Annotated in this window: 58 protein-coding genes (1 of these 58 running past the window's edge); 22 read left to right on the top strand and 36 right to left on the bottom strand. The window is 65.3% G+C overall.

Going from position 1 to position 55192, the window contains the following annotated elements; translation table 11 throughout:
- The first annotated feature begins 196 nt into the window (after positions 1-196).
- Both DBZ32_RS16730 and aguB read left to right on the top strand, forming a co-directional pair.
- On the top strand, positions 197-1603 hold the full coding sequence (locus tag DBZ32_RS16730) for an aspartate aminotransferase family protein (protein ID WP_119168357.1): 1407 nt from the start codon (positions 197-199) through the stop codon (positions 1601-1603).
- A gap of 11 nt (positions 1604-1614) precedes the next feature.
- Positions 1615-2493, top strand: a complete 879-nt coding sequence (gene aguB, locus DBZ32_RS16725; protein ID WP_119168356.1) for an N-carbamoylputrescine amidase — start codon at positions 1615-1617, stop codon at positions 2491-2493.
- Between the two features lie 12 nt (positions 2494-2505).
- On the opposite strand, the gene DBZ32_RS16720 is transcribed toward aguB, so the two are convergent.
- Both DBZ32_RS16720 and DBZ32_RS16715 read right to left on the bottom strand, forming a co-directional pair.
- A complete protein-coding gene (locus DBZ32_RS16720; RefSeq protein ID WP_119168355.1) occupies positions 2506-4008 on the bottom strand; it encodes an aldehyde dehydrogenase in 1503 nt (500 codons plus the stop codon).
- 73 nt (positions 4009-4081) lie between these two features.
- Positions 4082-5599, bottom strand: coding sequence for a xylulokinase (locus DBZ32_RS16715; protein ID WP_119168354.1), 1518 nt, complete (start codon positions 5597-5599; stop codon positions 4082-4084).
- Positions 5600-5808: 209 nt separating this feature from the next.
- Between DBZ32_RS16715 and DBZ32_RS16710 the strand changes: the two genes are divergently transcribed.
- From DBZ32_RS16710 to DBZ32_RS16700, 3 genes are read left to right on the top strand one after another with little or no spacing between them, the layout of a single operon-like run.
- The gene (locus tag DBZ32_RS16710) at positions 5809-6924 is read left to right on the top strand and encodes an isopenicillin N synthase family dioxygenase (protein WP_119168353.1); all 1116 of its coding nucleotides are present in this window, start codon (positions 5809-5811) and stop codon (positions 6922-6924) included.
- 9 nt (positions 6925-6933) lie between these two features.
- Positions 6934-7689: a type 1 glutamine amidotransferase gene (locus DBZ32_RS16705; protein WP_119168352.1), complete on the top strand. Its 756-nt coding sequence runs from the start codon at positions 6934-6936 to the stop codon at positions 7687-7689.
- Between the two features lie 24 nt (positions 7690-7713).
- Positions 7714-8205: a GNAT family N-acetyltransferase gene (locus DBZ32_RS16700; RefSeq protein ID WP_119168351.1), complete on the top strand. Its 492-nt coding sequence runs from the start codon at positions 7714-7716 to the stop codon at positions 8203-8205.
- On the opposite strand, the gene DBZ32_RS16695 is transcribed toward DBZ32_RS16700, so the two are convergent.
- Positions 8180-9022 (bottom strand): DeoR/GlpR family DNA-binding transcription regulator, encoded by an 843-nt coding sequence (locus tag DBZ32_RS16695; protein ID WP_162906807.1) that lies wholly within the window; start codon positions 9020-9022, stop codon positions 8180-8182. The genes DBZ32_RS16700 and DBZ32_RS16695 overlap by 26 nt on opposite strands.
- A gap of 190 nt (positions 9023-9212) precedes the next feature.
- Complete coding sequence (locus tag DBZ32_RS16690) at positions 9213-9920, bottom strand: beta/alpha barrel domain-containing protein (protein WP_119168349.1); 708 nt, start codon at positions 9918-9920, stop codon at positions 9213-9215.
- A gap of 117 nt (positions 9921-10037) precedes the next feature.
- Here DBZ32_RS16690 and DBZ32_RS16685 point away from each other — a divergent pair, with 117 nt between their 5' ends.
- The 5 genes from DBZ32_RS16685 (at position 10038) to DBZ32_RS16665 (ending at position 15263) form a co-directional block, all read left to right on the top strand.
- Entirely contained in the window at positions 10038-10691 is a 654-nt protein-coding gene (locus tag DBZ32_RS16685) for a cysteine hydrolase family protein (RefSeq protein WP_119168348.1), read from the top strand.
- Positions 10692-11094: 403 nt separating this feature from the next.
- Positions 11095-12252: an ABC transporter substrate-binding protein gene (locus DBZ32_RS16680; protein ID WP_119168405.1), complete on the top strand. Its 1158-nt coding sequence runs from the start codon at positions 11095-11097 to the stop codon at positions 12250-12252.
- A 139-nt stretch (positions 12253-12391) separates the two neighbouring features.
- Positions 12392-13483, top strand: a complete 1092-nt coding sequence (locus tag DBZ32_RS16675) for an ABC transporter ATP-binding protein (protein WP_119168347.1) — start codon at positions 12392-12394, stop codon at positions 13481-13483.
- 4 nt (positions 13484-13487) lie between these two features.
- Positions 13488-14432 carry an ABC transporter permease gene (locus DBZ32_RS16670; RefSeq protein WP_235830233.1) on the top strand — a complete coding sequence of 315 codons (945 nt, stop codon included), beginning with the start codon at positions 13488-13490 and terminating at the stop codon, positions 14430-14432.
- Positions 14433-14444: 12 nt separating this feature from the next.
- Positions 14445-15263, top strand: coding sequence for an ABC transporter permease (locus tag DBZ32_RS16665; protein WP_208539264.1), 819 nt, complete (start codon positions 14445-14447; stop codon positions 15261-15263).
- Between the two features lie 13 nt (positions 15264-15276).
- On the opposite strand, the gene DBZ32_RS16660 is transcribed toward DBZ32_RS16665, so the two are convergent.
- From DBZ32_RS16660 to paaN, 9 genes are all read right to left on the bottom strand, one after another.
- A complete protein-coding gene (locus DBZ32_RS16660) occupies positions 15277-16215 on the bottom strand; it encodes a DMT family transporter (RefSeq protein ID WP_162906806.1) in 939 nt (312 codons plus the stop codon).
- A 1-nt stretch (position 16216) separates the two neighbouring features.
- A complete protein-coding gene (locus DBZ32_RS16655) occupies positions 16217-16753 on the bottom strand; it encodes a MarR family winged helix-turn-helix transcriptional regulator (protein ID WP_119168344.1) in 537 nt (178 codons plus the stop codon).
- A gap of 299 nt (positions 16754-17052) precedes the next feature.
- Entirely contained in the window at positions 17053-17766 is a 714-nt protein-coding gene (locus DBZ32_RS16650; protein ID WP_235830232.1) for an ABC transporter ATP-binding protein, read from the bottom strand.
- Positions 17759-18541 carry an ABC transporter ATP-binding protein gene (locus DBZ32_RS16645; RefSeq protein ID WP_119168343.1) on the bottom strand — a complete coding sequence of 261 codons (783 nt, stop codon included), beginning with the start codon at positions 18539-18541 and terminating at the stop codon, positions 17759-17761. Before DBZ32_RS16645 ends, DBZ32_RS16650 begins: the two co-directional genes overlap by 8 nt.
- A complete protein-coding gene (locus DBZ32_RS16640) occupies positions 18538-19488 on the bottom strand; it encodes a branched-chain amino acid ABC transporter permease (RefSeq protein ID WP_119168342.1) in 951 nt (316 codons plus the stop codon). The genes DBZ32_RS16645 and DBZ32_RS16640 overlap by 4 nt, the downstream gene beginning before the upstream one ends.
- A 4-nt stretch (positions 19489-19492) precedes the next feature.
- Positions 19493-20365, bottom strand: a complete 873-nt coding sequence (locus DBZ32_RS16635; protein ID WP_119168341.1) for a branched-chain amino acid ABC transporter permease — start codon at positions 20363-20365, stop codon at positions 19493-19495.
- Between the two features lie 77 nt (positions 20366-20442).
- Complete coding sequence (locus DBZ32_RS16630; protein WP_119168340.1) at positions 20443-21603, bottom strand: ABC transporter substrate-binding protein; 1161 nt, start codon at positions 21601-21603, stop codon at positions 20443-20445.
- Between the two features lie 96 nt (positions 21604-21699).
- Positions 21700-22314, bottom strand: coding sequence for a phenylacetic acid degradation protein PaaY (locus DBZ32_RS16625; RefSeq protein ID WP_119168339.1), 615 nt, complete (start codon positions 22312-22314; stop codon positions 21700-21702).
- 16 nt (positions 22315-22330) lie between these two features.
- Positions 22331-23998, bottom strand: coding sequence for a phenylacetic acid degradation protein PaaN (gene paaN / locus DBZ32_RS16620; RefSeq protein ID WP_119168338.1), 1668 nt, complete (start codon positions 23996-23998; stop codon positions 22331-22333).
- Between the two features lie 294 nt (positions 23999-24292).
- Here paaN and paaG point away from each other — a divergent pair, with 294 nt between their 5' ends.
- From paaG to DBZ32_RS22690, 7 genes are all read left to right on the top strand, one after another.
- Positions 24293-25072 carry a 2-(1,2-epoxy-1,2-dihydrophenyl)acetyl-CoA isomerase PaaG gene (gene paaG / locus DBZ32_RS16615; protein ID WP_119168337.1) on the top strand — a complete coding sequence of 260 codons (780 nt, stop codon included), beginning with the start codon at positions 24293-24295 and terminating at the stop codon, positions 25070-25072.
- Between the two features lie 91 nt (positions 25073-25163).
- Positions 25164-25607: a hydroxyphenylacetyl-CoA thioesterase PaaI gene (gene paaI, locus DBZ32_RS16610; RefSeq protein ID WP_119168336.1), complete on the top strand. Its 444-nt coding sequence runs from the start codon at positions 25164-25166 to the stop codon at positions 25605-25607.
- Positions 25604-26806 (top strand): 3-oxoadipyl-CoA thiolase, encoded by a 1203-nt coding sequence (pcaF, locus tag DBZ32_RS16605; protein ID WP_119168335.1) that lies wholly within the window; start codon positions 25604-25606, stop codon positions 26804-26806. Before paaI ends, pcaF begins: the two co-directional genes overlap by 4 nt.
- Positions 26807-26878: 72 nt before the next feature.
- Positions 26879-28186 (top strand): phenylacetate--CoA ligase PaaK, encoded by a 1308-nt coding sequence (gene paaK, locus DBZ32_RS16600; RefSeq protein ID WP_119168334.1) that lies wholly within the window; start codon positions 26879-26881, stop codon positions 28184-28186.
- A gap of 5 nt (positions 28187-28191) precedes the next feature.
- On the top strand, positions 28192-28785 hold the full coding sequence (locus tag DBZ32_RS16595) for a TetR/AcrR family transcriptional regulator (protein ID WP_119168332.1): 594 nt from the start codon (positions 28192-28194) through the stop codon (positions 28783-28785).
- Positions 28786-28926: 141 nt separating this feature from the next.
- A complete protein-coding gene (locus DBZ32_RS16590) occupies positions 28927-30420 on the top strand; it encodes a BCCT family transporter (RefSeq protein WP_119168330.1) in 1494 nt (497 codons plus the stop codon).
- Positions 30417-30539, top strand: a complete 123-nt coding sequence (locus tag DBZ32_RS22690; protein ID WP_268877950.1) for a hypothetical protein — start codon at positions 30417-30419, stop codon at positions 30537-30539. The genes DBZ32_RS16590 and DBZ32_RS22690 overlap by 4 nt, the downstream gene beginning before the upstream one ends.
- Positions 30540-30557: 18 nt before the next feature.
- On the opposite strand, the gene DBZ32_RS16585 is transcribed toward DBZ32_RS22690, so the two are convergent.
- From DBZ32_RS16585 to folK, 16 genes are all read right to left on the bottom strand, one after another.
- On the bottom strand, positions 30558-30980 hold the full coding sequence (locus DBZ32_RS16585) for an NUDIX domain-containing protein (protein WP_119168328.1): 423 nt from the start codon (positions 30978-30980) through the stop codon (positions 30558-30560).
- A 16-nt stretch (positions 30981-30996) separates the two neighbouring features.
- A complete protein-coding gene (locus DBZ32_RS16580) occupies positions 30997-31287 on the bottom strand; it encodes an acylphosphatase (RefSeq protein ID WP_119168402.1) in 291 nt (96 codons plus the stop codon).
- Between the two features lie 7 nt (positions 31288-31294).
- Positions 31295-32062 (bottom strand): SDR family NAD(P)-dependent oxidoreductase, encoded by a 768-nt coding sequence (locus DBZ32_RS16575; RefSeq protein ID WP_119168326.1) that lies wholly within the window; start codon positions 32060-32062, stop codon positions 31295-31297.
- A gap of 57 nt (positions 32063-32119) precedes the next feature.
- Positions 32120-32569 (bottom strand): hypothetical protein, encoded by a 450-nt coding sequence (locus DBZ32_RS16570; protein ID WP_119168324.1) that lies wholly within the window; start codon positions 32567-32569, stop codon positions 32120-32122.
- An 18-nt stretch (positions 32570-32587) separates the two neighbouring features.
- On the bottom strand, positions 32588-34564 hold the full coding sequence (locus tag DBZ32_RS16565; protein WP_119168322.1) for an acetyl-CoA carboxylase biotin carboxylase subunit: 1977 nt from the start codon (positions 34562-34564) through the stop codon (positions 32588-32590).
- A 182-nt stretch (positions 34565-34746) separates the two neighbouring features.
- Entirely contained in the window at positions 34747-36018 is a 1272-nt protein-coding gene (locus DBZ32_RS16560) for an NAD(P)/FAD-dependent oxidoreductase (RefSeq protein ID WP_119168320.1), read from the bottom strand.
- A gap of 57 nt (positions 36019-36075) precedes the next feature.
- Positions 36076-36801 (bottom strand): DNA repair protein RecO, encoded by a 726-nt coding sequence (recO, locus tag DBZ32_RS16555; protein ID WP_119168318.1) that lies wholly within the window; start codon positions 36799-36801, stop codon positions 36076-36078.
- Positions 36802-36840: 39 nt separating this feature from the next.
- Positions 36841-37746 (bottom strand): GTPase Era, encoded by a 906-nt coding sequence (gene era / locus DBZ32_RS16550; RefSeq protein WP_119168315.1) that lies wholly within the window; start codon positions 37744-37746, stop codon positions 36841-36843.
- Entirely contained in the window at positions 37743-38462 is a 720-nt protein-coding gene (rnc, locus tag DBZ32_RS16545; protein ID WP_119168313.1) for a ribonuclease III, read from the bottom strand. Before rnc ends, era begins: the two co-directional genes overlap by 4 nt.
- Positions 38449-39189, bottom strand: a complete 741-nt coding sequence (lepB, locus tag DBZ32_RS16540) for a signal peptidase I (protein ID WP_119168311.1) — start codon at positions 39187-39189, stop codon at positions 38449-38451. Before lepB ends, rnc begins: the two co-directional genes overlap by 14 nt.
- An 83-nt stretch (positions 39190-39272) precedes the next feature.
- Complete coding sequence (gene acpS / locus DBZ32_RS16535; RefSeq protein WP_119168309.1) at positions 39273-39683, bottom strand: holo-ACP synthase; 411 nt, start codon at positions 39681-39683, stop codon at positions 39273-39275.
- Between the two features lie 12 nt (positions 39684-39695).
- Positions 39696-40466 carry a pyridoxine 5'-phosphate synthase gene (locus tag DBZ32_RS16530; protein ID WP_119168307.1) on the bottom strand — a complete coding sequence of 257 codons (771 nt, stop codon included), beginning with the start codon at positions 40464-40466 and terminating at the stop codon, positions 39696-39698.
- Between the two features lie 109 nt (positions 40467-40575).
- Positions 40576-42732 carry a RelA/SpoT family protein gene (locus DBZ32_RS16525; protein ID WP_119168305.1) on the bottom strand — a complete coding sequence of 719 codons (2157 nt, stop codon included), beginning with the start codon at positions 42730-42732 and terminating at the stop codon, positions 40576-40578.
- Positions 42733-42929: 197 nt separating this feature from the next.
- The gene (gene rpoZ, locus DBZ32_RS16520) at positions 42930-43301 is read right to left on the bottom strand and encodes a DNA-directed RNA polymerase subunit omega (RefSeq protein WP_119168303.1); all 372 of its coding nucleotides are present in this window, start codon (positions 43299-43301) and stop codon (positions 42930-42932) included.
- Between the two features lie 141 nt (positions 43302-43442).
- Positions 43443-44498, bottom strand: coding sequence for a radical SAM protein (locus DBZ32_RS16515; protein ID WP_162906805.1), 1056 nt, complete (start codon positions 44496-44498; stop codon positions 43443-43445).
- A gap of 106 nt (positions 44499-44604) precedes the next feature.
- Complete coding sequence (gene folK / locus DBZ32_RS16510) at positions 44605-45120, bottom strand: 2-amino-4-hydroxy-6-hydroxymethyldihydropteridine diphosphokinase (RefSeq protein WP_119168299.1); 516 nt, start codon at positions 45118-45120, stop codon at positions 44605-44607.
- Positions 45121-45289: 169 nt separating this feature from the next.
- Here folK and DBZ32_RS16505 point away from each other — a divergent pair, with 169 nt between their 5' ends.
- Together DBZ32_RS16505 and DBZ32_RS16500 are read left to right on the top strand one after the other, a co-directional pair.
- The gene (locus tag DBZ32_RS16505; RefSeq protein ID WP_119168297.1) at positions 45290-45934 is read left to right on the top strand and encodes a LabA-like NYN domain-containing protein; all 645 of its coding nucleotides are present in this window, start codon (positions 45290-45292) and stop codon (positions 45932-45934) included.
- A gap of 21 nt (positions 45935-45955) precedes the next feature.
- A complete protein-coding gene (locus tag DBZ32_RS16500) occupies positions 45956-46597 on the top strand; it encodes a uracil-DNA glycosylase (protein ID WP_119168295.1) in 642 nt (213 codons plus the stop codon).
- A 13-nt stretch (positions 46598-46610) separates the two neighbouring features.
- Here the strand turns inward: DBZ32_RS16500 and DBZ32_RS16495 are convergent, their stop codons facing one another.
- From DBZ32_RS16495 to DBZ32_RS16480, 4 genes are all read right to left on the bottom strand, one after another.
- A complete protein-coding gene (locus tag DBZ32_RS16495; protein WP_119168293.1) occupies positions 46611-46970 on the bottom strand; it encodes a DUF427 domain-containing protein in 360 nt (119 codons plus the stop codon).
- Positions 46971-47048: 78 nt separating this feature from the next.
- Positions 47049-48461 (bottom strand): ribosome biogenesis GTPase Der, encoded by a 1413-nt coding sequence (gene der / locus DBZ32_RS16490; RefSeq protein WP_119168291.1) that lies wholly within the window; start codon positions 48459-48461, stop codon positions 47049-47051.
- A gap of 133 nt (positions 48462-48594) precedes the next feature.
- Positions 48595-49932, bottom strand: coding sequence for an outer membrane protein assembly factor BamB family protein (locus DBZ32_RS16485; protein ID WP_119168289.1), 1338 nt, complete (start codon positions 49930-49932; stop codon positions 48595-48597).
- A gap of 13 nt (positions 49933-49945) precedes the next feature.
- Positions 49946-50593 (bottom strand): tetratricopeptide repeat protein, encoded by a 648-nt coding sequence (locus tag DBZ32_RS16480; RefSeq protein ID WP_162906804.1) that lies wholly within the window; start codon positions 50591-50593, stop codon positions 49946-49948.
- A 218-nt stretch (positions 50594-50811) separates the two neighbouring features.
- Here DBZ32_RS16480 and DBZ32_RS16475 point away from each other — a divergent pair, with 218 nt between their 5' ends.
- Entirely contained in the window at positions 50812-51225 is a 414-nt protein-coding gene (locus DBZ32_RS16475) for a hypothetical protein (protein WP_162906803.1), read from the top strand.
- Between the two features lie 60 nt (positions 51226-51285).
- The gene (locus DBZ32_RS16470) at positions 51286-51627 is read left to right on the top strand and encodes a DUF2794 domain-containing protein (RefSeq protein WP_235830231.1); all 342 of its coding nucleotides are present in this window, start codon (positions 51286-51288) and stop codon (positions 51625-51627) included.
- Between the two features lie 180 nt (positions 51628-51807).
- Here DBZ32_RS16470 and DBZ32_RS16465 read toward each other — a convergent pair whose 3' ends face one another.
- Positions 51808-53274: a methyl-accepting chemotaxis protein gene (locus DBZ32_RS16465; protein WP_162906802.1), complete on the bottom strand. Its 1467-nt coding sequence runs from the start codon at positions 53272-53274 to the stop codon at positions 51808-51810.
- A gap of 418 nt (positions 53275-53692) precedes the next feature.
- On the opposite strand from DBZ32_RS16465, the gene DBZ32_RS16460 reads away from it, so the two are divergent.
- Positions 53693-53872: a hypothetical protein gene (locus DBZ32_RS16460; RefSeq protein WP_119168281.1), complete on the top strand. Its 180-nt coding sequence runs from the start codon at positions 53693-53695 to the stop codon at positions 53870-53872.
- A gap of 73 nt (positions 53873-53945) precedes the next feature.
- Here the strand turns inward: DBZ32_RS16460 and DBZ32_RS16455 are convergent, their stop codons facing one another.
- Both DBZ32_RS16455 and DBZ32_RS16450 read right to left on the bottom strand, forming a co-directional pair.
- The gene (locus tag DBZ32_RS16455; protein WP_119168279.1) at positions 53946-54563 is read right to left on the bottom strand and encodes a hypothetical protein; all 618 of its coding nucleotides are present in this window, start codon (positions 54561-54563) and stop codon (positions 53946-53948) included.
- Between the two features lie 58 nt (positions 54564-54621).
- On the bottom strand, positions 54622-55192 hold the end of the coding sequence (locus DBZ32_RS16450; protein ID WP_119168277.1) for a formimidoylglutamate deiminase. Its footprint extends 818 nt past the window's final position; 571 of the gene's 1389 nt are visible here — the last part of the coding sequence; its start codon lies off the right edge, out of view — the gene reads right to left on this strand; it ends in the stop codon at positions 54622-54624.

The following is a 55192-nucleotide window of genomic DNA, read 5'->3' as shown; positions in this document are numbered from 1 at the left end:
CCGGCCCCGGGCTATGTTGAGACGCATGCAGAGGCCGCCGAGAGTTCATGCAAGCAAAAGCCGGCCCCGGCAGTGCCGCGCCGCGCCCTGCAGACGGCGGGAACTGCTGCGTCTCTGCGCCAGGATCGGCTATAATCCCTAGGCTATCCATCGCGTTTTTCCGATGTAATCCAGATAGCTAGAGGATGATTCACAGATGCCAAGCGAACCGATCCGCAACACGACAGCCCGTTGGCGCGCGCTCGATGTGCGCCATCACCTCAGTCCCTTCGCAGACTACAAGACACTGAAGCAGGGCGACGGGGGCAGCCGCATCATCACCGAGGCCAAGGGCGTCTACCTGACCGACTCGGAAGGACAGACGCTGCTCGACGGCATGGCGGGGCTCTGGTGCGTCAATGTCGGCTACGGCCGTCAGGAACTGGCCGAGGCCGCCTACCGGCAGATGCTGGAGCTGCCCTACTACAACACCTTCTTCAAGACGGCGACGCCGCCGGCTGTCGAGTTGTCGGAGAAGCTGGCGGAGATCGCGCCGGAGGGCATGAACCGGGTCTTCTATGGCTCCAGCGGTTCGGAATCGAACGACACGGTGGTGCGCCTCGTGCGGCGTTACTGGAACCTGCGGGGCCAGCCCGAGAAGAACCACTTCATCAGCCGCACCCATGCCTATCACGGCTCGACCATGGCCTCCGCCAGCCTGGGCGGCATGCCCTTCATGCAGGAAGGCTTCGGGCTGCCGCTGCCCGGCTTCCACCACGTGATGCCGCCCTACTGGCTCGACTTCGCGGAGCGCGACGACGACGGGACCGACGAGAGCCCGGCCGACTTCGGCCTGCGCGCCGCCAGGGCGGTCGAGGAGAAGATTCTGGAAATCGGCGCGGACAAGGTCGCTGCCTTCATCGGCGAACCGATCCAGGGCGCCGGCGGCGTCATCGTTCCGCCGGAGACCTACTGGCCCGAAATCCAGCGCATCTGCGCCCGGCACGACGTCCTGCTGATCGCCGACGAGGTGATCTGCGGGTTCGGGCGTACCGGCTACTGGTTCGCCAGCGAGCCCTTCGGCATCAAGCCGGATCTCATGACCCTGGCCAAGGGCATCACCTCCGGCTACATCCCGCTTTCCGCCGTCATGGTGTCCGACCGCATCGGCGAGGTCCTGGAGTCCGGCGAGGGCGAGTTCGCCCACGGTTACACCTACTCCGGCCATCCGGTCGCCTGCGCCGTCGCACTGGCCAACATCGCGCTGATCGAGAGCGACGGTCTGGTGGAGAAGGTGCGCGAGGAAACCGCGCCCTACCTGGCGGAGCGCTTGCAGAGCCTGGCCGGGCATCCGCTGGTCGGACAGGTGCGCAGCTTCGGCCTGCTGGGCGCCGTCGAACTGGTCGAGGACAAGGCGCGCCGCAAGCACTTCGAGCCGATCGGGCGGGTGGGTACGCTCTGCCGCGATCACTGTTTCGCCAACGGCCTGGTAATGCGAGCGGTGCGCGACGGCATGGTGCTCTCGCCGCCGCTGATCATCGAAAAGCCGCAGATCGACGAGCTGATCGACAAGGCCCGCATCTGCCTCGATCTGACGGCCCAAGACCTCGGGATCGCCATCTGAAGGAGACTAGCGTGGCCCGCGAGATCACCGTCGCCGCAACCCAGATGGCCTGCTCCTGGGACAGCGCCGCCAACCTGGATAGGGCCGAGGCTCTGGTTCGGACGGCGGCGGCGCGGGGCGCTCAGGCGATTCTGCTGCAGGAGCTGTTCGAGACCCCCTACTTCTGTCCCGACCAGAAGCAGGAGTTCTTCGGCTTGGCCCGGCCCTTCGCGGACAATCCCGTGATCGCGCGCTTCGCCTCCCTGGCCAAAGAACTGGGCGTGGTGCTGCCGGTCAGCTTCTTCGAGCGGGCCAACAACGCGCATTACAACGCCCTGGCCATGATCGACGCCGACGGCTCTCCCCTGGGGCTCTACCGCAAGTCCCATATCCCCAACGGTCCGGGCTATCAGGAGAAGTTCTACTTCAACCCCGGCGATACCGGGTTCCGGGTCTGGGATACGGCCCACGGTCGGCTCGGGGTCGGGATCTGCTGGGACCAATGGTTCCCGGAATGCGCCCGCGCCCTGGCGCTGCAAGGCGCGGAGGTTCTGTTCTACCCCACCGCCATCGGCAGCGAACCGCAGGACCCGAGCCTGAATTCGAGGGACCACTGGCAGCGCACCATGCAGGGCCATGCCGCCGCCAACATGGTGCCTCTGGTCGCCAGCAACCGCATCGGCGAAGAACAAGCCGAGGCGGCGAAGATGCGTTTCTACGGCGCGTCCTTCATCGCCGACGCGACGGGCGCCAAGGTCGCCGAGGCGGAAACCCAAGAGGCCGTGCTGACCGCCACCTTCGACTTGGAGGCTATCCAGGCCGCCCGCGCCTCCTGGGGCTTCTTCCGCGACCGCCGGCCGGAGCTTTACGGCCCGCTGCTGACGCTGGATGGCAAGACCGTGCGACCGTGAGGTCGCCCACCCTCACCCGCCCAGCTCGATCCAGACCGTCTTCAGTTCGGTGTATTTGTCGAAGGCGTGGAGCGACTTGTCGCGGCCGAAGCCGGACTGCTTGTAGCCGCCGAAGGGCGTGGTGATGTCGCCGCCGTCGAAGCAGTTGATCCAGACCGAGCCGGCGCGCAGGCCGCGGGCCATCTTGTGGGCGGTGTCGATGTTCTTGGTCCAGACGGCGGCCGCCAGGCCGTAGACGGTGTCGTTGGCGATCCTCAACCCCTCTTCGGCGTCCTTGAAGGTGAGGGTCGAGAGCACCGGGCCGAAGATTTCCTCCCGTGCGATGGTCATCTGGTTGTCGACGCGGTCGAAGACCGTCGGCTCCACATAGTAGCCGCCCTCGGCCGTCTGGACCTGCTGGCCGCCGAGCACGAGCTGGGCGCCCTCCTGCTGCCCGATCCCGATGTAGCGCAGCACCTTGTCCATCTGATCCCGGTCGACGATCGCGCCCATCTTGGTCTGCGGGTCCAGGGGATTGCCGACCTTGATGGAGCGCGAGATCTTCAGGAGCTTCTCCATCAGGGCTTCCTTGATCGACTCCTGCACCAGCAGGCGGGAGCCGGCGTTGCAGACTTCGCCCTGGTTGAAGAAGATTCCCCAGGCCGCCGCCTCGGCCGCCTGATCGAGATCGCTGGTGTCCGCCAGCACGATGTGCGGAGTCTTGCCGCCGCACTCCAGCGCCACCCGCTTCATGTTCGACTGACCGGAGTACTGCAACAGCAGCTTGCCGACCTCGCCGGAGCCGGTGAAGGCGATGGCGTCGATGTCCTCGTGCAGGCCGAGCGCCTTTCCCGCCTGCTCGCCCAGGCCCGGCACGACCTGGAAGACGCCCTCAGGGATCCCGGCCTCCGCCGCCAGCTCGGCGATCCGGATGGCACTGAGCGAGGACTGTTCGGCGGGTTTCAGGATCAGCGAGTTACCGCTCGCCAGGGCCGGCCCGATCTTCCAGGCGGCCATGATCATCGGGAAGTTCCAGGGCACGATGGCGGCCACGACGCCCACCGGCTCGCGCCGGATCATCGCCAGCACCTTGGGATCGGTTGGCGCCACCTCGTCGTAGATCTTGTCGGCGGCCTCGGCGTACCAGCGGATGCAGTTGACCGTCGCCGGCACGTCGACGGCATGGGAGTCGCCGATGGGCTTGCCCATGTCGAGGGTTTCCAACAGCGCCAGCTCATCATGGTGCGCCTTGATCAGCTCGGCGAACTTCAGCAGCTTCGCCTTGCGTCTGGCCGGCGCCATGTCGCGCCAGACACCGGTCTCGAAGGCCGCGCGCGCGGCCTTGACGGCGCGGTCGACGTCCTCGGCGCCGCAGGCGGCCACCTGGGTCAGCACCCGGCCGTCGACCGGGCTGATGCAATCGAAGGTCTCGCCGGAGACGGCATCGACGTAGCGGCCGCCGATGAAGGCCTGACTGCGGAACTGCAGCCCGGCGGCGCGGGACTTGAGATCGTCGAAGGACAGCGCGGCGGCCATGGGAAACCTCGTTCGTTCAGAGTTGGGCTGTTGCGCGGAGCCTACGCCCGGCAAGGGCTCTTCGGCAATCGACTCAAGCGTCCGGGGCGACCAGCGCGTGGAGTTTGTGATTGATCGGCGCCAGGGCCTGCTGGGTCTCGCGGTAGAGGTCGAAGAGATCGTTGTAGAAGGCTTGGCGCGCGGGGTCTGGCTCCGCCCGGGCGACCGTGGTGACGCAGGCCTCGACAGCCGCGCGCGGATCCGAAAAGAGACCGACGCCCACCCCGGCGATCAGAGCCGCCCCGAAGGAGGCATCCCCGTTGCCGGGGAGCGAGAGCGACAGACCCGTAACGTCGGCGATGATCTGGCGCCAGACGGCCGACTTGGCGCCGCCGCCGATCAGGCGCACCTCCCGCATCTCCTGTCCGACCTCTCGCGCCTGCTCCACCAGATCGCGGATCGAAAAGGCGATGCCTTCATAGACAGCGCGGGCAATCTCGGCACGACCTTGCTGCATGGTCAGGCCGACGAAGTCGGCGCGCAGCAGCGGGTCCCAGTAGGGCGCGCGCTCACCCTGCAGATAGGGATGGAACAGCAGGCCCCCGCTGCCGGGAGGCGCGCCGCCGGCCAGGCGGTCCATCTCGGCGAAGACGGCACCGCCGTCGCTCTCCCCGCTGGTCGGCAGGAAGAGCTTGTCCCGCACCCAGCGATGGGAGGAGGCGCAAGAGTTGGTGCCGGTCGCCGTGTAGTAGAGGCCGGGCAGAATGTGCGGGTAGCAGGAGATCGGCGGGTTCACCTGGGGGTGATCCGCGGCGGAGAAGAGCACGCCGGCCGTCGCCAGCTTGATCGCTCCCATGCCCGGCTCGACGGCCCCGATGCCGAAGAACTCCACTGTCGTGTCGTTCGCGCCGCAGACCACCGGCGTCCCCGCCGTCAGGCCGGCGGCCTGCGCCGCAGCGGCCGTCACGCCACCGACCACCTGTGTCGGCGCGACCACCGGCGGCAGGGTTTCCATCGGCCAGTCGATCAGGGCGCAGAGCTCTTCCGACCAACCGCCGTTGCGCGTGTCGGCCATTAGAGCGCCAACCACATCCGAAAAGTCGGTTTCCCAGGTCCCGGTCAGGCAGAGACGCAGGTAGTCCTTAGCCAGACAGAGCTTGCGGGTCTTCGCCGCAACCTCCGGCTCGTGACGCTTGATCCAGGCCAGCATCGGCAGCGACCAGGTGGCGTTGGCCTTGTTGAGCGAGCGGGCCAGGATGAGCTCGCCGGCGCGCGCGTGAAGGTCCGAGGCTTCGGCCGTCGCGCGCGTGTCGGACCAGAGAATGGCCGGACGCAAGGGCCGGTCGTCCGCGTCCAGCAAAACCGGAATGTGCGCCCCCGCCGACAGGCCGATCGCGGCGATGTCGCGGGCCCCGATCCCGGCGGCGGCAAGGGCGCGCGGCACAGCGGCATTGAAGGCGGCAAGCCAGGACAGCGGGTCCTGCTCGGCCCAACCGAAGCGCGGGTGATCCGTCTCGATGATCTCCGCCGCCTCGCCGAGCAGACGACCGTCCGGGGCGATCACACTGGCCTTCAAGCTGCCCGCACCAAGATCGACGCCGAGCAGCGCCATGTCTTGTTTCCCGATGCTCCGACTGGCCATACCCCTCCCCGTCCGCCGCGCCTGCGCATGCCGGCCATGCAATGGCTTGCCGGTCAAGTACGCCGCAAAGCAGGTTATGACAGATGCGCAGCCTCGTCCTCAACGCCCCGAATGTTGGAATCGCCAAAGATCGCGTGGTACTTTCCAGATAGGTTGATTTTTTCGTGAGACAGGACGCCATGACGGAGAGCAAGAGCGGGCCAAGGCCTGGGGCACCCCTGGCCGAACCGGCAACAGAGGCCCTTCTCGATCCGGCCTTGCTCGCCGAACGTCTGCCGCTGGATGCTGTTCCGATCATCGACCTGGAGAGCTTTCTGACCGGCACGCCGGCCGAGCGGACCCGCGTGGCGCGCCAAATCGGCGAAGCCTGCCGTAACATCGGCTTCTTCTACATCGTCAATCATGGCATCCCGGCCGCCCTGCGCGCCGCCGTCTTCGCCGAGGCCAAACGTTTCTTCGACAGTCCGCTGGAGCGCAAGCTGGAGATCGATATCGAACGCTCCGCCTGCCATCGCGGCTACTTCAAGCTCGGCGGCGAGAACCTGGACCCGGCCAAGCAGAAACAGGGCGGGGACCTGAAGGAAGGCATCAAGATCGGCTGCGACCTGCCGCCCGATCACCCGCTCGTCGTCGCCGGCACGCCGCTGCATGGCCCGAACCAGTGGCCGAGCGGCCTGCCCGGCTTCCAGGAGACCTTGCAGAGCTACTTCGACCGGCTCAGCGATCTCGGCCGCCAGCTCATGCAAGCCTTCGCCCTGGCCTTGGAGCTGCCGGAACATCACTTCGAACGGAACCTCGACCTGACCATGGCGACGCTCGGCCCCCTGCGCTACCCGCCGCAGCAGGGCCGGATCAGCGAAGCGCAGATCGGCGCCGGCGCTCATACCGACTTCGGTTGCCTGACCATTCTGGCGCAGGACGAGGCCGGCGGCCTCCAGGTGCGGAACGCGGCGGGTCAATGGATCGACGCGCCTTTCATCGCCGACTCCTTCGTCGTCAACATCGGCGACATGATGGCGCGCTGGACCAACGACATCTTCGCCTCGACCCAGCACCGGGTGATCAACCGCTCGGGCCGCGAGCGCTACTCGATTCCCTTTTTCTTCGACCCGGACCACGATGCGGATGTCTCCTGCCTGCCGACCTGCTGCGGTCCAGACCGGCCGGCCAGGTACCCATCGACCACAGGACTTCAACACCTGAAGGACATGATCGACGCCACCTTCGACTATCGTCGCGACACCGGGCAGTACGACCGGCAAGCGACGAACCGGGCCGGTCGCCAAAAAGGTTAGGAGCCCAACGTGCGCGTTCTGACAATTCTGAACAACCGGCACGCTCCGGCCGGCTACTTCGGTACGGCGATCCTCAAGCGCGGCGGCTACTACGATTCTCTGCTGGCGCCCGAGGCGAGCCATTCCCTCGACCCGACGGCGACGACCGAGGTCCCGGAGGCGCCGGGCGACTACGACGGCCTGATCGTGCTCGGCGGATTGATGCGCGCCACGGATGACGCGGAACACCCCTACCTGCCGCGTCTGGCCGCGCTGATCCGCAGCTTCGAAGCCGAGGGCCGGCCCGTGCTCGGCATTTGCCTGGGGGCGCAGCTCATGGCGCGTGCCTGGGGCGCCGACGGCTGGCGCATGCCGTCCCTCGAGATTGGCTTCACCCCGCTGCGGACCACGCCGGCCGGCCTCGCCGACCCGCTGCTGCGCGGCCTCGACCCCCAGCCGGCGCTGATGCAATGGCATGTCGACAGCTTCGACCTGCCCGAGGGCGCCGAGCTGCTGATGACCGGTACGGCTTGCGCCAATCAGGCCTTTCGCATCGGGCACTTGGCCTACGGCCTGCAGTTCCACTGCGAAGCACCGGTCGACAGCCTGCGTCAGTGGGTCATGACCTATGCTCACCACGCGGAAGACGCGCCGGCGGGCTTCTTCGAACACTTCGACGCCCAAGTGCGGCAGCACCACCTCGGCGCCCGCCGCTGGGCCGAAAGCTTCGCCGACCGTTGGGTCGACCTGGTCGCCACGACCCGCCGGCAGCGGCAAGCCGCCTGAACCACCCCACATGAGCCAAGCCACATGAGCCAAGCCATCGGAATCGTACCGCTCACCGAAACTCTGCTGGCTGGCTGTCTAACGCTGAACAACGCCGCCGAACCGCATGTCCCCAGCGTGGAAGACGTACGCTTTCGGCACCTGCTCGAGCTGTCGCATCTGGCTGTGGCGGCACAGCGCGGATCGGATCCGCTGGGCTTTCTGATCGCCCTGAAAGCGGGCGCAGCGCATGACAGCCCTTACTACGGCTGGTTCCAAGATCGCTATCGGGAGTTCGTCTACGTCGACCGGATCGTCGTCTCTCCGGCCGCACGCGGCCTGGGTGTGGGACGTAAGCTCTACGCCGCCGTCGAGGCCCTGACACCACGGCCGCCGCGAATCTTTTGCGAAGTCAACGAGATCCCGCCGAATCCGGTCTCTCTCGCCTTCCACAAGGCCATCGGTTTCGTCGAGCTGGCCAAAGTCGACTCGGGGCCGGACAAGCGCGTGGTCATGCTCGAAAAGTCGCTGCGTTAGAGGCCTGCACAGCCTCGGTCGTTCTCTCGGCCGGCGCGAGGACCGCCTCGATCCCTTTATGCCGAAACGCCTGAGCCAGCTCCGCGGGCAAGGGCGCGTCGCTGATGACCCGCCGCAAAGCCTCGGGTGCACAGATCCGAAGCAAGCCGAAACGGTCGAACTTGCTGCGGTCGATCAGCAGCGTGGTTTCGCTGGCCCGCTCGATCATGGCGCGCTTCACCCAGCAGAGCTCGGCCGACACGTCGTTCGGCCCCTCCAGCGTCATGCCTCCGGCGCCGATGAAGGCTTGATCGGCGCGGTAGCGTTCCAGGAAGGCGCCGACCTCCGGCCCATAGGTGCCGCTTTCGCTCGCGTTGTAGTCTCCAGGGCAAAGCACGATCCGGAAGCTGCCGTTGGTCGCCAAGGCAGCGGCCAAGCCGGTGCCGTTGGTGATCACCGTCAGCCGCTGGCGCTCGACTGCGAGCCGCCGCACGAAGTGCGCCGTGGTCGCGCCGGAATCGATCATCAGGACCTGGCCGTCCTCGACGAAGTCGACGGCCGCCCGGGCGATCCGCTGCCGTTCGGCAACCAGCAGACCGTGGCGTTCGTCGAGGCTCGGTTCCCGACTGAGGGTCGTGGCCGCGGCGCCGCCGTAAGTCCGGCTGACCAGCCCCTCCTCGGACAGACTGTCGACATCCCGGCGCACGGTCTCCGTGGTCACACCGAAGAGACGTGCCAGCTCCGAGATGCGGACCGTCGGGTTCGCCTGCAATTCCGCCACGATGCGGCGGCGGCGTTCGTCCTTGGAGGTGCGGCGTTTGAGCGAGGTCGCGGACATGGCCATCGGTCTGCGCTGAGTCGGTCCGCAGCGAGTCTGCGGTCGGAAGCGACCCCGAAGCTACCAACCGCCACCGCGTCCCGACAAGGCACTGTCCCGGCTAACCGGTGTCCCAGCCAAACAGTGTTCCGGCTGGCCAGGGTTCCGGCTGGCCGGCGTCGGCTCGCCAGCACGGCTCATCCGGCTCGGCTCACCCAGCGCTGGCGGTCTGCAGTTCCGGACCTGTCTCGGCGGCTGCCGTCAGAATGTCCTGAAGCTGGCTGCGCAGGGAGCCCTTGCGCGGCGAGAAGGCGCCATCGAAGGCAGCCGACCCGATGGTGAAGGCATCGGCACCGGCCTCGGCCAAGGAGCGAATGCGCGCCGGACAGTCCACGCTTCCCGCCACCACCAGTTGGCCCTGACCGCCGAGGCCGCGCCGGGCGGCACGCACCAGCTCAAGCGGCTCCGCCTCGGTCGCGCGGAAAGCGAGAAGATCCGCGCCGGCACAGCCGCGCTTCATGAAATCGCGGCAATGCGCTTCGATCAGCTCCGGCGTGCCGCCGAGTTTGGTCGGATGGCCTTCGGGTCGCCCGGGAAAGGGGTAGAAGCCGATGCCGGACCCCTCCAGAATCTCCTGCACCGCCTCCAACTCGGTCCCGCCCATCAGCCGGTCGACCCCGATTTCCCGAGCAGCCCCGGCGGAGCGCAGGACGTCCTCGCGCGAGGTTGCGACCACCTCCATATAGCTGACCGCGCCGCTGTCCTTGATCCGGCGATTCAGCTCCTCCAGCGTGCCGCGATCGGCCCCCAGATCCTTGAAGCCGATGTGGCACACCCCAACGCTGCGGATCTCCTCGAAGACCGCCAGACAGTCCTCGACGGTCTGATCCTCACGGGTCAGCATGAAGATGAAATCCATGGGCCGCTTCCTTCGTGTGAAGGCCGCAGTCTGCCGAACCTCTGTGGTCTTGCCAACAGAGAATCTGTGAAGTTCCAATATCGTTCGCCATAACTCTTTATAAAACGAGGCATCCCGATGGCTCTTACCTCCAGTCCGCTCGAACCGCGCGACCGCCCCTTGAAAGCGGGCCGCAGCGCCCTCCTCATGGTCGACCTTCAGCATCATTGCTGCGTCCGCGACGGCGGTACCTTCACGGAAGACCCCGAGCGGTGGCCCGAGGAGCGCAGGGCCGCCTACTTTGACCAGCTCGAGGGCGAAACCTTGCCCAACGCCGCCGCCCTGGCCGAGGCCTGCCGGCAGAGCGGCATCGAAGTGATCTACTGCGTGATCGAGGCACTGACCCGCGACGGGCGCGATCGCGGACTGGATCACAAGCTCTCCAACATTTTGATTCCTAAAGGATCCCTCGAGGCTCAGATCGTCGAGGCAGTCGCGCCGGGCGAGGACGAAATCGTCTTGCCGAAGACCGCTTCCGGCGTCTTCCCCTCCACCAATCTGCACTACCTGCTGCGCAATCTCGGTATTGAGGATCTGGCGGTGGCCGGGGTCTTCACCGACCAATGCGTCGAGTCCGCCGTGCGCGACGCGGCCGATCTGGGGTATCGGGTCACACTGGTCGGCGACGCCTGCTGCGGCAGCAGCCCCGGAGCCCACGCCCACACCCTGAAAGCCATGCGCGGCTACGCAAGGATCGCCACAACCGGCGAGATCCTGGCCGAACTCCGCTGACTTGGCAGATCGCAAGCCGTCTTCCCGAGCCTATTCGCCTCTCGCAACTGCCGCGTTGCCAAAGCCGCGCATGCGATTTCCCTTATTGTGCGCTGCGGGATAGGCGGCTAGGCTCATTATGGCAAATCGCTTGCTAAGGCTCCGAAAGCCATAAGAACTCGGTAAGTCACGATTTTCTATTGTGACCTGCCAAGTTCGTAGGTCAGGATAGTATACGAAGACAGCCAAACGGCCCGCCCCGGCGCAAAGGTCCCATACAAGGAGCCGGCGCCCAGACATCAGAGAGGCCGAAGGTCAGGCGAAGCCGTACCGCCGTCGATCGGACACCCGCGAAGCGGGGCTGCCGAGGGCGAAGACGGCGCGATGAACAGGGACCACACACAGTCAAGGGAGCGCGATGACCATGGCCTCTTTCCCCCTCACACGCAGAAACTTCCTGCAGATGACAGGCGTCACCGCGGCCGCGGCGGCCGGCCTCGGGCCAACCTTCAGGAGCGCCCGCGCCGAGCGCAGCGACGAACTGAACGTCTACGCCTGGGAGGGCTACACCTCGGACGACGTGCTCGACCCCTTCCGCCGCGAGTTCGACGCGAGGGTCAGGGCGGAAGGCTTGATCTCCGACCCCGACGCGATCAACAAGCTGCGGGCCGGCGAGACGGACATCTGGGACATCATCAACCTCAACAATCCCTGGGCGCGCGAATGGATGTATCCCGAGGGCCTGATCAAGCCCGTGGATAAAGAAGTTTTCGCCCCTTACCACGAGAAGATGTTGCCGAAGTTCGCCTGGCCCTTCGAGTGGGCGCTGGACAAGTCGGGCGAGGAGATGCTGGGCGTCTGCCAGCGCTTCGGCCCCTTCAGCTTCGTGGTCAACACCGACAAGATCAGCCGCGAGATGGCAGAGGACGAAGGCTGGAACATCTTCCTCGATCCCGCCATGAAGGACCGCTTCGGCGTCCTGACCTACGACAACTGGAACATCTTCCACATGTGCATCGCGGCGGGTTTCTCGCCCTTCAAGGAGCACACGCCGGAGGAGTTCGAGGCCTTCGAGACGGTGGCACGCCAGGTCTTCAATGGAGCCAAGCTGCTGTCCGACGATCTGGTGCAGATGAACCTGGCTCTGATCAACGGAGAGATCGACGCCTACTTCACCGGCGGCACCTACACCGCCTCGCCGGCCCGCTACGACGGCGCCACCAACATCCGTGCCATCACCCCGAAATCGGGTCCCGTGGACGGCAAGGGCGGCATCGTCTGGATCGAACTGACCAGCCTGGTCAACAATCCCAATCCCTCGACCTTGGGTCCGACCTTCCTGGAGTTCATCCAGCGTCCGGAGATGTCGAAGCTGGTCGCCTTCGCGGAGGGTACCTACAACCCGGTCGCGCAGATGGGCGATCCGCAGGTGATGGAGACCTTCGATTCCGAGGAGTTGGACGCGATCCAGTGGGACAGCTTGGAGGAGGAGATGGCGCGCTCGGTCGACTACGACATCAACCCCGACTACGCCGAGATGTACCCGATCTACGCCGCCGCGCGGCGCGAGCGGCAAGGGTGAAACCTCGAAGGCTGCGGGCGTCGCCCTCTCCGTTGTGACGCGGCGGCTGCGATCCCCCGCAGCCGCTGCGCCGCCGCATGCCGTCAAAGCCGCCTGCTCTCGAAAGTCTCTTCAGTCTTCTAGGGAAGTCTAGCGCGCAATGGATCTGGCCACGCCAGCAACGACGGGCAGCGTCCTGCCCATTCTTCGCCTGCAAGAGGTGGACAAGCTGTTCGGCGACTTCGTGGCGGTCGAGCGGGTCAACCTCGATATCCGCGAGGGCGAGTTCTTCACCATCGTCGGCCCTTCGGGATCGGGCAAGACCACCTTGATCCGCATGCTGGTCGGCATGGACAAGCCGAGCGAGGGCGACATTTTGCTGCGCGGGGCGCGGATCAACGACGTTCCCGCCAACAAGCGGCCGACCTGCATGGTGTTCCAGTCGCTGGCGCTCTTTCCGCACAAGACGGTCGGCCAGAACATCGAGTTTCCGCTCAAGATCCGTGGCATGGCACCAGCCGAGCGGCGCGCCCGCTGCGAGCAGTTGCTGAGCCAGCTTCATCTGCCGCTGGACTACTACGACAAGGCTGTCGGCAAGTGCTCGGGCGGCGAGCAGCAGCGCGTGGCGCTGGCGCGCGCGCTGGCCTTCGACCCGGAGATCCTGTTCTTCGACGAACCACTGAGCGCCATCGACTACCGACTGCGCAAGGCCCTGGAGAAGGAGCTGAAGGACATTCACCGGGAGACCGGCAAGACCTTCGTCTACATCACCCACTCCCTGGAGGAGGCGATGGTGATGAGCGATCGCATCGCCATCATGCGCGGAGGCCGCGTCGTTCAGGTCGGTACGCCGGACGAGATCTATAACCGCCCGCGCAATCGCTTCGTCAGCGAGTTCATGGGCGAGGTCAATGTGCTGGAAGTGTCACGCGACGGCGACAAACTGCGCGACAGCGCAAGCGGCACTCTACTGCAGGGGCCGGCCATGCCGGAAGACTTCACCAAGGGTTTTCTTGTGATCCGGCCGGAGGCCTTTCGCTTCCTCGAGGGCGCGTCGGATGCAACACCCAACCGGCTGGAAGGGCGGCTTTACAACGAGTACTCGCTGGGCTCGCGCATGCAGTATCAGGTGCATGTCGGCAGCGGTGTCTTCCTGATCGAGAAGTTGCGCGAGCAGCGCTACCGGGGCCAACTCGACGACAGCGTGACCATCGGCTGGGACCCCGCCGAAGCCATGCTGTTCGAGGACTGAGGCCGTGAGCTTGAAGACCGGCGTCCGCGCCCTGGGAACCGAATTGGAAGACGGCAGTCACGCCCGGCGCCGGCGAAGCGTAGGCGTCACGACGCGCCTTGGGGGTTGGCTGCGGCAGCCGGGGGCGCTGCTGGCGGGACCGCCGATGCTGCTGCTGGCGCTCGGCTTCCTGGGGCCGCTGCTGCTGGTCGCCGCTTTCTCCCTGATCCCGCCGAAGACCTTCGACCTGAGCGGCGCCTGGACGACACAGAACTACGTGGACATCGTCACCGAGTCCTACTGGATCTCCTTCGCCTGGTCCTTCGCGCTGGCCACCCTCACCGTCGTCCTGTTGTTGGGCATCTGCTATCCGCTGGCCTACGCCATGACCAAGGTGTTCGGCCGGGCCGCCAACCTGCTGACCCTGCTGCTGGTGATCCCCCTGTTCGTCAGCGAGAACATCCGCCTGTTCGGTTGGGTGCTCACCTTGGTCAAGGGCGGCGTCCTACCCGGCACCGCCGAGCTCTGGTTCGGACTCGATCTCTCGGGACTGCTCTACACGGTCCCTGCGATCGTGCTTGGCCTGGTCTACGTCTATCTGCCCTTCATGCTCTTCCCGATGGTGCTGGGGTTGTCGATGGTGCCGGATCGCCTGCGCGAAGCGGCGGTCGACCTGGGGGCCAACCGCTGGCAACTCTTCCGCGAAATCGAGCTGCCGCTCGCCATGCCGGGTATCCTGATCGGCTGTCTGCTGACCTTCATCCTGGCGTTGGGATCGCTCGCCGAGTCCAAGATCATGGGCGGCCAAGCCATCGTAATGATCGCCGATGACATCGAGTCCGCCTTCACCTTCGCGCAGAACTGGCCGAAAGGGGCGGCCCTCTCGGTGCTGCTGATCCTGCTGGCCGGCGGGCTGGTCTTCGCGGTGCTCGGCAAACTCGACCTCGACAAGATCCTGGGTCGCGGCTAGGCGGCGAAAGAGATGGGCGCGCTCACCACCTCACCCCTCATGAAGCGGCTCCTGGCCGTCTGGATCGGCGCGATCCTGATCTTCCTCTATTTGCCGATGGCGGCCATCGCCCTGGCCTCCTTCTCGCGGCAGCGCTACTTCCGCTTCCCGGTGCCGAGATTCGATACCCGCTGGTACGAGGACGCCTTCACCTCCCTTTCGGTCCGCGATCTGCTCTGGACCAGTCTGACCGTGGCCGCCATCGTCACGGTGATCTCGGTGGTCCTGGCCTTTCTCGGCGCGCTGGCCTTCGCGCGCTACGACTGGAGGGGCCGGACGCTCTACCAGAAGCTCCTGCTGCTCCCGATCTTCTTCCCCCAAGCCGTGCTCGGGCTGGCGCTGCTGCTCTGGTACTCGGCGCTCGGCATCCCGACGAGCTGGATGACGGCCGTCTTCGCGCATCTGGTCTGGATCCTGCCCATCGCGACCCTGGTGATTTCGATCCAGGTCTACGGCTTCAACCCCGCCTGGGAGGAAGCGGCCTACGACCTCGGCGCCACGCGCTGGCAGGTCTTTCGGGAGGTGACCCTGCCGATTCTCTGGCCCGGTATCTTCTCCGGCGCACTCTTCAGTTTCCTGCTGTCCTGGGGCAATTTCCCGCTGTCGCTCTTCACCACCGGCGCGGACTCCACCATTCCCGAATGGCTCTACGCCAAGATGGTCTCCGGCTACACGCCGCTGGTTCCGACGCTTGGCACGCTCACGACTGTCGGCGCCGCCCTGCTGCTGCTCGGCGCCTACGCCACCATCATGCTGGTCCGCCGGGCCCGGCGGGCCGAGGCGGACAGCTAACGGAGATCCTGCTCTAGAGACGGGTCTGCATACGTGACATCAAGGCAACCGGGACAACGATCAACGCGGCCCCAAGCCACTGCATCGGGCCCAAGGCTTCGCCGAGGAAGACAGCCGCCGCCCCGACGCCGAACACTGGGATCAGAGCCAGATAGAAGGCCGCGACGTTGGCCGGAAGACGCCGGAGCGCGAAGAGATACAGCCAGAAGGCTAGAGCGTACTGGACGATCCCCGAAAGGGCGGCAAGCAGCAGGACGCGCGGTGGAATGTCATCGAGGCCGAGATTGACTGCACCCAACGCCAAGGCCAGCGCTAGCAGGCCGAGGATCCAGAGTAGACCGACGCTTTGCTGCAACGCTGAGAGCGGCAAGGGGTCGAGTGTCATCACCAGCTTCCGGGTCGCGATCACGTAGAGGGCGGCAAAAAGCGTACCGAGCACGACCAAGGCGTCGCCGAGCACCGCTCCCTCGCCGCCGCCGCTCCAGATATCGGGCAACACCACCAAACCGATGCCGAGACTGGCGAGCACCGCGAGGCCGACGACCCCGCCGCCGATCCGTTCGCGCAGCAGCAGCCAGGCGAGCAAGAGAATGAACAGAGGTTCCGTCGTGCCGATCAGCGAGGCATTGCTTGCCGTCGTGAGGGCCAGGCCGGCGATTCCGAAGGCGTAGGACAGGCCCGGCTCCAGAAGACCACTCAGACTTGCCCGGCGTGCTGGCCGATCCAGACGAACACGGAGCCGCAGAAACAACACGGCAGCCCAGAGGAAGACGATCGAGGCGAGAAGCTGCACCACCAGCAGCGTCAGCGGAGGCAGAAGGTCGAGCAACCCCTTGCTCATAACAGTGGCCGAGCCCCAACAGGCGGCCGACAGGACAGCGGCCGCTATAGCCGCTCTCACACCGTGGGGAGGCGCGCGCTTCGGATCGGCCGGGATCAGGACCACGGACATCTCAGTCCGGCCTGCCCTCGGCAGCCGAACGTTCGACGGCAGCGCATTCGACGGGACAGCCATCGGCCGGACAGACGCGCTCGTCGCAAAGGCGGCAGATGTGGTCGGCGTGCTGTCGATCGCGGGTCAGACCGCCCAGGATTTTCTCGAGCGACCGCGTGAAGTGAGCACGCTCCTTGACGGACAGGGGATCAAGGGCAGCGGACAGAGCGCGGCAACGTTCACCCAGGATCGCGTTGGCCCGTGCCTGTCCCTTGCGTGTGAGATGCAGAGCGGTCGTTCGGCCATCCGCGCCGCTACGCCGATCCAAGAGACCGTCGCCCGCTAAGCGGTCGGCCAGTCGGACCGTCGCGGAATGGCTCAATCCCAGGGTCTGGGCCAGGGAGTCGATTGACTGGCCGGGGTAGAAACTCACGAGCACCAGAGCCGCCGGCGCGCCAGCCCCACGTTCGGCCTGGGCGCTGGTGACATCGGCCAAGGTATCGGTCAGTGCAAGCGCCAAAGCGCCGAGAAGGTTAGCCGTACGTTCATCGCTCATGCATCAAACATATGCATGATGCACACATATAATCAAGCTAGATAAAGAGAGTTTTTGAACAAGACACCCTGATCCATTCAACATGAGACAGTTAGGGCAGAAATATCCAGTCGATGGATCGCCTCTGGCGAGATCATGGGACCGGACTCTGTTACAGCAGGCTGCTGGAACAGCTTAGTGTTCTTGAGCATGGCTATCCTTCGACAAGCTCAGGATAAAGCCAAGGCATTGAAAAGTTCTATCTTCACCTGAGCTTGTCGAAGGGCGTCGATGCCGGACAGGCCTTTTCCAACAGCTTACTAGACGCCGAGGTAGGCTTCCTTCACCCGCTCGTTGGCCAGCAGAGCTTTACCGCTGTCGCTCAGGACCACCTTGCCGGTCTCCAGCACGTAGCCGCGGTCGGCGATCTTCAGGGCGGCGAAGGCGTTCTGTTCGACCAGAAAGACGGTGACGCCCTGCTCCTTGAGATCGAGAACGGAGGTCAGGATCTGCTCCACCAGAAGCGGGGCAAGACCCATAGAGGGCTCGTCGAGCAGCAGCAGGCGCGGCTTGGTCAGCAGCGCCCGGCCCATGGCCAACATCTGCTGCTGGCCACCGGAGAGAGTCCCGGCCGCCTGGCGCCGCCGCTCCTTCAGGATCGGGAACATGGCGTAGACGCGCTCCAGGTCCCGCGCGATTTCGCGGTCCCGCCGCAGCACGGCGCCGAGCCGAAGGTTGTCCTCGACGCTCAAGGGTCCCCAGACCTGGCGGCCTTCCGGCACCTGAGCGATGCCGAGCTTGACCCGTATATGCGGTTTGGCCGCGGTAATGTCCTGGCCTTCGAAGACCACTCGGCCGCCGCTCGACGGCTGAACGCCGGAGAGCGTGCGCAGCAAGGTGGTCTTGCCGGCGCCGTTGCCGCCGACCAAGGCCACCAGTTCACCGGGCGCCACCTCGATGTCGACGCCCCTCAGCGCCTGAATGCGGCCGTAATGGCTGGTCAGTCCCTCGACCTTCAGCATCGCATCAGGCATGCGCGGCCTCCGGTTCGGCCTGCTGGCCGAGGTAGGCGGCGATCACATCGGGATTGCGCCGCACCTCCTCGGCCGTGCCCTCGGCCAGCTTCTTGCCGTAGTCGAGGACCAGGATGTGGTTCGAGATGTTCATCACCAGGTGCATGTCGTGCTCGACCAGCACGACGGTGACACCGTCCTCGGCCACCTTCTGAATCAGCGCATCGATCTCCTGGGTTTCGACCGCGTTGCAGCCCGCCGCCGGCTCGTCGAGCAGCAGCATCTTGGGCTCGCCGGCCAGAGCGCGTGCAATCTCCAGCCGCTTCAGCGCGCCGTAAGGCAGCGCACCGGCCGGCGTGTCCACCTGCGCGGCGAGACCGACGTGGTCCAACAGCTCCAAGGCGCGCGCGCGCGTCCGGCGGTTCTCGGCGATGACCGCCGGGAGACGCAACAGATGACTGAAGAAGCCCGTGGATTCCTGAAGGTGGCGCCCGAGCATGACGTTCTCGGCCGCCGTCATGCGGTCGAAGATCTGCAGATTCTGAAAGGTGCGACACATGCCGCGCCGGGCCAGCCGGTGAGGCGGCAGGCCTGTCACCTCCTCGCCCTCCAGCAGGATCCGCCCTTCGGTCGGCGTGTAGATCCCGGTGATCAGGTTGAACAACGTCGTCTTACCGGCGCCGTTCGGCCCGATGATCGAGTGGATCGTGCCGGGCGCGATCTCGAAGCTCAGCTTGTCGATGGCGCGCAAGCCGCCGAAGTCGATCGACAGGCCCTCCACCTTCAACTGGCTCATGAGGCGCGCCTCCGCCGCAGGGAGTCCAGCAGTCCGGGCAGCAGACCGCGGCGCAGGAAGATCATGACGGTCATCAGGATCGCGCCCAGCAACATGTGCTCGTATTCCGCGAAGACCGTCAGGAACTGGGGCAACGAGGTCAGCACCGCGGCGCCGATGATGCCGCCGAAGGTCGAGCCCATGCCGCCCAGCACGACCATGATCACCAGTTCGATGGAATGCAGGAAACCGGCCTTGTCCGGCGTCACGAAGCCGGAGTAGAGCGCCGACATGGAGCCGGCGAGGCTGGCCAGCATGGCCGAGTAGACGAAGGCGATCACCTTGAAGCGCGCCACATCCACTCCAGCGACCTGCGCCGCGATCTGGCTGTCGTGCAGCGCACGCAGCGCACGGCCGGTCGGACTGTCGATCAGGTTCAGCGTCAGCCAGACCGACAGCAGCAGCATCACCGAGGTGATCAGGTACCACCAGTCCTTGCCGCTGATGCGCTCGCCGAAAATCCGCAGCCGCTCCACCGTCATGCCGTCGGGCCCGCCGGTGAGCTGCGACTCGTTGGTCAGGAGCATGAAGACCAGTAGCCCCAGACCCAGCGTCGCCATGGCCAGGTAGTGGCCCTTGAGCCGGAGCACCGGACGCGCCACCAGGAAAGCCAGAAGCCCGACGCAGAGCATGCCGACGAAGGGCGCGGCCAAGGGCGGAATCCCGAGATGAACGGGCAGAACGGCCGAAGCATAGGCCCCCAGTCCGAAGAAACCTGCATGTCCCAGACTGATCTGTCCGGCGTAGCCGATCAGCAAGTTCAGACCGACGACCACCATGGCGTTGAGCCCGATCTGGATCGCGACATCGAGATAGAAGTTGTTGGGGGCGGCCAGATAGACGGCGACCATGACCACCGCGAGCAGCAACAGCCCCCCGGTTCGCGGTTGCATCAGCCAAGCGGGCATGGGGTCAGACCCTCTCCGTGCCGCGCCGGCCGAACAGCCCGCTCGGCAGAACGAAAAGAACGGCCAGGATGATCACGAAGGCCACGGCATCCTTGTATTCGGAGGAGAGATAGCCGGCCCCCATCGCTTCCGCGATTCCTACCAGCAGACCGCCGACCACCGCACCGAGGGGGTTGCCCATACCGCCGAGAATGGCGGCAGCGAAGCCCTTGAGCGCCAGCATCGTGCCGGCGTCGAAAGAGGTCAGCGTGATCGGCGTGACCAGAATTCCGGCCAGCGCGCCCGTGGCGGCCGAGAGCGCGAAGGAGGCCAGCAGCACCAGCTCGACGTTGATGCCGACCAATCGCGCGGCAAGACGGTTGTGGCTGGTCGCCAGGATCGATTTGCCGAAGGTGGTGCGGGTGAAGAAGTACCAGAGCAGAACGACGATGACCGCCGCGCCCCCCATCACCCATAGCGACTGAGGCGTCAGCGTCGCACCCAGAACATCGATCGGCGCGTCGCCCGAGAAGCTCGGCAAGCGGTGGAACTGCTTGTCGAAGACGACCTGTGCCAGACCGCGCAGGAAGATCGAGGCGCCGATGGTGATGATGATCAGCGTCACCACGTTGGCGCCGCGCGCCGGCTCGATGGCGAGCTTGTTGAGTGCCACGCCGATCAGGCTGGTGACGATCACCGCCGCCACGGCCGCGACCGGCAGCGGCAGGCCCCAAAGCGAGAAGAAGACCGTGCACATGCCGCCCAGCATGACGAACTCGCCCTGGGCGAAATTGATCACGTCCGACGCGTTGTAGATGATGGTGAAGCCCAGCGCGACGATGGCGTAGACCGCACCGACGGTCAGCCCGCTGAACAGGAATTGCAAGAAGGTTTCCATCGCCTGGAGCGTCCGCCTGTTTCGAGACCGAACCGCCCCTCGCCGGCCGTGGTGCCGGCGAGGGGCGGGACGAGAGTCTATTGAACGATGGTCCAATCGCCGTCACGGATCTCCAGCATGCGGAAGGCGGTCAGATCGAGGCCCATGTGATCGTCCGGGCTCATGTTGACTTCACCAGCCGTTCCCATGAAACCGCTGGTCTGCTCGATCGTGTCGCGCAGCTCCTCGGGATCGGAGTTTCCGGCTGCCCGCAGGGCCTCGACCAGGATCATGAGACCGTCGTAGGCGTGTCCGCCGAAGGTCGAGACCGGGCGATTCCACTCGGCCTCAAAAGCAGTCTTGTAGTCGACCACCACCTGTTTCTGCGGATCGTCCTCCTCCAGTTGCTCGGCCACCAACAGAGCGGAGGCCGGCAATCGAACGCCCTCGGCCGCGGCGCCGGCCAGCTCGATGAAGGATTTCGAGGCGACGCCGTGGCTCTGGTAGAGCGGCACATCGATGCCGAGCTGGGCGAAGTTCTTGGTGACGATGGCCGGCCCTTGACCGAAGCCGGGATTGAGCACGGCCTGCAGGTCCGCCGCGTTACGAATGTTGGTGAGCTGAGGCGTCATATCGGTGTCGCGCGGCCCGTAGGTCTCGTCCGCGACGACTTCGATACCGTAGTCGTCCGCCACGTCCAGGCACTGACCGCGCATGGACTTGCCGAAGCCGCCGGTTCCGCTGATCAGCCCGACCTTGCTCAGGCCGCGCGCCTGCATATCCTCGTAGATCTTCTCGCAGGCCATACGGTCGGTATGAGGCGTCTTGAAGACGTAAGGATTGACCGGGTCGATGATCACAATGCCGCCGGCCAGCGAGATGAAGGGGATCTCGGCATCCTCGAACAGTGGGCTCATGGCCATGGTCGTACCGGTCGTGGAGCCGCCGACCATCGCGACGATTTCGTCGTCTTCGATCAAGCGCGTGGCCAGGGTCCGCGCCTTGTTCGCGTCGCCCTCGCTGTCGTAGATGACCAGTTCGAGCGGTTCGCCGTTGACGCCGCCGGCCTCGTTCAATCGCTCGACGTACATGCGCAGGGTCTTCTCCGCGGGGTCGCCGAGGAAGGACGCCGGCCCGGTGATCGAGAGAACCGAGCCGATCTTGATCTGAGCAGCCGCCTCGCCGGCCGCCCAACCGGCGGAGAGGGCGATGACGGCCGCCATGGCGGCCGTGCCTTTCAGGAACGTGATTAGAGACATCGTGATTTCACTCCCCATAGCGGCAGGTCGTTGCCCGACTCTGCCTGTTTTCTTTTCCCGCCGCTCTTCTTGGCAGAGCGGTCGGATCGGCCGAATTCAGGATGCGCCGGCCTCACGCGTCTGTTTGAGCGGCGCGAGACCGCTCGACTTCACCCGGGGCCGATCCGGCTCCGGTTCCGACAGCGGCACCGCCGGCGTCAGCGACTGCCGGCAGCGCGCCGCCAGGTCCTGATACTCGCGCGTGCCTTCCGACTTCCAGGCGATCTCCTCCTCGCTCAGGGCACGCAGCACTTTGGCCGGGATCCCTCCGGCCAGCATGCGCGGCGGGACCTTGAAGCCCGCCTTCACGAAGGCCATGGCTGCCACGAAGGCGGACTCGCCGATCACGGCACCATCCATCACCACGGAATTCATACCGACCAGCGCATTGCGCCCGATCCGGCAACCGTGCAGCACCGCACCATGGCCGATATGGCCGTCCTCCTCGATCACCGTGTCGAGTTGCGGGAAGCAGTGAAGCGTGCAGTTGTCCTGGACGTTCGAGCCGCGCTCCATCACCAGCCGGCCCATGTCGCCGCGCAGACTGGCGCCCGGCCCGACGTAGCAGTCCGCCCCGACAATCACATCGCCGATCACCACCGCGGTCGGGTGCAGAAAGGCCGTCGGATGCACCGCCGGTACCAGCCCCTCAAAAGCGTAGACCTGGGCCATGGCTTGGAGGCTCCCGTCAGGCCGCGTGCGGGCGCCGCACGGCGACCACCCGGAAGCGGTTGGCGACAAAGGCCGCATCGGTCAGACAAGCATTCCCGGCGGGATTGGCGCCGCTGACATGATAGTCGCTGAAAGCGGCAGACTGATTGACCAGGATCTGGCCGGTCAGATTCTCCGACAGCGACACCCCAGCCTCGGCGAAAGCCTGTTCGGCCTTGGCCAGGAAGGTTTCGTCCGTCGAGTGCACGCCGGCCGTGATCGCTCCCTTGGTCTTGGCCAGCGCGGCGGCGCGGGTCAGACCGGCCTCGGCGTCCGGCGTCGCCACGACGAAGGCGATCGGACCGAAGCACTCCTCCGCGTAGGCCTCGCTCGCTGCGGCCTCGACTTTGAGCAGCAGCGGGGTCGCCATGCGCGCCTTCTCGAACTGCGGATGCGCCACCTGGGCCGAGGCCCGGACGACCGTGCCGAAGCCCTTGCTGTCTTCGATCCGCTGCAGCGTCGCCTCGTTCTGGATCGCGCCGAGAACGGCGGCGGCGCGGTCGGGATCGCCCAGCAGCTTCTCGAGCGCCAGCGAGAGACCATCGCAAACCTCGTCGAAGGACTTGTGGCCCTGGTCGGTCTCGATGCCCTCAGCCGGCACGAAGATATCTTGCGGCGCCGTGCACATCTGGCCGCTGTAAAGAGACAGGGAGAAGGCCAGGTTGCCGCAGAGGCCCTTGAAGTTGTCGGTCGACTCGACCACCACCGAATTCACGCCGGCCTGCTCCGTGAAAAGCTGCTTGCCGCGCGCCTGTTCCTCGAGCCAGCCACCGAAGGCCGGTCCGCCGGTATAGTCGATGATGCCCACCTCCGGACGCAGGGCCAGAGTCTGGGCGATAGGGGCATCGGCGGTATCGACGGCCAGCAGCACGACGTTGGGGTCGAAGCCCGCCTCGCTCAGAACCTTTCGGGCGATCCGCACCGTGAGCGCGAGCGGTAGCACCGCGCCCGGATGCGGCTTCACGATCACCGAATTGCCGGTGACCAGGCTGGCGAAGAAACCGGGGTAGCTGTTCCAGGTCGGAAAGGTCGAACAGCCGATGACCAGTGCCACGCCGCGCGGAACGATGCGGAAGGTCTTGTCGAGCTGCAGCGGCGGGTTCTTGCCCTGGGGTTTCTCCCAGAGCACGGCACCGGGGATCTTGCGCAGCTCTTCGTAGGCGTAGGCGACCGCCTCCAGACCGCGATCCTGAGCGTGGGCGCCACCTGCCTGGAAGGCCATGAGAAAAGCCTGACCACTGGTGTGCATGACCGCATTCGCGATCTCGAAACTGCGCTTGTTGAGACGTTGCAGCACCTCCAGCGCGACGCCGATCCGCGTTTCGACCGGCGCGGCCGCCCAGGCCGGGCGTGCAGCCTCCGAAGCCTCGATCAGTTGCTCGACGTCGGCCGCGGGATAGGTGGTCCCGAGCGCGAAGCCGTAAGGGCTGATCTCGGAGCCGATCCAGCGGCCGTCGGTCGGCTGATGGAGGTCGAATTTGGAGTCGAGGGCAGCCTTGAAGGCCGCCTCGCCGTCCGCCTTGGCCGTCTCACCATAGACCTTACCGCTCGGGACTTCGGGATAAGGCGACCAGTAGTCGCGCACAGAGACAGCCTGCAAAGCGCGATCCAAAGTCTCGCGATGAGCGGCGAAGAAATCGGCCATGCGGCCACCTCCCCTATGGTTCAGCATCATTGGTCCGCGCCCGGCACGGGGCAGGTTGTTTCCCGCGCCTCGCACCGTCGCCGCGGCTCCGTCGAGCAGATTGACAGCACCCCAGGCGACGCTGCTATTAATTGACCGACCGGTCGGTCATTTCAAGAGCGAAGTCGCGGACGAACGATTTCGGTGGTGTTTGACGATCGTCAGCGGCCCGTGGAATGCGGGCCGCCAGGCCCAACAAAGGCATCCTGCAAAACGGCATCGAACCGGCAGGGCATTTCGGGAGGAGACCTCGCCATGGACAGCGTGCTCTATAAGGCGAAAGACGGCTACGCGCTGATCACGCTCAATCGCCCCGACAAGCTGAACTCCTTCACCGGAGAAATGCACGGCAGGCTGGCGGAAGCCCTCGACCGGGCACAGGAAGACGGCCAGCGCGCCCTGATTCTCACCGGTGCCGGCCGCGGCTTTTGCGCCGGCCAGGACCTGAGCGACCGCAGCTTTCCGACTGGCGAAACTCCGGATCTCGGCGCAACGCTCGACAAGCTCTACAACCCCTTGGTTCGTAAGATCCGCGCACTGGAGCTGCCGGTGATCTGTGCGGTCAACGGCGTGGCCGCCGGCGCCGGCGCCAACGTCGCCCTGGCCTGCGATATCGTCCTCGCGGCGCGCTCGGCGAAGTTCATTCAAGCCTTCGCAAAGATCGGTCTGGTCCCGGATAGCGGCGGCACCTGGTCCCTCGCCCGGCTCGTCGGCGAAGCCCGCGCCAAGGCGCTGGCCATGACCGCGCAACCGCTTTCGGCCGAGCAAGCCGCCGACTGGGGGCTGATCTGGCAGGCGGTCGAAGACGATGAGCTGATGCCGCAGGCCGAGGCCCTGGCCGCGAACTTCGCCGTCGCTCCGACCAAGGGACTGGCCCTGACCAAGCAGGCCATCCAGGCGGCGGCCACCAACAGCCTGGAGGCCCAACTCGACCTGGAGCGGGACCTGCAGCGGCAAGCCGGCCGCACGGAAGACTATCGCGAGGGGGTCACGGCGTTCCTGGAGAAACGCCCGCCCAGCTTCAAGGGCCGGTGAGCGAAACCATGAAGCCCGTCACGGACAGGCCCCCCATTCCAGGCCTCGTCAGATCGCGACCGTACCGCCCGACGTTCGGAGGCACCTCTTCATGACCGACCCGCAACGCCTTGCCGAAATCTGCGCCACGGCCATGTTCGCGAAGGACCAGGCCGCCCGGCATCTCGGTATAACGGTCGAAGCAGTCGGACCGGGAACGGCGAAGCTCGTCATGACGGTCGACGAACGCATGATCAACGGCCACGCCATCTGCCACGGCGGCCTCATCTTCACCTTGGCCGACACGGCCTTCGCCTACGCCTGCAACGCCTACAACAGGACGACCGTCGCGCAGCACTGCTCGGTGACCTTCCTGGCACCGGCTAAACTTGGGAACCGTCTCAGCGCCGAGGCCGTCGAACGCACGCGCGCCGGGCGCAACGGTATCTACGACATCCGAGTGACGGACCAGGACGGCACCCTGATCGCGGAGTTCCGCGGACACTCCCGCAGCATTCAAGGCACGCTGGTGCCGGAGAAGGAACAGACCCGATGACCGAAGCTTTCATCTGCGACGGAATCCGAACCCCGGTCGGCCGCTACGGCGGTGCGCTCTCGTCCATTCGCCCGGACGATCTCGCGGCACTCGTGATCCGCAGCTTGGTGGACCGTCACCCGAGTGTGGATTGGGAGAGCTTGGACGACATCCTTCTCGGCTGCGCCAACCAGGCAGGGGAAGACAACCGCAATGTCGCACGCATGGCCGCACTGCTGGCTGAGCTGCCGGTGGAGGTTCCCGGCGGCACGGTCAACCGCCTCTGCGGGTCCGGCCTCGACGCGGTCGGGACGGCGGCACGTGCGATCAAGGCCGGCGAGGCGGATCTGATGATCGCCGGTGGCGTCGAGTCCATGAGCCGCGCGCCCTTCGTCATGCCCAAGGCGGAGACGGCCTTCGCCCGCAAAGCGGAGGTCTTCGACACCACCATCGGCTGGCGCTTCGTCAATCCGGCGATGAAGGCGGCCCACGGTATCGACTCCATGCCGGAGACGGCCGAGAACGTGGCCGAGGACTTCCAGATCACCCGGGCGGATCAGGACGCCTTCGCGCTGCGCAGCCAGCAGCGCGCCCGCGCTGCTCAGGAAAACGGCCGCCTGGCTAAGGAAATCGTCAGTGTGCCGGTGCCCCAGCGCAAAGGCGAACCGCTGTCGGTCGAGCGCGACGAGCACCCCCGCGACACCAGCCTGGAGAAGCTGGCCAGCCTGCCGACCCCCTTCCGCAAGGGCGGCACGGTAACGGCCGGCAACGCCTCCGGCGTCAACGACGGGGCCGCCGCGCTGCTCATCGCCTCCGAGGCCGCCGTCGCGCGCTACGGCCTCACGCCCTTGGCGCGGGTCCGCGGCCTGGCCACGGCCGGCGTACCGCCACGAATCATGGGGATCGGCCCGGCCCCGGCGAGCCGCAAACTGCTGGAGCGGCACGGCCTGAAGATCGGAGATATCGATGTCGTCGAACTGAACGAGGCCTTCGCCGCACAAGCCCTGGCGGTTCAGAGGCAACTCGGCCTGCCGGACGATGCCGAACAGGTGAACCCCAACGGCGGCGCCATCGCTCTCGGCCATCCCCTGGGGATGTCGGGTGCCCGCCTGGCCTTGACCGCGGCGCTGGAGCTACAGGAGCGTGGTGCCAAGCGCGCCTTGGTGACGATGTGCATCGGTGTCGGCCAGGGCATTGCTGCCCTGCTGGAAGCGGCCTGAAGCAATCGGAGACGCACCTAAAGCGTCCTTCAAGAAGACGATCACGAGAGGAAACCCGGGAGGCTCGATGTCATGGAGGACCTGACGCCCGCCAAGGATCTGCTCGATCCGATCGAAGTCGCGTCGCGCGACGAGATTTCAGCGCTGCAGCTGGAGCGTCTGCAGTGGAGCCTGCGGCATGCCTACGAAAAGGTTCCGCACTATCGGAAGGCCTTCGACGCGGCCGGCGCGCACCCCGACGAGGTCGCCTCGCTGGAGGATCTGGCCAGGTTCCCCTTCACCAACAAGGCGGATCTGCGGGACAACTACCCCTTCGGTCTTTTCGCCGTTCCCCGGGAGCAGGTCGTCCGCATCCATGCCTCCTCCGGCACGACCGGCAAACCGACGGTGGTCGGCTATACACGCAACGACATTGACGTCTGGTCCGACGTCATGGCGCGGTCCATCCGCGCGGCCGGCGGCCGTTCCGGCGATATCGCCCACATCGCCTACGGCTACGGTCTCTTCACCGGCGGGCTGGGCGCACACTACGGCGCCGAACGGCTCGGCTGTACCGTGGTGCCGATCTCGGGCGGCATGACGGAACGGCAAGTCCAGCTGATCGAGGACTTCCAGCCCCGCATCATCATGGTCACCCCCTCCTACATGCTCTCGATCCTCGACGAGTTCGACCGTCGCGGCCTCGACCCGCGCCTCTGCTCACTCAAGGTCGGAATCTTCGGGGCGGAGCCCTGGACCGAAAAGATGCGCAGCGAGATCGAGCGGCGCTTCGACATGCACGCGGTCGATATCTACGGCCTTTCGGAGGTGATGGGCCCGGGCGTCGCGAACGAATGCGTCGAGACCAAGGATGGTCTGCACCTCTGGGAGGACCATTTCTATCCGGAGGTCATCGATCCGGTGAGCGGCGAGGTTTTGCCCGACGGCGAAATGGGCGAGCTGGTCTTCACCTCCCTGACGAAGGAAGCCCTGCCAATCGTCCGCTACCGCACGCGCGATCTGACCCGCTTGCTGCCCGGCACCGCGCGCTCCATGCGGCGGATGGAAAAGATCACCGGCCGCTCCGACGACATGATCATCCTGCGCGGCGTCAACGTCTTCCCGACTCAGGTCGAGGAGATGATCTTACAGACCGGAGGCCTCGCGCCTCACTACCAGATCGAGCTGAGTCGCAAGGGCCGCATGGACAGCATGACGGTCCTGGTCGAGGCGCGCGAGACCTGCACCGGCACTGCGCGCGATGCGGCCTGCAGCGAACTGGTCCATCACATCAAGTCGAACGTCGGCGTCAGCTGCAAGGTCCGCGTGATGGATCCCGGCCAGGTCGAACGTTCGGTCGGAAAAGCGAAGCGGGTCGTCGATCTGCGCCCAAGGGACTAGCGCGCGTGGCACGCGTCCGGGCGGCGGAATACGACGATAAGCGCGACGCGATCCTGGACCGCGCGGCGGAGCTCTTTGCCGCCAACGGTTTCGCACGCACCTCGATGAACGCGATCTCGGAGGCCTGCGGCGCCTCCAAGGCCGCGCTCTATCACTACTACGTCGGCAAGGACGCGCTGCTGTTCGATATCCTCGACAGCCATATCCGGTTTCTGCTGGACACCGTCGAAGCCGTTGCGGCGGCGGAACCGGATCCGGAGACCCGGCTCTATCGTCTGACCGAAACCCTCATGCAGGGCTACGCCGACGCCGATGCCAAACACAAGGTGCTGCTCAACGAGATGGGCAGCCTCGATCCGGACAAACGCGAGACCATTCGCTTCATGGAACGCCGTATCGTCGCGGTCTTCGCGGAGACTCTGCAGGAACTGAATCCGGCTCTGGCACGACCGGAGCTAAGCAAACCGGTGACCATGTCCCTGCTGGGCATGCTGAACTGGCACTACACCTGGCTGAAGCCGGGTGGCCCCCTCACCCGCGAAACCTACGCCCGGCTCGCGACCGATCTCTTCCTCAAGGGCGCCGCCGGCCTGGAGTGAGGGCTGCTCACGCGTCGTCGGGTGCAGACCACCGGCCGTGTCCCGCCAGAAAACACGCTCGGATAACGTTGTATTTCGGCTGCGCGCGATCATCTCTGGTGTGCGGCACAGGCGCGCAACCGACGGCGGGGGACAGAATCAGTGTTGAAGACAGCTTTGCTGCCAACCGCCTTGCTGATCACCGGGGCCGTCGCAGTCTGGGGTATCCTCGACACGACCGGCCTCGCTGCCTTCGCGTCTCAGCTCGTGGCCGTGCAGTTCACCAGCCGCGCCTGGTTCATCATGTTGGCCGTCAGCTTCATGCTGATCACCTCGGTGGCGCTCGCGCTGTCCCGCTATGGCCGTATCAAGCTGGGCCACGACGACGACGAGCCGGAGTTCTCGACCATCTCCTGGCTGACAATGCTGTTCGCGGCCGGAATGGGCGTCGGCCTGCTCTACTGGGGCACCGCCGAACCTCTGACTCACTACCTTATCGTCGCCGACTACCAGGATCCCCGAGAGGCGGCGGGATTCGCGCTCTTCCTCACCAACTTCCACTGGGGTCTGCACGCCTGGGCGATCTATGCGCTGACCGGATTGGTCATCGCTTACTTCGGCTTTCGGCGCGATTGCCCGACACTCGTCAGCGCCCCGATCCTCCACGTATTCGGCGTCAACCCGGTCACCCGCTGCGTCGGCTGGCTGAGCGACCTGCTGGCGATCGTCGCCATTGCCATCGGCCTTGGCGGTTCGGTGGCGATGGGGGTCTTCCAGGTGCAGGAGGGCGTGGAGGCCCTGTTCGGTCTTCCGGACATGGGGCTGTGGCTGGCACTTGCCATCTTCGCGGTGCTCTGTGCCGCCTACGTACCGCCTCTGCTCGTCGACCTGGGGCGTGGCATGGCGCTCCTGTCCAACATCGCCATGGCCGTGGCCGGCGGGCTTCTCATTTTCATTCTTCTCACCGGCCCGACACATTTTCTGATGGGCGGCATCGTCGAGGCGGCCGGCGAGTATTTCTCCGGCGCCTTCACACAAGGCTTTCGCACCTTCACCTTCCTGGACGAAAGGGTCGGCGATTGGTTCCAGTCCTGGACCTTGACCTACATGGTCTGGTGGCTCGCCTGGGCCCCCTTCGTCGGCGTCTTCATCGCGCGGATCTCGCGCGGCCGGACCATCCGCCAGTTCGTCGGCGGCGTGGTTCTGGTACCGACGGCCTTTTCGATCGTCTGGTTCGGGGTGTTCGGCGGTGTCGGCTTCTACGGTGTGCTCAATACGGATCTGCCGGTGCTCGAGGTCGCGCGCAACAACGTCAGCGGTGTGACCTTCTTCGTCCTCGAAAACTTTCCCCTGCCAACGCTGACCATTGCGGCCGTCGTGGTTGCGGCTTTCCTCTTCATCATCACCAGCGTGGTCAGCGCCGCTTTCGTCCTGGGCATGTTTTCGACCGGCGGCGGCTTGAACCCGAGCGTCCGCATCAAACTGAGCTGGGGCGTCGTCCTGGGGGCGCTCGGCCTGGTGATGATCCTCTCGGGCAGCATCGACGCGGTAAAGTCGATCATCGCCCTGGGCGCTCTGCCTTTCGTGTTCATCGTTCTGCTGCTGGTCGTTTGCCTGCTGAAGGAACTCAAATCCGAGAGAGTGCAGGAACCATGAGCAATCTGCTCGACACCATCATGAATATCGAGGTCTTCGCCTTCATCGGACTACTCGTCTGGCTGTATTTCAAGAAAGTCGACAAGGGCGGCAACAAGAATCCATCCGAGTCCGAATAGCGCCGCCGCACGCTCGGACTATGCCGCTTGCGAGGCCGCCCAGCGCTGCGAGCCTTTCGAGAGGCGCTCGGACGCCTGCGCACGCGGCATCCAGAGCATCTCGTGATCGTCCTCGATCGGCTCGGCGAGCCTGCGGCCGAGTACGGCGCGAAAAAACACGCAGATCTTGTCGAAGTGACTCTCGTAGCTGGTCTCGTAGGTGAACTCGCGCGCCTCGCCGATCTTCGCGCCGACGTCGATGGCGTGCCCCGTCTCCTCGACCATCTCGCGCTTCAGCGCCTGTTCCTCCGTCTCACCCGGATCGAGACCGCCACCGGGCAGGATAATCTCGCCACGCTGGTTAATCACCAGCAGGTCGTCGGTGTCGGTCAGGATCAGGGCATAGGCGCCGCGACGCCGAGTGTAGAAGCGACCGGGCTCGATAACACCGAAAGTGATCATGACACTCGGCCTTCTGCTAGATCGTAGGGCGTGTATGAAAGCCGGGCTCCAAAGGCCCGTGATGGTCGTCGACTTCGACGCTCTCGACTCTGGCCAGCGGCGGGCCCTGGCGACAGCGCTCCAGCATTTCCTCGGTTTTAGGCTTCGGCCCGGCGAATACCGCCTCGACCCGGCCGTCCGAAAGGTTGCGCACCCAGCCGGACAGCCCGAGCGTCTCCGCCGCCCGCTGGGTCCAGCCGCGAAACCAGACTCCCTGCACCTTACCGGAGATCAAGACCCGCACCCGCGTGTCGCCGACGGTCGCCATCGCCGCCTCACGCCGCTTCCAGGCCAACCCGCTGCAAGAGCTCCGGATCGCGGATCGAAAGCTCCTGTCCAGCCAGGTCCGCCGCCGCTTCCGAACAGAGCCAGGCGATCACCTCCGCCGGACGGTCCGCCGCCGCGAGATCGGTGCGCTGCAGCTTGGCCACCGGACCGACTCCCGACGCCCGTATCTTGACCTGCATCTCGGTATCCACCACGCCGGGTCCGAAACCGTAGATCCGGAGCCCCTTGTCCCCATAGTCGCGCGCCAAGCAGCGCGTCAGCATAAGGAGACCGGCCTTGCTGGTGCAGTAGGCGGTCCAACCCTCCAGCGGAGAGTGCGCCGCACCGGAGGAGATGTTGACGATCGTTCCCTGCCCCCGCGCCAGCATGCCCGGCAAGACCGCGCGGGCAGCGGCGGCGGCACCGCCGATGTTGACCCGCTGAGTAGTCATGAAGGCCTCCGGATCCACCTCATGAAGGGCGCCGATCGGGTCGAGAATGCCGGCGTTGTTGATCAGGATATCGACGGAGCCGAGTTCGCTCTCGACCGCCGCCGCAGTCGCCGCGACCTGGGCGAAGTCGGCGACATCGCAGGTAAAGGCGGCAGCCTTGCCGCCGGCTTCGTTGATCTCACCCGCAACGGCCTGTACCGCAGCGCCGCTGCGTGCCGTCAAGGCGACAGCAGCGCCGGCCTGCGCCAGACGCCGGGCGACGGCCTCGCCGATCCCACGGCTCGCGCCGGTGACAAGGGCAACGCGCCCGCTCAGATTCGCCATCTCTTACACTCCCACCAAAAAAAAGCGTCTTGAAGACCCGGCCGCGCAACACCGCCGTCACTCTGGTCTCCGCTGAGACCGAACCGACGCGCTATCGACAGCGCGACCACGCGGGTAGAACACCGCGAAAACCAGATCGACCGCGCGCTTCGCGGACCGCTCCCACTCCCGGCGCTCGCTCCACTGGGCCTCGATGGTCAGCACCGGGGCGGTGCGGTCTTCATGGACCAGGCGGTTGCGCAAGGCGCGCAGCCAGCGCAGCTCCTCCGCCGGCGCCGCGCGCCGCTGCTTGGAGGCCTCCACCTGATTATCGACAACCGTCGCCGCCAGAATCACCACGGCAATCCAGGCACCGGCGCAAAAGCAGGCCTGCACGTCGATCAGGAGTGCCGTTGCCTGTTCCGAGAGCTTGCCGGCGCCGTCCACCGAGGCCTCCGCCTGACGTCGCTCGAACCAGAGGCGCCGTTCATCCCAGACCAGCGGATCGGGCGGGTCGAGTTGCTCCATTCCGCGAGGGACCCGGTCCTAATCGAACTCGATGATCACCTGGTCGACCGCCAGGTTATCGCCCGGCGCCGCCTGCAGCTTTGCGATCTTGCCGTCGCGCTCGGCACGCAGGACGTTCTCCATCTTCATCGCTTCGACCACGGCAAGCTCTTCGCCCGCCTTGATCTCCTGCCCCTCCGTCACGGCGAGAGACACCAGCAGGCCAGGCATGGGGGAGAGCAGAAAGCGGCTCATGTCCGGCGGCACCTTGACCGGCATCAGCTCGGCCAATTCGGCCAGACGCGGGCGCAGCACCAGCACATCCACCGTGCCGCCGTCGTGAGTCAGTTTCCAGCGCGGACCGGCGGCATCGACCTGCACCGTAATCGGGTGCTCGTCGAGGTGGCCTTTGAAGAGAGGCTGACCGGGCTTCCAGTCGCTTTCGATCAGATGCCGGCCACCGTCGAACTCGACTGAGAAGGTCGCGCCGATCGGAAGGATCCGCGCGACGTGCGGTTCCCGTCCGACCATGACCACGCGCTCGACAGGCTCGACGCCGCCACCGCCGTTCTTGCGCCGCTCCCCGCCCCGTTCGCTGCGCCACTGCAACACGGCGGCCACCGAAACCAGACGGTTACGATTTTCGGCCGGCAGGGCGCGGCCTTGAAATCCGTCGGGATATTCCTCGGCGATGTAGTTGGTGGTCAGGCGCCCGGCCTGAAAGCGTTCCGCGGCCATGACCGCCGCCAGGAAGGGAATGTTGTGGTTGACGCCACGAATATAGAAGGCGTCCAGAGCCCGACGCATCTCGGCAATGGCCGCGTCGCGGGTCTCGCCCCAGGTCGCCAGCTTGGCGATCATGGGATCGTAGAACATGCTGATCTCGGAGCCTTCGCCGACTCCGGTGTCGACCCGCACGGCAGCGGTCTCCTCCGGCGCCTGATAGCGCACGAGCCGGCCGATCGACGGCAGGAAGTTGCGCAGGGGGTCTTCCGCGTAGACCCGCGCCTCGATCGCCCAGCCGTTCAGTTTCACCTCGTCCTGAGCGAGGGTCAGAGCCTGGCCGGCCGCGATGCGGATCATCCACTCGACCAGATCCAGTCCGGTGATCATCTCGGTGACCGGATGTTCGACCTGCAGGCGGGTGTTCATCTCGAGGAAATAGAAGTTGCGGTCCTTATCGACGATGAACTCGACGGTCCCGGCGCTGCTGTAGCCAACGGCATCGGCCAAGGTGACTGCCTGCTCGCCCATGCGACGACGCGTCTCGGCATCGATGAAGGGGCTTGGCGCTTCCTCGATGACCTTCTGGTGGCGGCGCTGGATCGAACATTCGCGTTCGCCCAGATAGAGCGTCCGGCCCTGCCCGTCTGCCAGCACCTGAATCTCGATATGGCGCGGCTCCTCCACGAACTTCTCGACGAAGACCCTGTCGTCGCCAAAACTCGAGCGCGCCTCGTTCTGGGCGCTGCGGAAGCCGTCGGAGGCTTCCCGATCGTTGTGAGCGATGCGCATGCCCTTGCCGCCGCCGCCCGCCGAAGCCTTGAGCATGACCGGGTAACCGATATCGCGGGCGATCTCGACCGCCTGTTCGCCCGACTCGATGATCCCCATGAAGCCGGGCACGGTACTGACACCCGCCTCGGCCGCGATCTTCTTCGACTCGATCTTGTCGCCCATGGCGGCGATGGCCTTCGGCGGCGGGCCGATGAAAACCAGTCCGGCAGCCTCCAGCGCTTCGACGAAGTCGGCCTTTTCGGAAAGAAATCCGAAACCCGGATGGACCGCCTGAGCGCCGGTGTCCTTCGCGGCCTGAATGATCCGCTCCGCCCGCAGATAACTCTCCGCGGCCGCGGAACCTCCGATGTGAACGGCCTCGTCGGCGAGGCGAACGTGCAGCCCTTCGGCATCGGCGTCGGAGTAGACCGCCACCGTCGCGATGCCCAAGCGCTTGCAGGTCTTGATGACGCGGCAGGCGATCTCGCCGCGGTTGGCGATCAAGACTTTGTCGAACATCGGCGCGACCCCCCGCTGGAGCAGGACTGCTCTCTTACAACACTCGAGCGCGATTCACGTCTTAGACGGAAGCAAACCTTCTTCATCTTACGACGCTCGCGCTCAAGACCTGCAGCCCCGGTTAGACCGCGCGAGGCGGCAGACTGTCAACCGGAGCGGCGGAACGGCGACGGCTCCGCACTCTAAAACCGGGTGGCGGCGAAAGGCGCAAGGTCGATGGCCGCCGGCCGGCCGGCGACCAGATCCGCGACGAGGCGGCCCGTCCGGGCACCGAGTGTCAAGCCCAGATGACCATGCCCGAAGGCGAGAACGGCATTCGAGGCGCGCGGCGCCGGCCCCAGCACGGGCAGCGAGTCCGGCAGCGACGGTCGGAACCCCATCCAGCGGCTGGCCTCTCGCGTATCGAGATCCGGAAAGAGCTGCAGGCCGCGCTTCGCCAGAACCTGGGCCCGTTTCCAGTTCGGCGCCGCCACCGGGCCGCCCAGCTCGACGGTACCGCCGAGACGCAGACCCGAAGCCAAGGGGGTACAGGCCATTCCGAACTCGGTGGAGTAGACAGGCCGGCTGAGCGCGATACCGGGGGTCGGGATCGTCAAGTGATAGCCGCGCTCGGTATCCAGCGGCACCTTGACGCCCAACCGCTTGGCGAGTTCCTTGGACCAGGCACCGGCGGCCACCACGACGGCGTCGCAGTCGAGCGAGTCGTCCGTCGTCTCGACAGCTTCCACCCGGCCCTCCGCGACCCGGAAGCCGACGACGTCGCGGCGCAGAATCCGACCGCCGTGACGCTGGACCAGTTCGGCCAAAGCAAGCAAGACACGCTGGGGGTCTAGGGCATGCGCAACCTGCGGATAGTAGAAGCCGCCGGCCAGTTCGGGGGTCAATGCCGGTTCCATCTGGCGCATCTCGGCGACCGAGAGTTCCGCGACTTCCACGCCGCGGCGGTGCTGCAGCTCCGCCAGGCGGCGATAACTTTGCAGCCCGGCCTCGGTCGTGTAGGCGGCGATCCATCCGCGCCGCACCAGAAGCTCCTCGGCGCCGGCATCCTTCAGGAGTTGCCGGTAGGAAGGAATAGCGTCATCGAGCAGGGCCTGCAGGGCCAGGGAGATCCGCTCGACGGCCTCCGGCCGGCTCGCCGCCAGAAAGCGGAGCAACCAGGGTGTCAGCTGCGGCAGATACTGCCAGCGCAAGGACAGCGGACCCAAAGGATCCAAGAGCATCTTCGGCACCTGGCGCCAGATGCCCGGCGTCGCCACGGGCACGACGGATTCCGTGGCCAAGACCGAAGAGTTCCCGAAAGACGCGCCTTCGCCGAGCGGGTTTCTGTCGATCAAGGTCACCCGGTGGCCGTCACGCTGCAAGGCACGGGCACAGCAGACGCCGATGATGCCGGTTCCGACGACGGCGACATGGCCCGGCGGACCAGCCGGCAGATCCGGGGCGTTTGTAAGCATAGATGTATTTCAATTCGATGACAGGGACCGGCGATTTTCACCGGCTTCGCCCGACGGTCAAGCGCTACGAGGAGCAAGCGCGTCGGTTAAACGTTTACGGGCCGCCGGCAGATCGCTGTTCTGTGGATAAAACACATGCAGAGCCAGAAAATGAGCCGTCAACCGCAGTCCCATGGCAATGTCGTCGGGCGCGCTCCGGCCACGGCCGATCAGGAAGCGGGGAAGCGGCAGCAAACGATCGGCATAGGGCTCCCCTGCGGACCGCGAGACCGCCCGTCCGGTCCGCGGCGACACGTAGGCCAATTGGTCGTTAGAGCCGCCGGCGGCGCAAGTCTCCAGGTCCAGACCGTAGCCGAGGTCCTTCAGCAGCATCACCTCCCACTGCACATAGGCTTCGGCCCAGTGCGCGCCGGCCAGCGCCTCGATCAGGGCCAAGAGACCGTGATAGCTGGCCGGATGCGGCTCGCGGTCGGGGAGTGCGCGGTCGCAGACGGCGGCGGAGGAGGCCAAGGCGGCCAGGCGCGCCCGGTCGTCGAGATAGCGGGCGGCATGGGCCGCGGTCGATTCCAGGCTGAGATTGCCCATGTGCTCGGACAGCCGGGCCGACCAGGTCGCGCTGACAGCATTGCCCGGCTGCAGGACCGGGCGGAGCTGCCGCCCTTGCCCGCCCCGCACGAAGCCGGAATGCCGACCGTGCAGCTCGGTCAGCAGCGAGACGATGGCACCGCTTTCCCCATGCGGGCGCGCCGTCAGAACAATTGCCTCGTCGGTCCATTCGAGCATGGTGAGAGGATAGGCTTTCGCACCCGAGTCAGCGAGGCTTCAGGCCTGCCAGTCGAGGCCCCAGTCCCGGTAGCGCTCGGGATCGTCGATCCAGCGCTCGCGAACCTTGACGAAAAGATAGAGATGCACCGGCCGCTCGATCAGCGCCTGCAGTTCCGCCTGGGCCTGTTCGCGGATCTTCCGGATGGTTCGGCCGCCAGCTCCGATGGCGATGCGCTTCTGGGTTTCACGCTGCAAGTAGATGGTCTGGTCGATCTTAACCGAACCGTCCTTGAATTCCTCCCAGGCCTCGGTCTCCACCGTCAGTGCGTAGGGCAGCTCTTGATGCAGGTTGAGGAAGAGCTTCTCCCGGGTCACCTCCGCGGCCAGCAGACGGAGCGGGAGATCGGAGACCTGGTCCTCGGGATAAAGCCAGGGTCCCTCGGGCGCCTCCACGGCCAGCCAGTCGAGCAGATCCCCCACGCCATCGCCGCTCAAGGCGGAGATCATGAAGGTCCGCTCGAAGCTCGCGAGGTCGTTCAAGGTCGCGGACAAGGTCAGCAGGCTCTCGCGCGGGACCGCATCGACCTTGTTCAGCGCGAGAACGCGACGGCGCGCCCGCTTGCCCAGGCCCTGCAGGATTTCCTGCGTCGCCGCATCGGGCGACTGCCGCTGCGCATCGAACAGGTAGACCACCAAGTCGGCATCCTGGATCGCATTCCAGGCCGCTGCGACCATGGCGCGCTGCAGGCGATCCCTGGCGGCGAAGATCCCCGGCGTGTCCACGAAGATAAGCTGCACCGACTCCCGCAGTGCGATGCCCCGCACCCGCGTGCGGGTAGTCTGCACCTTGTGAGTCACGATCGAAATCTTGCTGCCGACCGCCTGGTTCAGCAGGGTGGACTTGCCGGCGTTGGGCGCGCCGACCAGAGCCACGACGGCGCAGCGCGTCGCAGCGTCGCTCACGTGTCGCGCTCCGCCAGCTCCGCCAGCATCGCCTCGGCGGCGGCCTGCTCGGCGTTCCGTTTGGAGCGACCCTCGGCCTCGGCCTTGCGCCCGTCGGACAAACTGACCCGGAGTGTGAAGTGCGGTGCGTGGTCCGGACCGCTGCGTGCGATTTCCTCATAGCAGGGCAATGCCAGGCCGCGCGCCTGCGCCCATTCCTGCAGTCGGGTCTTGGCATCCTGAGGCGGCGTCGGGTCCGCCTTCAGAAGCGGCGTCCAGATCGGCTCGATCAGCCGTCTCGCCGTCTCCAGTCCACCGTCGAGATAAAGCGCGGCAATCACCGCTTCACAGGCATCGGCGAGGGTCGCAGGGTTGTCGCGGCCGCCCGATTCCTGCTCGCCGCGCGACAAGGCCAGATGCGGTCCAAGATCCAGACCTTCCGGTCCCGCGACTTCGGCCAAGGTCTCCCGCCGCACCAGAGCGGCGAAACGCTTGCCGAGCGCTCCTTCGTTTTCCGTCGGAAAGGTCCGATAGAGCAACTCCGCGACCAGACAGCCCAGCACCCGATCGCCGAGGAACTCCATGCGTTCGTAGGACCGTTCGGCGCCGCCGGCCCGGCTGGCGTGGGTCAGCGCCTGCGCGAGCAAGGCGGGATTGGCGAAGTCGTAGCCGAGACGCCGGGCGAGAGCCGCAAGGTCCGCCCTCTGTCCGGGCGCCGCCGCATTATCGGATGCCATCGAACAGACGGCTCCAGCGAATTGCGAAGGGCCACTTCCAGACTTCCCAGAGACGTGCCGAGCCATCGTAGGAAAAGAACAGGAACTCGGCGCGGCCGACCAGATTTTCGCGCGGAACGAACCCGACCAGCCGCTGAGCGCGGCTGTCCTGGCTCGAATCCCGGTTATCCCCCATCGCGAAGTAGTGCCCCTGCGGCACCTGATAGACCGGCGTATTATCGAACGGCATATCGTCGGACCGCTCCCAGATCAGATGACGGCGTCCGTTGGGCAGCGTCTCGATGTACTCGGTGATGGTTCCGGCGGTCCCCGGCACGACGCTTTCCGCCACGCGCTCGCGCTTCACCGGCGTTCCGTTGATGGTCAGGATGCCGCCGACGACCTGGATGCGGTCGCCGGGCAGACCGACGATCCGCTTGATGTAGTCCGTACGATTATCGGTCGGCAGCTTGAAGACCGCGACGTCGCCGCGCTCAACCTCACTGCCGAGCACCCGCCCTTCGAAGGGGATGATCCCCCAGGGCAGCGAATGACGGCTATAGCCGTAGGAAAACTTCGAAACGAAGAGGTAATCGCCGATCAGCAGGGTCGGCAGCATCGAGCCGGAGGGAATGTTGAAGGGCTCGTAGGCGAAGGTGCGCAGAGTCAGCGCGATCAGCACGGCATAGATGATCGTGCGAACCGTATCCCAAAATCCTTCGCCGGCGCTCTTGTTCGCCTTGGCCATAGAAATTCGCTACTCGCTGCCTGGGGTTAGATGAGGGACGGTGTTCGATGAGGATTGCCCGAACGGCCGGGCAGCATATAGCGCTAGTCGTCGTCGGACGGAACCGCTGAGATGATCACCATCGCCTGAGCCAGCGGGTAGTCGTCCGTGATGGTGACGTCGATCTGGGCCTGGGTGCCGGGCGGCAGCAACTCGGCGAGGCGCACAGCCGCGCCTCCCGTCAAGGCCATGGTCGGCTTGCCGCTGGGAAGGTTGACCACCCCCATGTGCTTCCAGTGCACGCCGCGGCGCGGCACGCCGGTTCCCAAGGCCTTGGCGCAGGCCTCCTTGGCCGCAAAGCGCTTGGCATAGGTCGCGGCCGCGAGCCGCCGCCGTTCCGCCTTGGCGATCTCGGAGTCTGTGAAAACCCGCTGAGTGAAACGGCTTCCGAAGCGCTCCAGCGTCTTTTCGACCCGTCGAATGTCGATCAGATCGCTGCCGATGCCGATGATCATCGCGGCCAGCGATCAGGCCGAACGGGCGCCAAGCGCCTCGGCCCTTGCCTTATCCATCACCGCGCGCATCCGCTTGATGGCGGAGTCGAGACCGCTGAAAATCGCCTCGCCGACCAGGAAATGGCCGATGTTGAGCTCGACCAGATTGGAGATCGCCGCGATCGGGGGAACATTGTCGAAAGTCAGGCCATGCCCGGCGTGGCACTCCAGCCCCAAGTCTTGCGCCAGGCGCGCGCCCTGGAGAAGCCGCTCAAGCTCGGCTTCGGTCCTGGCACCGTCCGAACCCTCCAGGAAGGCCTCGCAGTAAGCGCCGGTGTGAAGCTCGATCACCGGTGCACCCAGCCGTTTGGCCGCTTCCAACTGGCGCTCGTCCGCATCGATGAAAAGGGACACCCGGATGCTGGCCGTGCTGAGTTCGTCGACATAGCGGCGCAGAGAGTTCATCTGGCCGGCGGCGTCCAGGCCACCTTCCGTGGTTACCTCGTTGCGCTTCTCCGGCACGATGCAGGCGGCATGCGGCCGGTGGCGCAGGGCGATCTCCAGCATCTCGTCGGTAGCCGCCATCTCCAGGTTGAGGGGCAGCTCGATCTCGGCCGAGAGCGCCGCGATGTCGGCATCGGTCATGTGCCGGCGGTCCTCGCGCAGATGCGCGGTGATACCGTCGGCTCCGGCGGCAGCGGCCATGCGCGCGGACCGCACCGGATCGGGATGACGCCCGCCTCGCGCGTTGCGGATGGTGGCGACATGGTCGATGTTGACTCCAAGACGCAGGCGCTGGTTCATCGACCGGCTCCCCTTTCTTCCAACGAGACCAGTAAAAGTAGGCGAGCGACAGGACGGGCGCAAATCCCAGCCGAGGCACGGCTGCCGTGTAGGACTCCCGCGACCGGCGTCATCCGCGCGCGCGCTCCACGGAGGTGATGTTGGGCATCGCCCGTAGGGCCGCCATGATGTTGGTCAGATGCTTCACGTCGCTCACCTCGACGTCGATCAGCAGCTCGTAGAAGTCGAGCGCCCGCCGGGTGAACTTCAAATTGGAGATATTGCCCTCGTTGCGGCCGATGACCGTGGAAAGACCGCCGAGAACGCCGGGCTCGTTGTTGACCGTCAGGAAGAGCCGGCCGGTAAAGGGTTCCTCGCCCGGGTCGCTGGCCCAGCCCAGATCGACCCAGCGTTCCGGCGTATCCTGGAACTGCTGCAGGGTGTCGCAGTCTATCGTATGCACTGTCACGCCCTTGCCGGTGGTGACGATGCCGACGATGCGGTCGCCGGGCAGCGGGTGACAGCAATGCGCGAAGTGGACCGCCATGCCCGGAATCAAACCCTTGATCGGAATGGCGAAATGGTCGCCCGTCTTGTTTCGCCGCGCGCGTGCGATGGGGACGACCTTGTCCTTGTCGCCCTTGGCTTGCTCGCGTACTCCGGGGAAGACGGCGACCATCACGTCCCGGGCGGTCAGATGGCCCTGGCCGACGGCGATGCAGACTTCCTCCACGGTGTCTTGCTTCAACTTCTTGAGAACGCCGGCCACGGCCTTCTCCGTGTAGTCGTAGCCTTCGGCCTTGAAGACCCGCTCGAGCATCTGGCGGCCGAGCTGCAGGTACTGGCTGCGCTGCTCATTGCGGATAAACCGCCGGATGCAGGCCTTGGCCTTGCCGCTGACCGCTATGTTCTCCCAGTCCGGCGAGGGAGTCTGAGCCTTCGAGGTGACGATCTCCACCTGATCGCCGTTGCCGAGTTCGTGGCGCAAGGGCAGCAGGCGGCCGTTGACCCGCGCACCGACGGTACGGTTGCCGACCTCGGTATGGACGGCATAGGCGAAATCGATCGGGGTGGCGCCGCGCGGCAGCGCGATCAGGTCCCCCTTCGGCGTGAAGCAGAAGACCTGGTCCTGAAACATCTCCAGCTTGGTGTGTTCCAGGAACTCTTCGGGGTTCTGCGCATGCTCCAGGATGTCGAGCAGCTCACGCAGCCAACGATACTGCCGGCCCTCGACCTGGCGGTCCTCCGGGTCGGCCTTGTAGACCCAGTGCGCCGCCACGCCGTACTCGCCGACTTCGTGCATCTCCGAAGTCCGGATCTGAACCTCGATACGCTGTTGCGCCGGACCGAAGTAGAGGCCGGTGTGCAGCGAGCGGTAGCCGTTCGGCTTGGGGGTCGAGATGTAATCCTTGATCCGGCCCGGCATTACCGGATAACGCGAATGAAGCGCCCCAAGCGCTTGATAACACTCCGGAATATCTTTCACGATCACGCGAAAGGCCATGATGTCCGCCAGATGCTCGAAGCCGACGTTGCGCTTCTGCATCTTGCGCCAGATCGAGTAGGCCGCCTTGATCCGCCCGGAAATCCGGGCTTCCACGCCATCTTCCCCCATATCGAAGGTCAGGCGATCGATGATCCGCCGGCTCAGATCCTCGCCGTCGGACTTCAGGAACTCCAGCCGATTGAGGATCGATTCCCTGGCATCTGGATTTAACTCTGCAAAAGCAAGGTCTTCCAGCTCGTCCTTGAAGCGGTTGAGGCCGATCCGCTCCGCCAGGGGCGCGTAGATATCGGCTGTCTCACGCGCGATCCGCCTGCGTTTATCCGTCGACTTGATGAAGCGCAGAGTGCGCATGTTGTGAAGGCGATCGGCCAGCTTGACCAGCAGGACCCTGATGTCCTCCGACATGGCGACAACCAGCTTGCGAAAGTTCTCCGCATGCTTCGACTGCTCGGACTGCAGTTCGATCCGGGTCAGCTTGGTGACGCCGTCGACAAGACGGGCGATCTCCGTGCCGAACAGCTTCTCCACTTCCTCCAGCGTCGCCTCGGTATCCTCGACCACGTCGTGCAAGAGGGCGGTCACGATGGAGTCCGCATCGAGCTTCAGCTCGGTCAGAATGCCGGCGACTTCGATCGGATGGGAGAAATAGGGGTCGCCCGAGGCGCGGCGCTGCGAGCCATGCCTCTTCATGGCATAGACATAGGCCTTGTTAAGCCGGTCTTCGTCGGCAGCGGGGTCGTAGGACGTAACCCGTTCGACCAGCTCGAACTGGCGCAGCATACTCGGTCCTCTGGCGCGCGCTTCGGGGGATCAAAGTTCGGATGTAAGACTAGGGGCGGCGCCTCCAAGCGCCAAGCGAAAGCCTCCCTACGATCTCGCAGGGCTGCTCAACGAAAAAGCGCCGCCGCACCAAGGCTCGAAAATCGAGCCGGCACAGCGGCGCTCTTAGAGCGGTTACGACGGAGGCGAGAGCCGGATCAGGCGCCCTGTTCAACCTCGTCCGAAATCTCGGGTTGACGCGCCGGGGCCGGTTTCGGAGCCACGGCCTCGCCACTCACTTCGGCCTCCAGACTGGCGGCCAGAGCGATCTCGGCCATATCGTCGTCTTCCGGCGCATCTTCCTTGTGGAAGCGCTGCATCAGCGTAATGCGCTCCTCCAGAAGCTGGTCCGGATCCACCTTGACCTCGGCAATCTCGCGCAGGGAGACGACCGGATTCTTGTCGTTGTCACGCTCCAGCGTCAGCGGGGCCCCAGAGGAAATGTCGCGGGCACGCTGGGCGGCCAGAACAACCAGGTCAAACCGGTTGGGGATCTTTTCGACACAGTCTTCAACGGTTACGCGCGCCATGCGGGCGAACCTCCTTCAGCCAGAGCGATAGCAGTGTTTGTGCAAGCGGCTGTTATAGGCAGCGACACAGCATCCTGCAAGCCGGATGACGGTTGGAACTCCGCCGGAAAAGAGGTTGGCGGCCCTTCGGGTCAGAAGCCGTTAGAGCCTGCTGCGCTTGTTCCGACGCCCTTCGCCGCACTTGCGGCGGCAAATGACACCCTCATACTGCTGCCATCCGGCTTGGAACAAGCTGGCGAAGGGCTCGTCCAGGAGGATTTCCTCCAGCGGCCGCACACGGATGTTGTAGTCCTCGAAGCGCCGACCCGCTTTCGATTGCAGGCTCCGCTCCTCCTCCGAGTGATCGATCCAGCAACAGGCCGACACGTTGCCGTCGGCGGTGATGTAAGGGCGGTTCAGCATCTGAGCCTTGCAGCGGATGCCGTTGATCCCGGCATCGGCCTGCGCCGTCTTGCCGGCCAACAGCGTCTCCACAGGCTGCGGCTCCTCCGGGGAGGCCGCCGCCGATCCGAAACGCCCTTGATAATCGGTCGCCGAGAACTTCGACGGCTCCAGGACCGCCGGCGTTCCGTCCGGCAAGACGTAGTCGAAGCGCTGGCTTTTGCCGAAGCGGATGGTATCGATCAGCACGAAATGCCGAAAGCCCAGGTTGCGGGCAAGATCGCGCGCTTCCTCGACCTGATGCTCGTTGTGCCGGAACAAGATGTAGTACCAGTCCGCCACGGCTCCGGTCGCCAGATAGGTCTTGGCGTTGGCCAGAATCCTGTCGAAGTCGGTGTTGACCCGATAGAGCGCGTTAGTGTCCCTGAGGCCGTCGATATGCAGTTCCAGGTGGGAGCCGTTGCGCGCCATAACCGCGCCGAAACGGCGCCACCACTCGAGGCCGCGCAGACTGCCGTTGGTGGAGACGACGAGCCGCACGCCCTGGGCCGTCAGGTAGTCGCAAATCTCCAGGCACTCGCTGGCGGCCAGGGCATCGCCGAGACCGCCACCGAACTGAACCTCCTCGACACGCCGGCAAAAGTCGGGCGTGAACTGGGTCGTGAAATCCGCCAGTTTCAACTCGATCTTGCGGACCTTCTGAGAGTTGACCTGACAGCGGTTCATGGCATCCGTCCGCCCGCACATGGGACAGCCGGCATTGCACTTGTCAGTCAACTCGACGTGAAACCTGTACGGCCGATCGGGATCGAACAAGGACGCAGTCCTCCGCTGGAGCAGAAACGCCTGAGGCGCCGACATTTCTACGTGGGGGATACTGTCGCGCGTTACGAGAGCACGGAGCGCGCTTGCCGCCGCGGCATCAGGTCACGCCGAGCGCTTCGTCCTCGATCGGCTCGGCCGAGCCGGGGGATGGCAAGGCCGCAATGAGATCGCCGATCGATCGTTGGGTCACCGGATGGCGCCAGTCGGGAGCCAGTTCGGCCAGCGGCAGGAGCACGAAGGCCCGATCCTGCATGCGGGGATGCGGCAGTGTCGGACCGTCCGACTCCTGCAGCAGGCCTCCGTGCCAATCGATCAAGTCGAGATCGAGCACGCGGGCTTCGTTGCGAACGCTCCGGCGTCGCCCGAAAGCCGCCTCCAGGTCATGAAGGTTTGCAAGCGTCTCCGCCGGACCGGCCGTCGTTTCCAGCTCGGCGACACCATTGAGGTACCAGGGCTGATCGGACGGCGGCCAGGGTGGCGAGCGGTACCAGCGTGATCTTCGCAGCACCCCAATCCCTCGACCTTGGAGCTGCCGCAGCGCTTCCTCAAGAACGTCACGCGGGCCGCCGTACAGTTCATGAGAGAGATTGGCGCCAAGAGCCAGAAATATCATTAAAAAACCTGCGATCTTTATGGACACTCGTCGAGTTTTGCTTGCCCGTCTGAAACGGAAGTGCCAAGTTCGAAATCGGCGTTCCGGCGCCGGCATTTGACAATTTATTTGTCACCCGCGACGCCCTAACTTTCTTGATTGTACTATTGTAACTGGAGTTCCCCAACCAATGCAGTTCTATCCGGAAGAGCGCGTAGCGCTTTTCATCGATGGTGCCAATCTCTATGCCACGGCCCGCACCTTGGGCTTCGATATCGACTACAAGCGTCTCTACAATCTTTTTGCAGGAGAATGCCGCCTCGTACGCGCCTTCTACTACACAGCGCTGGTCGAGGACCAAGAGTATTCTCCGATCCGGCCTTTGGTAGACTGGTTGGACTATAATGGTTATTCGATGATCACCAAACCGACCAAGGAGTTCACCGACTCCATGGGCCGGCGAAAGATCAAGGGCAATATGGACATCGAGTTGGCCGTCGACATGATGGAGATGGCCGATAAACTTGATCACGTTGTGCTTTTTTCGGGCGACGGCGATTTCCGCAGCCTGATCGAGGCGGTTCAGCGTCGCGGCGTTCGCGCCACGGTCATTTCCTCGATCCGCTCCTCTCCGCCGATGATCGCGGACGAGTTGCGGCGCCAGGCTGATAACTTCATCGACCTGGGCGATCTGCAGACGTCGGTCGAGCGGCAGCTTCCCGCCGACCATCCGCGCCTGCGCGAACGCCAGGACCGCGTGGCTTCGTCCGAGGATGGAGAGTCGGCCGCCGTCGAATCGATCGACGAAGTCGAAGACGAATACGAAGAGAGCTGATCCTGCCCTGCTGACCCCGCCGTGCTGACGCCCGAACCCGACTGCGCGCGCTGTCCGCGTCTGGCCGACTTTCGGGACGCCAACCGCGCCGCTTATCCGGACTTCTTCAATCGGCCGGTACCCAGCTTCGGACCGTTGGACGCGCGCCTGCTGATCGTCGGGCTGGCGCCCGGGTTGCGCGGAGCCAATCGAACGGGGCGCCCCTTCACCGGGGATTTCGCCGGCGATCTGCTCTACAGCTCGCTGCAACGCCACGGCTTCGCCGCTGGATCCTACGCTAGGCAGAAAGACGACGGGCTGGAGCTGATCGGCTGCCGGATCGTCAATGCCGTGCGCTGCCTGCCCCCCGAAAACAAGCCGACACCGGCGGAGATCGGACAATGCCGGCCCTTCCTGGAAGCGGAACTGCGGGGCCTGCCGAAGTTGGAGGGCGTGCTGGCCTTGGGCCAAGTCGCTCACACGGCTACCCTCGCGGCGCTCGGCCTCAGGAAGTCCGCCAGGCCCTTTCGCCACGGCGCGCTGCATCACTTGCAAGACGACTTGCCCTGGCTCACCGACAGCTACCACTGCTCGCGCTACAATCAGAACACGCGCCGGCTGACACCGGAGATGTTCGACGCGGTGATCGCCGATCTCGCCGAGCGGATGAGCCTCTCCACCTGACCCAGCCCGGTCTTCAGACGAGGTGCAGCTTGTCCACGCGCTCGGGATAGAAACTGAGCAAGCCGGCGATCTTCGTCATCTCCGGAATCGGGTTGCGATAGCTCCAAACCGCATCTTCCGCCACCTTGCCGCCCACCTCGATGGAGAAGTAATTCGCTTCTCCCTTCCAGGGGCAGTGGGTTTTGGTCGCGGTGGGGCGCAGCAACTCCAGGCGCACGTCGCTGGCGGGAACGTAATAGCGGGCCGGCAGACTGCCTTCGAACAGAACCTTCGCTCGGCTGCTGCGCGTTATGATCTCGCCGTTGAAGAGCACCTCCAGCGTCTCGCTTAAATCGACCACATCGATCCGGGGCTTCTGCTTGGTTTCGGCCATGACCGTCTCCTTCTCTGCGAACCCAGGCTGTCAGACATGCAAGGTGACACCGGGCCGTATCGCCCGCTGTCCCGCAGTCTAACGCCGCCGCCTACCCTTCTTCACATAGGGATTCTCGCCGGCGCGTGCGAAGATCCGAATCGGCGTCCCGGGCAAATCGAAGTCCTGGCGGAGAGTGTTTTCCAGATAGCGTAGATAACTGTCCGGCAAGTCCTTGGGCTTGGAGCAGAAGACCACGAAGGTCGGCGGCCGCGTTTTCGCCTGGGTCACGTACTTGATGCGGATACGCCGGCCTCCGGGGGCCGGTGGCGGGTGCTGCTCGGTCGTCGTCTCCAACCAACGGTTCAACTGGCCGGTCGGCAGGCGGGCGTTCCAGACCTCATAGGCGGCAAAGACCGCCTGCAGCAACTTGTCGAGCCCGCGCCCCTCAAGGGCGGAAACGGCAACGATCGAAACGCCCTTGGTCTGCGGCAGTGACCGCTCCAGCCGGTCACGCAGCAGCCGCATGGCGCCGATCCGGTCGCTGCAAGCGTCCCATTTGTTGATGGCGATGACCAGGGCCCGCCCTTCCTCGATCACCGTCCGGGCGATCGTGAGGTCCTGTTTCTCCAGAGGCGCCTCGTTCGGGCCGACGGCGCCGTCGAGCAGCAGAACGACGACGTTCGCGAAATCGATCGTGCGCTTGGTGTCGGCAGCCGACAGGCGCTCGACCTTATCGTCGACCCTGGCCCGCTTGCGCAGTCCGGCGGTATCGACCAGGCGCACCGGCCGGCCCTCGAATTCCCAATCGAGCTCAATCGCATCACGGGTGATCCCCGCCTCGGGGCCCGTCAGCAAGCGATCCTCGCCGACCAGACGGTTGATCAGCGTCGACTTGCCGACGTTGGGCCGACCGACGACGGCCATTTGCAAGGGACCGTAGTCGCGGACGCTCTCCCGATCCTCCGGATCCTGGTCCTCCGCCTCGGCCGGAAGCTCAATCGCATCCTCCTCGCCTTGCGGGACATAGGGCCGTAGAACCTCGTGCAGGTCGCCCAAGCCGAGACCGTGCTCGGCCGAAAAGGCCAGCGGCTCGCCCAGACCCAGGCCGTAAGCCTCCAGCACCCCGGCCTCGGCCGCCCGGCCCTCGCACTTGTTGGCCACCAAGAGGGTCTTGGCCGACGCGCGGCGGAGCAGATCGGCGAAGTGGGCATCCAGAGGCGTGACGCCGGCACGGGCGTCGATCAGGAAGAGCACCAGGTCCGCCTCGGCGATGGCCCGCTCGGTCTGCTGGCGCATGCGCGCTTGCAGCGAATCGTCCGTCGCCTCTTCCAGCCCCGCCGTATCGATGGCCAGGAACTCCAGCTCGTAGAGGCGCGCCTGTCCCTCGCGCCGGTCGCGGGTCACGCCGGGCTGATCGTCGACCAGCGCCATGCGCCTGCCGACCAGTCGGTTGAAGAGAGTCGACTTGCCGACGTTGGGCCGGCCGACGATGGCGACGGTGAAGGACATGGGGGCTGAACTGCGCTCGCGTCTGGAGAGCCGCGCATATGAGGGTGCGGGACGCGGCTTGTCCAGACCTGCTTGGCGGCCTGGCCAAGGGGGCGATGATTCAGGCCGGCGACGAGGTCAGGTGGACGCTGGGCTAACGGTAGGCCAGCAGCCGGGCTCCCTCGGTCACGAAATAGAGCGCTCCGCCGGCCACCACGGGCCCGACCGCCACGGGACCGGGCAGATCGAAGTCGGCAACTCTTTCGCCGCTGTAGGGCGAGAGCGCCACCGCGGTCCCCAGATCGTTGCCGAGGATCAGGCGGTCACCGGCAAGCACCGGCCCGCTCCAGACCACCGGATCCTCCAAGTCGTCTTCGTCCTCGTAGCGGCGAAGCTGGTGAACCCAGCGCACCTGACCGCGATCGCGGGTCAAGGCCACCACCTGAGCATCGTTGGTCAGGAGAAAAACGAAGTCGCCGGCGACCCAAGGTCTGGAGGTTCCCCCCAACTCCTGTTCCCAGATACGCAGCCCACGGCGCAGATCGATGGCCGCCGTACGATCGGAATGACCGACGGCAATCACGGTACCGCTGTCGATCACCGGCATGGCACGGATATGTGCCAGACCGGCCACCTGCGCGGAGCGCCGCGCCGACATCAGGCCGTCCGACCAGAGCACACGGCCGCTATCCGCCAGCAGCGCGAAGACCTCGCCCGAGGTATAGGGCACAATCGCGACGCCACCTTCGACGGCCGGCGACGCGGCCCCCACCAGTCCCGCAATCTCCTGAATGCCGGTATGCGACCACTGAGTCTCGCCGGTTGCCGCGTCCAGGGCGAGGGTCTGGTTGTCGAGGGTGATGACGAAGACTCGGCCATCCGAAACGCTCGGCGCCGCCCGAACCGGGGCTGTCGCCATGGCCTCCCAAACGGTGGCGCCGCTGCTGGCTTCCAAGGCATAGATTCCGCCGAATCCGGTCGTAACGAACACCCGATCGCCCGCCACGGCGACACCGCCGCCGAAGAAGCTGTCGTCCTCGGCCTCCAGTTCGACTTGCCACAGAACCCGGCCGCTTGCGGCATCGACCGCCGAGACCTGCGCGCGTGCGTCCATTGCATAGACCCGTCCATCGGAGATAACGGGCTCGGCGAGGAGTTTGGCGTCATCGTCCTCACCCTCGCCGAGGTCGACCGACCAGGTCAGCCGCAAGCCTTCGCCCAAGGCCAGATGCTGGACGTTTCCCTGCGGTCCGCCGCCGGCCTGCGACCAATCGCTGTTGCTGCGCGCCTCGGGGAGCCGGATCTGCAGGCTCGCGATCGCAGGATCGGGCTCGATCACCTGATCGTCGAGCATGACGGCCAAGCGATCGCCGGGAAGCAGCTCTTCCTCCTCACCGAACCAGTCGTCGACGACACTGCAGCCCGACAGCAGCAGGCCCGCCGACAGAATCACGGCAGCAGTCGGGATCGGACGGCGAAGGCGGCAAGTCATCAAGGGCAACCTGTCAGGAGGCAAGGAGACTGTCGAGCAAGCGAGCGGCGCGGTTCAGAATTTGCTGCGGCGCCTCGTTCAACTGGGTCAGGGTCTCGAGCTGGGCACGGGCGCCCTCGACGTCACCCTCGTCCAGCGCCGCCAAAGCGGCCAGCTCGAGCGCCGCCGGGCGGTAGATCGAGCCCGGCTCGAGCAGTGGAGCCAGTCGCTGCTCCACCTCAGCCCGGTCGCGCTCTCCGAGCGCATGTTGCGAGGCCAGCAACCGGGCCGCGCCGCGCCAGGACGACGGAATGCTCGTGTCATCCGCCAGCCGGTCCCAAGCCGTCAGCGCGCCATCGAGATCCCCGGCTTCGACACGCAATCGGGCCGCCTGAAAAGCGGCGAGCAGGCCATAGGACTCCCGTGAATTCGCCGCCATCTCCTCAAACGACGACAAGGCCGTCACGCTGTCCCCCGCGGCCGCCTGCGTAAGCGCGGCCTGGTAGCGCGTCGCCGAAGCAAGACGTTCGTCCTGCTGCCACTGCTGCCAGATCTGCCAGCCCCCAAGCGCGACCAGGCCGCCCAGGACAAGACCCAGCACCCAGGGTCCGTGCTTCTTGGCCAGGCGTTCGAAGCGCTCCTTACGGACCTCCTCGTCGACCTCGCGGAAAATATCGCTCAACGGGCACTCCCTCGTCGCAAGCTGCGGTTTGCCGCCAATCCCGGGCCGGCGAGCTGGGCCGCAGGACGGTCTCAGGGTCGGTTGATAAAGGCTCTACAGGCCGGTGACAACTCTACGGCACATCAACGGGCTTACATCCCTCGCCCGGAAAGGCGGTCCCCGAATTCCACGTCGATGGCAATCCTTCCTTTACCGACCGGGCGTTAGCCTCCATCGGTATGAGAAGATCTATCGCAACCGCCAGACTTCTGGCCGCATCCGCCATGGCGCTCTCGCTGAGCGCTTGCGATCCGAGTCTGCTCTTCACCGGCGCCAGCGTGGTGACTCTGGTGGCGACCGACAAGACCATGACCGACCACGCCCTGAGCGCGGCGCTCGACCGCGACTGTTCGTTCGTGCGCTCCAGCCGCGGCGAGAGCTTCTGCGTCGGGGAACCCTACGTGATGCAGACCGAGCACTGCTATCGTACCCTGGGCAACGTCACCTGCTATTCTCGGCCCGACCCGCAGGCAAGCGATACTCAGCGCGTGACCTACGTGCCGAACCTGACGGAGCCTCAGCCCGCCATCGACCTCACCGGTCTGGACCTCTCCGAGGTTTTGAGCGAGACTGCGCAAGCGAAAGAAAACTGACATTCAGGTCCGCCGGAGCGTCGGCGGGCAGGTTCGCGCTGAACGGGGGACCGTGGCTTTATGGGCGATCTGATGCGCCTCGAGGCATATCGCCGACCGGCCAGAAAGAGCGCGAAAGCCACCTACTTCACCCGAACTGAGCTAAATCAACTGTTGTCCGCCTATTCCCAGCGGGTGGCCAGCGGCGAATGGCGCGACTATGCGATCGACCATCGCCCGGGGATCGCTGTCTTTTCCGTCTTTCGCAGCACGCATGAACGGCCGCTCTACGCCGTCGCCAAGCGGACGGCCGGCAAGCAGCCAGAGTACGTCGTTCTCTCGGACCACCAGCGACTCGCCCGCTCCTCGAGCCTGTCGGAGTGCCTGCGCATCTTCGAAAAGAAGCTCCGCGTCGTGGTTTAGGATCGTTGCGGTCGCACTGGCGGCCGCTGAAACCGCTTACGCTAGCCTACGAACCTGCGACATGAGACGCCTGTGTGGCCGTCGGGCGCCACCGACGCGGTCCGACCGTTGCGGAAAGACGGCTGTGACGCTCGACCGAGCCGCCGGTCATCAGGGATTCCAGGCCGACCGGCGTCTTCTCTAGCCATTGGAGCTCTTGAGGAAACGATCGATCTCGCCTTGCAGGGATTGGGCGCGGCCGGCCAGACCCGAGGCCGTATCCTGCACCTTTGCAGCCGATCCACCGGTCTGTTGCGAGGCCTGTGAAACACCGTCGATGTTGCGGCTGATCTCCGCCGTCGCGGCGCTCTGCTCCTCGACCGCGGCCGCAACCTGGGTCGAGATCTCGTTCATCGAGCTCACAGATTCGCCGATCCGCTGAATCGCCTCGACGGTGCTGCCGGTCTTCTTCTGGATGGTATCGATCAGCTCCTTGATCTCCTCCGTCGACTGCGCCGTCTTGCTGGCCAGCGACTTCACTTCGCCGGCCACCACGGCGAAACCCTTGCCGGCCTCGCCAGCCCTCGCGGCTTCGATCGTTGCGTTCAGGGCCAGAAGATTGGTTTGACCGGCGATGTCCTCGATCACTTCCGTAATCTTGCCGATGCTGTCGGCCGCTTCCGCCAGAGAGGTGACGAAAGCGTCGGCCTCGCGCGCCTGTTCGACGGAAATGCCGGACTTCCGAGACGCCTCGGACATCTGGCTGGAAATTTCGCGGATCGAGGCGCTCAGTTCCTCCGTCGCCGAAGAGACGGAAGCCGAAAGCCCACTCGCCTGCTTCGAGATATCCAGAAGTTCGTTCGCCGATTGGTCCATCTCCGAGGAGGTGTCGGCAATGGCATCGACCACGCCGGAGACCGACTCGGCCATGCGGATCGTGTCCGTGATGACCGACCAGGTCACCATCGGCCCCATGTAGGTGCCGTCCGCGGAGGTGATGGCCGAAACGTTGAGCTTCAGGGTTTCCGGCCCCACGCGGATGTTGGCCGTGTGCGGCAGGTTGGACGGATCGGACAGCAGCGCCTGCTGATGCGCCGGGTGCTTATGGAATACGTCGATGGACGTGCCGAGCATGTCGTCGGCCTTTACCGGCAAATGCTCCTCGATCGACCGTAGCGTGTCGACACTGGTCTGGTTGATGTAGTTGATTTTCCAGTCAGTCGGGTCGCAGGTCATGACGTTGATCGGCATCTTGTCGATCATCTGCAACAGGCGCCTGCTCTCGAGGTCCGCCTTGACCTCTTTGGTGATCACACTCCAGGTCAAGGAGGCTCGACGCCTGCCCCGGCCGTCGCCGATGGCCGCAATGTTGAGATCCAGTATCTCATCGCCGAGCTGGATGCGCGCCTTGTGAGGCAGGTTGTTGGGATCCGACAGCATCTTGCGCTGGTGTTCCGGATGTTTGTGGAAGACGTCGATCGAGGTGCCGACAATGTCTTCCGGCGCCACCGGCAGCAGGTCGCGCAGCGAATCCAGCAGCGCAATCGACTGCGCGTTCGCGTAATCGATGACGAAGGTTTCTAGGTCGCAGGTCATGATTGCCACCGGCAAGCCGTCGACCAACTGACGGAAATTGCTGTCTTTAGAGGACGCGGGCAGCGATGTCATCTTGGGCGTTACTTTAAGTGCAAACATTTTTTGCTCGCTCGTTTGCGTTCCAAGTCCGTAAAAGATGCGCCCGATCCTTTACCGCACCGTTAATGAGCGATGTTGCTCAGCAATAATTACAATCCGTTTTCAAACACTCATGCCGCGATTATCTGTCATATCGAACAACCAAGAATGAAAATAGATCAACGTTGGTTTGGAAGACGCAGGCTTTTTCTTCGCCCGCCCATCACTCCACGCTCAGCCCGCGGAATTGGGTTAAGCCTTTGAATAATCGAAATTCTTTCGATCAAGTATTGGCAAACAAAAAATGAATATCGGGCTTGTAGGGAAAAATATTCGGCAGGCTGCAGACTCGAATGATCCAAGCCCCACCTCGCCCCGTAATGTCCTGGCAAATTCAGTCATGGAGTGGACGATGAAGAACACCAATCGCGTTGGCATGGATCTCTCGATGGTGGACTGTTTCCAGAAAACGGAAACGCAGTCGATGCAACTGCGCCGGAGCAAGAGCGACTTCGATGCCTTGATCGACCAGTTGCGCAGCAGCGCCTTCGTGAAGCAGATGTCCGAGCTGCGGGGCAGCATCATCAATTGACCCGCGCGCCCGACCAAGACCTGACAGCCGTGCCGCGAGGCGCCGCACGGTCGCGCGCGGCAACGGCGTCAGGTCAAGCTTCGGCCGCCGCCACAGCCTCGTAAGGCAAAGCGCTCCAGAAGGCGGTCGCGAAGCCGAAGGCCCGGCGTGCCAGGTCGTGAGACAGCGTCAAGCGTCCCGTAGGGTCGCCGTCGCCGAAAACGTCGAGATCCGAGAAGTAGTCCGGGTGGCGCTCCGCCAACTCCAGGCGGGCCGCCCGCGACGACTCGGCGATCGCTTCGGCCACCGCGGCCAGTTCCTGCAGCCCGTCCCAAACCTCGCTGCCGAGATCGCACTCCAGCTCCTCTGCAAAAAGAAGGCGCACCTGGAAGACGAAGGCGGCCGCGTCGCGGGCTTCCTCCACCGGCCGCCAGAGATCCGAATCCAGTCCCTGGGCCGAAAGCTGGTCGCGTACCAGATCGCGGATCCGGCTGCGCCAGGCGCGGTACTCCACGACGAAGACGCGGCGGAAGAGGCCGTCCTGGAGGGCTACCAGGTACCAGGCGTCGTGATCGCCGTAGCGCTCTGGCTCCGGGGTCGGCAAGGCCTCCATGGTCGCGACAAGGGCCTCGACGTAAGCGCGGCGGTGCTGGATGTCGGCGAGGGCGCCGGCGACCGTGTCGGCGTCGGCAGGCAGAACGACTCGGCTCATACGTCACTGTGCGAAGGTTGAAACGGCGCGTCATCCTAACCTAGTTCGTCGAAACAGCTTAGGCCAGAAGCGCCCGCCGCGCCTCCGCGAAACCGCGCAAAGCCTGCGCTTCGGCCGTGTGACGGCCCTGGCGGACGACCCAGCGGCCGCCGACCGCCACGTCGCGCACCGGATTGACGTTCCCGGCGAAGACCAGCGCGTCGAGCAGCGGGTCGCCCTCCAGGCCGATCAGCGCCGGCGTCTCGGGATCGAGCACCAGCAGATCGGCCCGAGACCCCGGCGCCAGCCGGCCGAGCGGCCGGCCTAACGCCTGGGCACCCCCCGCCAAAGCACCGCGAAAGAGCTCCGCGCCCACCCCGGGTGCCGTGCCGCGCAGCACGTTGCGCCGCCGGTCGCGCAGACGCTGCCCGTACTCCAGCAGTCGCAGCTCCTCGATCGGGCTCTGCGAGACATGGCTGTCGGAGCCGATGCCCCAGGCTCCGCCCGCCGTCCAGAAGCGCGGGCCGTCGAAGAGCCCGTCGCCTAGATTGGCCTCCGTGGTCGGGCAAAGGCCGGCAACGGCGCCGCTGCGCGCCAGCGCCCCGGTTTCCGACGACTCCATGTGGGTGGCATGGACCAGGCACCAACGC

The organism is Algihabitans albus (assembly GCF_003572205.1).
GTDB classification, from domain to species: Bacteria; Pseudomonadota; Alphaproteobacteria; order Kiloniellales; family DSM-21159; genus Algihabitans; species Algihabitans albus.
Note: the sequence above shows the minus strand (reverse complement) of the source record. Positions and strands in the feature narration are given on the sequence as shown.

What these genes read in the sequence shown, in the direction of transcription:
- DBZ32_RS16730 (WP_119168357.1), top strand. Translation starts at nt 197, where the DNA reads ATGCCAAGCGAACCGATCCGCAACACGACAGCCCGTTGGCGCGCGCTC.
- DBZ32_RS16720 (WP_119168355.1), bottom strand. Translation starts at nt 4,008, where the DNA reads ATGGCCGCCGCGCTGTCCTTCGACGATCTCAAGTCCCGCGCCGCCGGG.
- DBZ32_RS16715 (WP_119168354.1), bottom strand. Translation starts at nt 5,599, where the DNA reads ATGGCGCTGCTCGGCGTCGATCTTGGTGCGGGCAGCTTGAAGGCCAGT.
- DBZ32_RS16710 (WP_119168353.1), top strand. Translation starts at nt 5,809, where the DNA reads ATGACGGAGAGCAAGAGCGGGCCAAGGCCTGGGGCACCCCTGGCCGAA.
- DBZ32_RS16700 (WP_119168351.1), top strand. Translation starts at nt 7,714, where the DNA reads ATGAGCCAAGCCATCGGAATCGTACCGCTCACCGAAACTCTGCTGGCT.
- DBZ32_RS16695 (WP_162906807.1), bottom strand. Translation starts at nt 9,022, where the DNA reads ATGTCCGCGACCTCGCTCAAACGCCGCACCTCCAAGGACGAACGCCGC.
- DBZ32_RS16690 (WP_119168349.1), bottom strand. Translation starts at nt 9,920, where the DNA reads ATGGATTTCATCTTCATGCTGACCCGTGAGGATCAGACCGTCGAGGAC.
- DBZ32_RS16685 (WP_119168348.1), top strand. Translation starts at nt 10,038, where the DNA reads ATGGCTCTTACCTCCAGTCCGCTCGAACCGCGCGACCGCCCCTTGAAA.
- DBZ32_RS16680 (WP_119168405.1), top strand. Translation starts at nt 11,095, where the DNA reads ATGGCCTCTTTCCCCCTCACACGCAGAAACTTCCTGCAGATGACAGGC.
- DBZ32_RS16675 (WP_119168347.1), top strand. Translation starts at nt 12,392, where the DNA reads ATGGATCTGGCCACGCCAGCAACGACGGGCAGCGTCCTGCCCATTCTT.
- DBZ32_RS16665 (WP_208539264.1), top strand. Translation starts at nt 14,445, where the DNA reads ATGGGCGCGCTCACCACCTCACCCCTCATGAAGCGGCTCCTGGCCGTC.
- DBZ32_RS16660 (WP_162906806.1), bottom strand. Translation starts at nt 16,215, where the DNA reads ATGTCCGTGGTCCTGATCCCGGCCGATCCGAAGCGCGCGCCTCCCCAC.
- DBZ32_RS16655 (WP_119168344.1), bottom strand. Translation starts at nt 16,753, where the DNA reads ATGAGCGATGAACGTACGGCTAACCTTCTCGGCGCTTTGGCGCTTGCA.
- DBZ32_RS16650 (WP_235830232.1), bottom strand. Translation starts at nt 17,766, where the DNA reads ATGCCTGATGCGATGCTGAAGGTCGAGGGACTGACCAGCCATTACGGC.
- DBZ32_RS16645 (WP_119168343.1), bottom strand. Translation starts at nt 18,541, where the DNA reads ATGAGCCAGTTGAAGGTGGAGGGCCTGTCGATCGACTTCGGCGGCTTG.
- DBZ32_RS16640 (WP_119168342.1), bottom strand. Translation starts at nt 19,488, where the DNA reads ATGCCCGCTTGGCTGATGCAACCGCGAACCGGGGGGCTGTTGCTGCTC.
- DBZ32_RS16635 (WP_119168341.1), bottom strand. Translation starts at nt 20,365, where the DNA reads ATGGAAACCTTCTTGCAATTCCTGTTCAGCGGGCTGACCGTCGGTGCG.
- DBZ32_RS16630 (WP_119168340.1), bottom strand. Translation starts at nt 21,603, where the DNA reads ATGTCTCTAATCACGTTCCTGAAAGGCACGGCCGCCATGGCGGCCGTC.
- DBZ32_RS16625 (WP_119168339.1), bottom strand. Translation starts at nt 22,314, where the DNA reads ATGGCCCAGGTCTACGCTTTTGAGGGGCTGGTACCGGCGGTGCATCCG.
- paaN (WP_119168338.1), bottom strand. Translation starts at nt 23,998, where the DNA reads ATGGCCGATTTCTTCGCCGCTCATCGCGAGACTTTGGATCGCGCTTTG.
- paaG (WP_119168337.1), top strand. Translation starts at nt 24,293, where the DNA reads ATGGACAGCGTGCTCTATAAGGCGAAAGACGGCTACGCGCTGATCACG.
- paaI (WP_119168336.1), top strand. Translation starts at nt 25,164, where the DNA reads ATGACCGACCCGCAACGCCTTGCCGAAATCTGCGCCACGGCCATGTTC.
- pcaF (WP_119168335.1), top strand. Translation starts at nt 25,604, where the DNA reads ATGACCGAAGCTTTCATCTGCGACGGAATCCGAACCCCGGTCGGCCGC.
- paaK (WP_119168334.1), top strand. Translation starts at nt 26,879, where the DNA reads ATGGAGGACCTGACGCCCGCCAAGGATCTGCTCGATCCGATCGAAGTC.
- DBZ32_RS22690 (WP_268877950.1), top strand. Translation starts at nt 30,417, where the DNA reads ATGAGCAATCTGCTCGACACCATCATGAATATCGAGGTCTTCGCCTTC.
- DBZ32_RS16585 (WP_119168328.1), bottom strand. Translation starts at nt 30,980, where the DNA reads ATGATCACTTTCGGTGTTATCGAGCCCGGTCGCTTCTACACTCGGCGT.
- DBZ32_RS16580 (WP_119168402.1), bottom strand. Translation starts at nt 31,287, where the DNA reads ATGGCGACCGTCGGCGACACGCGGGTGCGGGTCTTGATCTCCGGTAAG.
- DBZ32_RS16575 (WP_119168326.1), bottom strand. Translation starts at nt 32,062, where the DNA reads ATGGCGAATCTGAGCGGGCGCGTTGCCCTTGTCACCGGCGCGAGCCGT.
- DBZ32_RS16570 (WP_119168324.1), bottom strand. Translation starts at nt 32,569, where the DNA reads ATGGAGCAACTCGACCCGCCCGATCCGCTGGTCTGGGATGAACGGCGC.
- DBZ32_RS16565 (WP_119168322.1), bottom strand. Translation starts at nt 34,564, where the DNA reads ATGTTCGACAAAGTCTTGATCGCCAACCGCGGCGAGATCGCCTGCCGC.
- DBZ32_RS16560 (WP_119168320.1), bottom strand. Translation starts at nt 36,018, where the DNA reads ATGCTTACAAACGCCCCGGATCTGCCGGCTGGTCCGCCGGGCCATGTC.
- recO (WP_119168318.1), bottom strand. Translation starts at nt 36,801, where the DNA reads ATGCTCGAATGGACCGACGAGGCAATTGTTCTGACGGCGCGCCCGCAT.
- rnc (WP_119168313.1), bottom strand. Translation starts at nt 38,462, where the DNA reads ATGGCATCCGATAATGCGGCGGCGCCCGGACAGAGGGCGGACCTTGCG.
- lepB (WP_119168311.1), bottom strand. Translation starts at nt 39,189, where the DNA reads ATGGCCAAGGCGAACAAGAGCGCCGGCGAAGGATTTTGGGATACGGTT.
- acpS (WP_119168309.1), bottom strand. Translation starts at nt 39,683, where the DNA reads ATGATCATCGGCATCGGCAGCGATCTGATCGACATTCGACGGGTCGAA.
- DBZ32_RS16530 (WP_119168307.1), bottom strand. Translation starts at nt 40,466, where the DNA reads ATGAACCAGCGCCTGCGTCTTGGAGTCAACATCGACCATGTCGCCACC.
- DBZ32_RS16525 (WP_119168305.1), bottom strand. Translation starts at nt 42,732, where the DNA reads ATGCTGCGCCAGTTCGAGCTGGTCGAACGGGTTACGTCCTACGACCCC.
- rpoZ (WP_119168303.1), bottom strand. Translation starts at nt 43,301, where the DNA reads ATGGCGCGCGTAACCGTTGAAGACTGTGTCGAAAAGATCCCCAACCGG.
- folK (WP_119168299.1), bottom strand. Translation starts at nt 45,120, where the DNA reads ATGATATTTCTGGCTCTTGGCGCCAATCTCTCTCATGAACTGTACGGC.
- DBZ32_RS16505 (WP_119168297.1), top strand. Translation starts at nt 45,290, where the DNA reads ATGCAGTTCTATCCGGAAGAGCGCGTAGCGCTTTTCATCGATGGTGCC.
- DBZ32_RS16495 (WP_119168293.1), bottom strand. Translation starts at nt 46,970, where the DNA reads ATGGCCGAAACCAAGCAGAAGCCCCGGATCGATGTGGTCGATTTAAGC.
- der (WP_119168291.1), bottom strand. Translation starts at nt 48,461, where the DNA reads ATGTCCTTCACCGTCGCCATCGTCGGCCGGCCCAACGTCGGCAAGTCG.
- DBZ32_RS16485 (WP_119168289.1), bottom strand. Translation starts at nt 49,932, where the DNA reads ATGACTTGCCGCCTTCGCCGTCCGATCCCGACTGCTGCCGTGATTCTG.
- DBZ32_RS16475 (WP_162906803.1), top strand. Translation starts at nt 50,812, where the DNA reads ATGAGAAGATCTATCGCAACCGCCAGACTTCTGGCCGCATCCGCCATG.
- DBZ32_RS16470 (WP_235830231.1), top strand. Translation starts at nt 51,286, where the DNA reads ATGGGCGATCTGATGCGCCTCGAGGCATATCGCCGACCGGCCAGAAAG.
- DBZ32_RS16465 (WP_162906802.1), bottom strand. Translation starts at nt 53,274, where the DNA reads ATGACATCGCTGCCCGCGTCCTCTAAAGACAGCAATTTCCGTCAGTTG.
- DBZ32_RS16460 (WP_119168281.1), top strand. Translation starts at nt 53,693, where the DNA reads ATGAAGAACACCAATCGCGTTGGCATGGATCTCTCGATGGTGGACTGT.
- DBZ32_RS16455 (WP_119168279.1), bottom strand. Translation starts at nt 54,563, where the DNA reads ATGAGCCGAGTCGTTCTGCCTGCCGACGCCGACACGGTCGCCGGCGCC.